The 57,671-nt window shown below is 54.7% G+C and carries 41 protein-coding genes and 3 pseudogenes; 27 read left to right on the top strand and 17 right to left on the bottom strand.

The genetic code is table 11. The features are described from left to right. Positions 1–294: 294 nt before the first annotated feature. Genes ACFOTD_RS19925 through ACFOTD_RS19915 form a run of 3 tightly spaced genes read right to left on the bottom strand, consistent with a single transcriptional unit; the run spans position 295 to position 5,514 of the window. Complete coding sequence (locus ACFOTD_RS19925; RefSeq protein WP_378121695.1) at positions 295–3,504, bottom strand: hybrid sensor histidine kinase/response regulator; 3,210 nt, start codon at positions 3,502–3,504, stop codon at positions 295–297. A gap of 46 nt (positions 3,505–3,550) precedes the next feature. Continuing rightward, entirely contained in the window at positions 3,551–4,834 is a 1,284-nt protein-coding gene (locus ACFOTD_RS19920) for a sensor histidine kinase (RefSeq protein WP_378121694.1), read from the bottom strand. Further along, positions 4,834–5,514: a response regulator transcription factor gene (locus ACFOTD_RS19915; protein ID WP_378121693.1), complete on the bottom strand. Its 681-nt coding sequence runs from the start codon at positions 5,512–5,514 to the stop codon at positions 4,834–4,836. Before ACFOTD_RS19915 ends, ACFOTD_RS19920 begins: the two co-directional genes overlap by 1 nt. Before the next feature lie 203 nt (positions 5,515–5,717). On the opposite strand from ACFOTD_RS19915, the gene ACFOTD_RS19910 reads away from it, so the two are divergent. The 3 genes from ACFOTD_RS19910 (at position 5,718) to ACFOTD_RS19900 (ending at position 9,596) form a co-directional block, all read left to right on the top strand. After that, positions 5,718–6,524, top strand: a complete 807-nt coding sequence (locus ACFOTD_RS19910; protein WP_378121692.1) for a polyphosphate polymerase domain-containing protein — start codon at positions 5,718–5,720, stop codon at positions 6,522–6,524. After that, a complete protein-coding gene (locus ACFOTD_RS19905) occupies positions 6,521–7,201 on the top strand; it encodes a DUF4956 domain-containing protein (protein ID WP_378121691.1) in 681 nt (226 codons plus the stop codon). The genes ACFOTD_RS19910 and ACFOTD_RS19905 overlap by 4 nt, the downstream gene beginning before the upstream one ends. Positions 7,202–7,262: 61 nt before the next feature. Beyond that, on the top strand, positions 7,263–9,596 hold the full coding sequence (locus ACFOTD_RS19900; RefSeq protein ID WP_378121690.1) for a carbohydrate-binding domain-containing protein: 2,334 nt from the start codon (positions 7,263–7,265) through the stop codon (positions 9,594–9,596). A gap of 548 nt (positions 9,597–10,144) precedes the next feature. Here the strand turns inward: ACFOTD_RS19900 and ACFOTD_RS19895 are convergent. Together ACFOTD_RS19895 and ACFOTD_RS19890 are read right to left on the bottom strand one after the other, a co-directional pair. Then, positions 10,145–11,014: a YitT family protein gene (locus ACFOTD_RS19895; protein WP_378121689.1), complete on the bottom strand. Its 870-nt coding sequence runs from the start codon at positions 11,012–11,014 to the stop codon at positions 10,145–10,147. A 189-nt stretch (positions 11,015–11,203) separates the two neighbouring features. Then, positions 11,204–12,013: a helix-turn-helix domain-containing protein gene (locus ACFOTD_RS19890; protein WP_378121688.1), complete on the bottom strand. Its 810-nt coding sequence runs from the start codon at positions 12,011–12,013 to the stop codon at positions 11,204–11,206. 576 nt (positions 12,014–12,589) lie between these two features. Between ACFOTD_RS19890 and ACFOTD_RS19885 the strand changes: the two genes are divergently transcribed. After that, positions 12,590–14,032: an L-arabinose isomerase family protein gene (locus ACFOTD_RS19885; protein ID WP_378121687.1), complete on the top strand. Its 1,443-nt coding sequence runs from the start codon at positions 12,590–12,592 to the stop codon at positions 14,030–14,032. An 86-nt stretch (positions 14,033–14,118) separates the two neighbouring features. Here the strand turns inward: ACFOTD_RS19885 and ACFOTD_RS19880 are convergent, their stop codons facing one another. After that, positions 14,119–14,706 (bottom strand): DUF421 domain-containing protein, encoded by a 588-nt coding sequence (locus ACFOTD_RS19880; RefSeq protein WP_378121686.1) that lies wholly within the window; start codon positions 14,704–14,706, stop codon positions 14,119–14,121. 127 nt (positions 14,707–14,833) lie between these two features. Here ACFOTD_RS19880 and ACFOTD_RS19875 point away from each other — a divergent pair, with 127 nt between their 5' ends. From ACFOTD_RS19875 to ACFOTD_RS19860, 4 genes are all read left to right on the top strand, one after another. Next, the gene (locus tag ACFOTD_RS19875; protein WP_378121685.1) at positions 14,834–16,318 is read left to right on the top strand and encodes an amidase family protein; all 1,485 of its coding nucleotides are present in this window, start codon (positions 14,834–14,836) and stop codon (positions 16,316–16,318) included. 81 nt (positions 16,319–16,399) lie between these two features. After that, a complete protein-coding gene (locus ACFOTD_RS19870) occupies positions 16,400–17,524 on the top strand; it encodes an SGNH/GDSL hydrolase family protein (RefSeq protein ID WP_378121684.1) in 1,125 nt (374 codons plus the stop codon). A gap of 20 nt (positions 17,525–17,544) precedes the next feature. After that, the gene (locus tag ACFOTD_RS19865; RefSeq protein WP_378121683.1) at positions 17,545–18,042 is read left to right on the top strand and encodes an SRPBCC family protein; all 498 of its coding nucleotides are present in this window, start codon (positions 17,545–17,547) and stop codon (positions 18,040–18,042) included. Positions 18,043–18,182: 140 nt separating this feature from the next. Further along, the gene (locus tag ACFOTD_RS19860; protein WP_378121682.1) at positions 18,183–20,957 is read left to right on the top strand and encodes an MBL fold metallo-hydrolase; all 2,775 of its coding nucleotides are present in this window, start codon (positions 18,183–18,185) and stop codon (positions 20,955–20,957) included. 100 nt (positions 20,958–21,057) lie between these two features. On the opposite strand, the gene ACFOTD_RS19855 is transcribed toward ACFOTD_RS19860, so the two are convergent. Then, a complete protein-coding gene (locus ACFOTD_RS19855) occupies positions 21,058–25,704 on the bottom strand; it encodes a polysaccharide lyase (RefSeq protein WP_378121681.1) in 4,647 nt (1,548 codons plus the stop codon). Between the two features lie 485 nt (positions 25,705–26,189). Here ACFOTD_RS19855 and rlmH point away from each other — a divergent pair, with 485 nt between their 5' ends. The 4 genes from rlmH (at position 26,190) to ACFOTD_RS19835 (ending at position 30,232) form a co-directional block, all read left to right on the top strand. After that, entirely contained in the window at positions 26,190–26,669 is a 480-nt protein-coding gene (gene rlmH / locus ACFOTD_RS19850; RefSeq protein WP_090116893.1) for a 23S rRNA (pseudouridine(1915)-N(3))-methyltransferase RlmH, read from the top strand. A gap of 464 nt (positions 26,670–27,133) precedes the next feature. Beyond that, positions 27,134–28,369, top strand: coding sequence for a nucleotidyltransferase domain-containing protein (locus tag ACFOTD_RS19845; RefSeq protein WP_378121680.1), 1,236 nt, complete (start codon positions 27,134–27,136; stop codon positions 28,367–28,369). Continuing rightward, on the top strand, positions 28,369–29,019 hold the full coding sequence (locus ACFOTD_RS19840) for a hypothetical protein (RefSeq protein ID WP_378121679.1): 651 nt from the start codon (positions 28,369–28,371) through the stop codon (positions 29,017–29,019). Before ACFOTD_RS19845 ends, ACFOTD_RS19840 begins: the two co-directional genes overlap by 1 nt. A gap of 220 nt (positions 29,020–29,239) precedes the next feature. Beyond that, complete coding sequence (locus ACFOTD_RS19835) at positions 29,240–30,232, top strand: CBASS cGAMP-activated phospholipase (protein WP_378121678.1); 993 nt, start codon at positions 29,240–29,242, stop codon at positions 30,230–30,232. A 213-nt stretch (positions 30,233–30,445) separates the two neighbouring features. Here ACFOTD_RS19835 and ACFOTD_RS19830 read toward each other — a convergent pair whose 3' ends face one another. After that, positions 30,446–30,805 carry a hypothetical protein gene (locus ACFOTD_RS19830; protein WP_378121677.1) on the bottom strand — a complete coding sequence of 120 codons (360 nt, stop codon included), beginning with the start codon at positions 30,803–30,805 and terminating at the stop codon, positions 30,446–30,448. A gap of 57 nt (positions 30,806–30,862) precedes the next feature. After that, complete coding sequence (locus ACFOTD_RS19825) at positions 30,863–31,396, bottom strand: recombinase zinc beta ribbon domain-containing protein (protein WP_378121777.1); 534 nt, start codon at positions 31,394–31,396, stop codon at positions 30,863–30,865. On the opposite strand from ACFOTD_RS19825, the gene ACFOTD_RS19820 reads away from it, so the two are divergent. The 3 genes from ACFOTD_RS19820 (at position 31,380) to yidD (ending at position 32,282) form a co-directional block, all read left to right on the top strand. Continuing rightward, positions 31,380–31,562, top strand: a complete 183-nt coding sequence (locus ACFOTD_RS19820) for a recombinase family protein (RefSeq protein WP_378121676.1) — start codon at positions 31,380–31,382, stop codon at positions 31,560–31,562. The two genes, ACFOTD_RS19825 and ACFOTD_RS19820, sit on opposite strands and share 17 nt — an antisense overlap. A gap of 139 nt (positions 31,563–31,701) precedes the next feature. Next, positions 31,702–32,073, top strand: coding sequence for a PH domain-containing protein (locus tag ACFOTD_RS19815; protein WP_378121675.1), 372 nt, complete (start codon positions 31,702–31,704; stop codon positions 32,071–32,073). Further along, positions 32,070–32,282: a membrane protein insertion efficiency factor YidD gene (yidD, locus tag ACFOTD_RS19810; RefSeq protein ID WP_378121674.1), complete on the top strand. Its 213-nt coding sequence runs from the start codon at positions 32,070–32,072 to the stop codon at positions 32,280–32,282. The genes ACFOTD_RS19815 and yidD overlap by 4 nt, the downstream gene beginning before the upstream one ends. 55 nt (positions 32,283–32,337) lie before the next feature. Here yidD and ACFOTD_RS19805 read toward each other — a convergent pair whose 3' ends face one another. Both ACFOTD_RS19805 and ACFOTD_RS19800 read right to left on the bottom strand, forming a co-directional pair. Continuing rightward, positions 32,338–33,192: an S-layer homology domain-containing protein gene (locus ACFOTD_RS19805; RefSeq protein WP_378121673.1), complete on the bottom strand. Its 855-nt coding sequence runs from the start codon at positions 33,190–33,192 to the stop codon at positions 32,338–32,340. A gap of 14 nt (positions 33,193–33,206) precedes the next feature. Beyond that, entirely contained in the window at positions 33,207–33,548 is a 342-nt protein-coding gene (locus ACFOTD_RS19800; RefSeq protein WP_378121672.1) for an S-layer homology domain-containing protein, read from the bottom strand. A 156-nt stretch (positions 33,549–33,704) separates the two neighbouring features. Between ACFOTD_RS19800 and ACFOTD_RS19795 the strand changes: the two genes are divergently transcribed. After that, positions 33,705–33,992 carry a hypothetical protein gene (locus ACFOTD_RS19795; protein WP_378121671.1) on the top strand — a complete coding sequence of 96 codons (288 nt, stop codon included), beginning with the start codon at positions 33,705–33,707 and terminating at the stop codon, positions 33,990–33,992. Positions 33,993–34,646: 654 nt separating this feature from the next. On the opposite strand, the gene ACFOTD_RS19790 is transcribed toward ACFOTD_RS19795, so the two are convergent. The 3 genes from ACFOTD_RS19790 to ACFOTD_RS19780 all read right to left on the bottom strand — a co-directional run bounded on the left by ACFOTD_RS19790 (position 34,647) and on the right by ACFOTD_RS19780 (position 41,251). After that, positions 34,647–35,021: an epimerase gene (locus ACFOTD_RS19790; RefSeq protein WP_378121670.1), complete on the bottom strand. Its 375-nt coding sequence runs from the start codon at positions 35,019–35,021 to the stop codon at positions 34,647–34,649. A gap of 9 nt (positions 35,022–35,030) precedes the next feature. Next, complete coding sequence (locus ACFOTD_RS19785; protein WP_378121669.1) at positions 35,031–39,701, bottom strand: RHS repeat domain-containing protein; 4,671 nt, start codon at positions 39,699–39,701, stop codon at positions 35,031–35,033. A 68-nt stretch (positions 39,702–39,769) separates the two neighbouring features. After that, positions 39,770–41,251 (bottom strand): DNRLRE domain-containing protein, encoded by a 1,482-nt coding sequence (locus ACFOTD_RS19780; protein WP_378121668.1) that lies wholly within the window; start codon positions 41,249–41,251, stop codon positions 39,770–39,772. Positions 41,252–41,609: 358 nt separating this feature from the next. Here ACFOTD_RS19780 and ACFOTD_RS19775 point away from each other — a divergent pair, with 358 nt between their 5' ends. Continuing rightward, a complete protein-coding gene (locus tag ACFOTD_RS19775; RefSeq protein ID WP_378121667.1) occupies positions 41,610–41,963 on the top strand; it encodes a hypothetical protein in 354 nt (117 codons plus the stop codon). A 129-nt stretch (positions 41,964–42,092) separates the two neighbouring features. On the opposite strand, the pseudogene ACFOTD_RS19770 reads toward ACFOTD_RS19775, so the two are convergent. After that, a pseudogene (locus ACFOTD_RS19770) lies at positions 42,093–42,319 on the bottom strand (helix-turn-helix transcriptional regulator); the annotation flags it as partial. Between the two features lie 75 nt (positions 42,320–42,394). On the opposite strand from ACFOTD_RS19770, the gene ACFOTD_RS19765 reads away from it, so the two are divergent. After that, positions 42,395–43,345 (top strand): alpha/beta fold hydrolase, encoded by a 951-nt coding sequence (locus ACFOTD_RS19765; protein WP_378121666.1) that lies wholly within the window; start codon positions 42,395–42,397, stop codon positions 43,343–43,345. A 132-nt stretch (positions 43,346–43,477) separates the two neighbouring features. Here ACFOTD_RS19765 and gntI read toward each other — a convergent pair whose 3' ends face one another. After that, positions 43,478–44,338, bottom strand: a complete 861-nt coding sequence (gene gntI, locus ACFOTD_RS19760) for a guanitoxin biosynthesis pre-guanitoxin N-oxide kinase GntI (RefSeq protein ID WP_378121665.1) — start codon at positions 44,336–44,338, stop codon at positions 43,478–43,480. Between the two features lie 208 nt (positions 44,339–44,546). On the opposite strand from gntI, the gene ACFOTD_RS19755 reads away from it, so the two are divergent. After that, positions 44,547–45,284, top strand: a complete 738-nt coding sequence (locus tag ACFOTD_RS19755) for an AraC family transcriptional regulator (protein WP_378121664.1) — start codon at positions 44,547–44,549, stop codon at positions 45,282–45,284. Between the two features lie 31 nt (positions 45,285–45,315). On the opposite strand, the gene ACFOTD_RS19750 is transcribed toward ACFOTD_RS19755, so the two are convergent. Next, positions 45,316–45,876: a suppressor of fused domain protein gene (locus ACFOTD_RS19750; protein WP_378121663.1), complete on the bottom strand. Its 561-nt coding sequence runs from the start codon at positions 45,874–45,876 to the stop codon at positions 45,316–45,318. Positions 45,877–46,691: 815 nt separating this feature from the next. Here ACFOTD_RS19750 and ACFOTD_RS19745 point away from each other — a divergent pair. From ACFOTD_RS19745 to ACFOTD_RS19710, 8 genes and pseudogenes are all read left to right on the top strand, one after another. Then, the gene (locus ACFOTD_RS19745; RefSeq protein WP_378121662.1) at positions 46,692–49,241 is read left to right on the top strand and encodes a winged helix-turn-helix domain-containing protein; all 2,550 of its coding nucleotides are present in this window, start codon (positions 46,692–46,694) and stop codon (positions 49,239–49,241) included. Positions 49,242–49,360: 119 nt separating this feature from the next. After that, positions 49,361–49,861, top strand: a pseudogene (locus tag ACFOTD_RS19740) (hypothetical protein); the annotation flags it as partial. A 333-nt stretch (positions 49,862–50,194) separates the two neighbouring features. Further along, a complete protein-coding gene (locus tag ACFOTD_RS19735; protein ID WP_378121776.1) occupies positions 50,195–52,354 on the top strand; it encodes an S-layer homology domain-containing protein in 2,160 nt (719 codons plus the stop codon). A 345-nt stretch (positions 52,355–52,699) separates the two neighbouring features. Further along, positions 52,700–52,921: a hypothetical protein gene (locus tag ACFOTD_RS19730; RefSeq protein WP_378121661.1), complete on the top strand. Its 222-nt coding sequence runs from the start codon at positions 52,700–52,702 to the stop codon at positions 52,919–52,921. Positions 52,922–52,936: 15 nt separating this feature from the next. Continuing rightward, positions 52,937–53,470 (top strand): annotated as a pseudogene (locus ACFOTD_RS19725) (pirin family protein); the annotation flags it as partial. Between the two features lie 107 nt (positions 53,471–53,577). Then, positions 53,578–53,802, top strand: coding sequence for a (4Fe-4S)-binding protein (locus ACFOTD_RS19720; RefSeq protein WP_378121660.1), 225 nt, complete (start codon positions 53,578–53,580; stop codon positions 53,800–53,802). A 5-nt stretch (positions 53,803–53,807) separates the two neighbouring features. Then, complete coding sequence (locus ACFOTD_RS19715; protein ID WP_378121659.1) at positions 53,808–54,116, top strand: GNAT family N-acetyltransferase; 309 nt, start codon at positions 53,808–53,810, stop codon at positions 54,114–54,116. 321 nt (positions 54,117–54,437) lie between these two features. Continuing rightward, complete coding sequence (locus tag ACFOTD_RS19710; protein ID WP_378121658.1) at positions 54,438–57,491, top strand: amidase family protein; 3,054 nt, start codon at positions 54,438–54,440, stop codon at positions 57,489–57,491. Positions 57,492–57,671: the final 180 nt, after the last annotated feature.

Below are 57,671 nucleotides of genomic sequence, written 5' to 3'. Positions count from 1 at the left end.
GTCCGGAAGTGCCAAGTTGTCCAGAAAAATAATAGTGCGAACGTGCGCGTGGTGAAGTCCGGTTAGAGGTATCGGATAAGTGTTAAAAGGCAACTAATCCTGCTTGTGCTTACCTGCGCGCAGCTGATAAGTGTCAAAGAGCAGTTAATTCCTCCAGTATCGCGCGATTGCGGCTTCCGGGACGAAAATAACTGCTCTTTGACATCTAATTTGGCCAGAAGGCCTGTCGTCACACAAAATAACTGCCTTTTAACCATTGTCCCACTGAGGCGCCTATTGCAATGGAGAACACCGCTACCCGCGGGACGCGCGTTCCGGCACCTCGAAGGAGACGATCGTGCCCTGACCAGGCTGGCTGACGATGCGAAGTCCTTCGCCGTACAGCCGCTTGAGGCGCCGATTCGTGTTGTACAGGCCGACGCCTCGGCGACCCGAGGCGGGCTGCGTCAGCGCCAGCCTGGCCTGCTCTTCGGTCATGCCGACGCCGTCGTCGCAGACCTCGATCCGGACCCGGCCGTCGGCGCGAAGGACGCGGATGCGCACCGTGCCGCCTTCGCTCTGCCGGAGCACGCCGTGCTTGACCGCGTTCTCGACGAGCGGCTGGATCGACAGCGGCGGGACGAACGGCTCGATGCCGGGCTCCGTTTCCCAGACAACCTGCAGCCTGTCGGGGAAACGCTCGCGCTCGATGAACAGATAAGCCTCGGTCAGCCCGATCTCGTGGGACAGCACGACTAGCTCCTCGGTATTGAGCGAGTCGAAGCTCATGCGGAGGAACGAGGCGAAGGCATGGCCCAGCCCGCGCATGCGGTCGGGATCGGTCTCGCCGAGGGCGACGATCGAATTGAGCGTGTTGACGACGAAATGCGGCTGAATCTGGGCCTGCAGGTACGCGGCCTCCATGCGCAGGCGCTCGCTCGCCGACCGCTTGAGCGCGACGAGCGCGCGAATGCGGTAGCGCAGCTCCGGGGCGTCCACCGGCTTGGCGACGTAGTCGCTGGCGCCGGCCTGGAAACCTGCGTAAATGTCCGCAGGCTGGCTGCGCGCGGTCAGAAGCAGGATCGGCAGCTCCGAGGCGTCGTAGCGCGTTCTGACCGTTCGCGTGAGCTCATAGCCGGACATTCGCGGCATCATCACGTCCGCGATGAGCAGGTCCCACCGCCGATCGCCAAGCAAGGCAAGGGCCTCCTGCGCCGAGCGCGCGTACGAGACGTCGTACGGCTCGCTCGAGAGGATGCCGGCGAGCACGTTCAGGTTCACCGGGTCGTCGTCGACGGCGAGAATGCGCGCGCGCTCCTCCGGGGCCTCAAGCAGCGCGGCAGCGGTTTCGGCCATTGCTTCGGCGGTGGAGCCGCGCGACTGCGGCCCGGGCCGGCTGCCGGCCAACGCTTCGGGTGCGTTCGGATCCAAGGCTTCGCCCGGCTGAGCATGGCAGCGTCGTTGCGTAGCATCCGAAGCACCGGCCGGCTCACCCCCAGCTCCCGCAGCATCCGCCAGCTCACCCCCAGCTTCCAGCTCCGACTCTGCGCCTGCCGCCGGCAGATCAAACAGAAACACCGAGCCCTCCCCCGGCGCGGAGCGCACCGTCAGCGTGCCGCCATGCAGCTCCGCAAGCTGCCTGGAGATGCTGAGGCCGAGCCCGATGCCGTCGCTGTGGTCGCCGCCGCCCTGCTCGTAGCGCCGGAAAACGCGCGCCTGCGTCTGCTCGTCCATGCCGCTCCCCGTATCGGACACCGAGACGAATACGCGTCCGTCCCGCACTTCCGCGGACACTGAGACGGCGCCTTCGTCCGTGAACTTCACCGCATTGTGCAGCAGGTTGTACAGGATCTGCACCACGCGCTGCTCGTCCGCGAGGACGGCCGGCAGCGTCTCGGGGATGTCCGACCGCAGCCGGACGGTCTTGCTCTGCGCGAGGAAGCCCAGCATGTCCAGCACGCCCGGCGCCACCGACTGGATCCGCATCGGCGCCATCCGCAGCTGGACGCCGCCGTCCTGCAGCCGGGCGACGTCGAGCAGGTCGTTCAGCAGATGCGACATGCGCCGGCTGACGCCGACAAGCAGGTCCATATCTTTCAGCGCGCCCTCGCTGAGACGGCTGCGCTCCTTGGCCATCACGGTTTCCGCGATGTTCATGATGCCGTGCAGCGGCGTGCGCAGCTCGTGCGACGTGTTGGCGAGGAACTCGTCCTTCAGCTTGTCGGCCAGCAGCAGCCGCTCGTTCAGCATCGCGTTCTCGCGGGCGTTGCGGAAGTAGACCTGGAACCAGTAAGCCGAGAAGCCGATGATCGCCGCGACGACGTCGATCGGATAGTACATCGGCGTGAAGCCGACCTCCGCGTTGAATACGCCCCAGGACACGCTTGACAGTACGGCCGCGCCTGCGACCATCAAGAACACGGAGCCTTCGTCGCTGCGCTTGCGAATGAACATCCGGACGATAAGCCAGGCCAGCCTGACGAACGGCAGCAGGTAGAAGACGCTGAACACGAGATAATGGCGCGAAGCGTATACCCAGGCAGACGGCGCGATCATGACGAACGCCGTATAGGCGTACAGCGCGACGGCGAAGATACGGGAGCCGGCTTTCCAGGGCGGGTCCGGCAGGAACCGCCTGTATAGCAGGAGGATCAGATAGGATAGCCACATGTAGGAGAGCAGCCGAATCTTCAGTCCCCAGGCGAAGTCGATCGGCAGCCAGAGCAGCAGCAGGTTATCGTGATCCGAGGTCACGGTCAGGCCGGCGGCAAGCGTGAGCAGGCTGAAGAGCAGGAACGTCCGGTTGCGCCGGTTGAGCATGTAAAGCGTGAAGGCGTAGAAGCCATGGAGCATCAGGACGACGAAGGTAATCATCTGGAAGCCGATCGAATACCACCTGGTGAAGTCGATCGACGACTGCGCGCCGAACAGCACGGAGCGGGTGAAGCCTCCCTGGAAGGGCTGGTCGAAGTTGGACACCTGCACGAGCAGGTCGATCTCCGTCGCGCCGTCCCCGTCGTAGGTCGACGTGAAGGAGATGCTCGAAGGCTCGTAGCTCTCCTTGGCCGTGCCTACCCGGCCGATCGTCCCCTCCGAAAAACCGTTCATCGACACGACGGTCGCTGATTGGACGCGGTTGAGCCAGGCCGTGACCGGCTTCTGGAGCGGATCGGTCAGGATGCGCAGCCTGTAAGTGCCGTAGCCGTAGGAGGGCGCTCCCTCATGGGCGTCCAGCGCGCTCCGCCAGTCTCCGGGCACTTGAACAGGGCGGGACGCGTACGTCTCCGCCCGGGCTTCTTCCTCGGAGAGGAAGCGGGAAGGATAGAACCGCCACTCGCCGTCCAGCGCGAACGGGTGAGAGGCTTCCAGATCGACGCCGCGCAGATCGAGCACGCCGTCTTCGATGACGGGATGCTCGATCGGGAAAAAGAGATGGGTCCAGGACCATCTGAGACCCAGCAGGACGGCGAAGAAAAGCGCGGCGACGGCGATATATTGGCGATTGGATAACGGTTTTCGTGTCATAACGTGCAAAATTCGACAAAGCCCCGCGAATCTCCTAGCGGCGGGCTTATTTTTTTGTTTCCAGCGGGAGCGTCACCGTAAACGTCGTCCGCTCGCCGGGCACGCTTTTGGCGGAGATCCGCCCGCGATGCTGCTCGACGATCGACTTGGCGATGGCGAGGCCGAGGCCGTATCCGCCCTGCTTGCGCGAACGCGAGGCATCGGCGCGGTAGAAGCGGTCGAAAATGCGATCCACGTGCTCCGCCGGAATGCCCGCGCCGGTGTTCGAGACCGCGAGCTGGATCTGATGATGCTGCTTCTTGAGCGTCAGGGAGATCTCGCCCTTAGGCTCGTTGTACTTGACCGCGTTGTCCAGCAGGATCATGACGACTTGCTTGATCTGCTCTGCGCTGCCGACGGAGGTCAGGCCGGGCTCGACGTCATAGGCGAGCGAGAGATCTTGCTCGAAGATGACGGCCTCCATCGTCAGGAGCACGCCTTCCACGGCGTCGCTGACGTCGAACGGGACGAAGATCGTCCGCGCGCGGGCATCCTCCATCTCGGTCAGGTACAACAGATCGTTGGTCAGCGTCTTCATGCGCTCGGTCTCCGACTTGATGCGGTGCAGCCACTTGGCCTGCGAGGCGATCGTATCGCCCTCGTTGGCCAGCAGCACGTCGGCGTTGGTATTGATGACGGCGAGCGGCGTCTTCAGCTCGTGGGAGGCGTCTGCGATGAATCGCTTCTGCTTGTCGAAGGCGTCGCGGACGGGCGCGATCGAACGTCCCGCGAAGTATCGGCTCGTGGCATAGATGACGGCCAGCATGACGACCGCGACCGCGGAAAAGGTGTACACGAGATTCGTGAGAATTTTCTGCTGGGCGGTCACGTCCATATAGGAGACCGTGTAGCCGGACGGACCGAGCTGAACGCTGTACGCCCATCGCGTGTCGCTGAGCGTGAAGCGGCCGCTGTTCGACGGCTTCGCCTCCGCCTTTTTGAGCACCGCGGCGTAAAATTCGTCGTCCATATCGTATCGGGAGTCCGTGGACACCAGGTTCCACTGGGCATCCGTCTGAAGGCCGAACGACACGGAGCGCTCCGCGAACGGACCCATGCCGTCGTCCTTCTGCTGCGGAGGGCGGTTGCCGTCCTGTCCCTGCCGCTGCTTGCCGCCGTTCATGATAGCGCCTTTGTGGTAGAAATCAGCCACGCGGAGCAGCTCCATGTCGATGTCCCGCTTGGTGTTCTGGTACGTGATGACGTAGATGGAAGAGAAGGCGACGAGCATGATGATCGTGATGATGACCATGTTCATAAGAAGAAACCGATTGCGCAGCCGGTTGAACATCAATCCGCCGCCTCCAGTACGTACCCGACGCCCCGTATCGTGCTTATTCGCGCTCCCGCGTTCAGGAAGGTCAGTTTTTTCCGCAGAAATGAAATGTACACCTCCACGTTGTTGTGCTCCGCGTCCGAATCGAAGCCCCACAGCTTCTCGATAATCTGCTCCTTGCTCGTGACCGCCTGCCGGCGCGCGATCAGCAGCTCCAGCAGCTCGCTTTCCTTCAGAATCAGCTTGAGCTCCTTGCCCTTGCACGACAGCTTGAGCGTCGACGTATTGAGCTCGAGGTCGCCGAACCGCAGTCCGTCGTCCGGGATAACCGCCTCGCCCTTGCGCCGCAGCGCCGCCCGGATCCTCGCCAGCAGCTCGCCCGTGACGAAGGGCTTGGCGATATAGTCGTCCGCCCCGTAATCGAGCCCCGCGATCTTGTCGTCCGTCTCGCCTTTGGCGGTGAGCATGATGACCGGCGTCTGCACGCCCTGTTCGCGGAGCGTCCGCAGCACCTGAATGCCGTCCATCTCCGGCAGCATGATATCGAGCAGCAGCAGGTCGTAGATGCCGCTCAGCGCGTTGTCGAGCCCCGATTGCCCGTCGTGCACGGTGTCTACGGAGTAGTGGTTTTTTCGAAGTATTTGCGAGAGCGCCTCCGCCAGATGCACCTCGTCCTCTACGATGAGTATTCTCATGGTTGTCCAAACCCCTTTGCCTGTCGTCTTGCCCTTTATTGTAGGGAGAGAACCTTTAATCAACCTTAATGGTACCACTGCAGCGCGGCGGACAAAAAGTTTTTACACTGCGATAACAATTTAAGATTCGTTAAAGGTTCCCCCGCTAAGCTTGAGTCATGGAAGGGCGAGACAGTCGCCGAAGACGAAAGGGGCGCTTGAACATGGCAATCGAAGTTTTCAACCGCTACGAGAACAAATATCTGATGGACACGAAGGCTTTCTACGGCATCTACAACCGCCTGACCGAATACATGGATCTCGACGCGTACAACAAGGGCGACAAGTTCTACTCGATCAGCAACCTGTACTACGATACCCCGCAGCACTCGTTGATCCGAACGAGCCTCTCGAAGCCCAAGTATCGGGAAAAGCTGCGGATCCGGGCTTACGGCGTGCCGGAGCCGGACGCGAAGGTGTACCTGGAGCTGAAAAAGAAAGTGTTCGGCCTCGTGAACAAGCGGCGGACGTCGCTGAAGCTCGGCGAAGCGTACGAATTCGTGAGGACGGGCCAGCCGCCGGCCTTCCGAGAAGGGATGAACAAGCAGGTCATTGCGGAGATCGAGTACTTCCTGTCGCGGTACGAGCTGGTGCCGATGACGTATCTGGCCTACGACCGGATCGCGATGTTCGCGAAGGACGGCCGGGATCTGCGGATTACGTTCGATACGAACATCCGGTCGCGGCGGCACGATCTGGCGCTGGAGGCCGGCGATTACGGCGAGCAGCTGATGGAGAAGGGCCAGTGGCTGATGGAAGTGAAGGCGGAGAAGACGGTGCCGGTATGGCTGTCGAGGCTGCTGTCGGAGTTGTCGATGTACCGGACGGGCTTTAGCAAGTACGGCAACGAATACAAGAAGTCGATCCGCTACGCAGGCAAGGTACCCGAGCTGTACGCAGCAGGCGCCGGCGGGATCGATGCGGACGCAGTGGAACGGACGCAATTGGAAAGGGAGAGAATCTTGCTATGATCGAATCGATATTCAGCACGGTAGCCGCGGACGCGGAGCTGACCGTCACCCATGCGCTGCTCACCTTCGGGATCGCCATCCTGCTGGGCGGCATCATCAGCCTTACTTATATGAAAACGCAGGTCGCTTACTCCCCGAGCTTCACGCTCACGATGATGGTCCTGCCGACGATCGTTGCCATCATCATCCTCCTGATCGGCAGCAACATCGCCCGGGCGTTCAGCCTGGCGGGCGCCTTCTCGATCATCCGGTTCCGAAGCGCGCCGGGCGACTCGAAGGATATCTCCTACGTGCTGTTCTCGATGGCGGCGGGCCTCGCCTGCGGCGTCGGCGCTTACGGCTACGCGGCGCTGTTCACGGTGTGCCTGTGCATCCTGATGTTCGTGCTCAAAGCGATCAAATTCGGCGCGAACAAGGCGCAGACCAAGCTGCTGAAAGTTACGATTCCCGAGAATCTGGGCTATGAAGAGGCGTTCGATGAAATTTTCCGGAAGTATGGCGTGGGCTACGAGTTAAAAAAGGTACGTACGACGGAGCTCGGCAGTCTGTATGAGCTCGTGTATGCGGTCCAGATCGGGCCGCAGACGAGTCAGAAGGAATTGCTCGACGCGGTTCGCACCCGCAACGGCAATCTGGATATCACGCTTACGATGAACCCGGTCGTGCAGGAGTATTGATTGGTTCGATTGAGGCGCAAGACGATACGCATCATCATCATAACCGAGAAGAGGGAATCTTATGAAGCATTCGCATAAAGCAAAAGCAATCGCCATCGCGCTGCTCGCCGCCATGCTGGCGGCAGGCTGCAGCGCCAAATCGTCGGACGCGGCCAGCGCCGCATCCGCCGGTACGGTCCAGACGGCAGCCGCCTCGTCCGCGTCGTCGGGGACGGGAATCACGCTGGCCAGCGTGAACCTGGACGACAAGGTGACGTTCGACGAGACGGACACGACGGCGACGTGGACGGCGGACGGCGCGACGACGATCGCGCTGGACGGCGGCGCGGCGACCGTGACCGGATCGGGTGCGACCGCCCAGGGCGGCGCGGTGAAGATCACGGCGGCGGGCACTTACGTGCTGAGCGGCACGTTGGATGACGGCCAGATCGTCATCGAAGCGGGCGACAGCGACGTGGTGCGCCTGGTGTTGAACGGCGCGGACATCACGAACAAGAACGGCACGGCCATCTACGTGAAGTCGGCCGACAAGACGGTCGTGACGCTTGCGGAAGGTACGGAGAATGCGGTGACCGACGGCACGACCTATGCGGATACTTCCGAAGAAGCGCCGACGGCGGCGATTTACAGCAAGGACGACCTGACGTTTAACGGCACCGGCAAGCTGACCGTAACCGGCAACTTCAACGATGCCGTGAAGTCCAACGACGATCTGAAGATTGTAAGCGGCACGATCGCGGTCAAGTCGGCGGACGACGGCCTGATCGGCAAGGACGCGGTTGCGATTAAGGACGGCGACATTACGATCGACGCGGCAGGCGACGGCATCAAGTCGACCAATGACAAGGATGCGGACAAGGGCTTTGTCGCCATCGCGAACGGCACGTTCAAGATTACGGCCGCTAACGACGGCATTCAGGCGGAGACGGCGCTGCTGGTGGCGGACGGCAAGTTCGACATCGTGTCGGGCGGCGGCGCGGCGAATTCCACGAAGACGCATGCGGAGGAGGGTCCGGGCGGGTTCGGCGGCGGCGGGTTTGGCGGCGATCCTGGCAACTGGCAGGGCGGGGACGGTCAGATGCCGCAGCCGCCTGCGGACGGCCAGATGCCGACGGACGGGCAGCAGCCTCCCGCATGGCCGACGGACGGACAAGGACCGGGCTCCAGCGGCGTGACCGATCCGGCGCAAACGCCGCCGGCTGACGGCGCGACGGCTACGGGTTCGGGCGATACGGGCTCTACGGGCTCGGCTTCGGGATCCGGATCGACCGATACGAGCGGCAACGACGCGGACGAGACGACCGCAACGGGTACGGAAGAGACGGAATCCGTCAGCGCCAAGGGATTGAAGGCAGGCGGCGATCTGGCGATCGCAGGCGGCACGTTCGCCATCGATGCGGGGGATGACGCGATTCACAGCAATGCCAACATCGGCATCTCGGGCGGCACATTCAGCTTGTCGACCGGCGACGACGGCATTCACGGCGATACGTCGCTCACGATCTCCGGCGGCACGATCGACATTACGAAGAGCTACGAAGGCATCGAGAGCGCGAGCATTACGATCGCAGGCGGCGAGACGCACGTCAAGTCCAACGACGACGGCGTCAATGCGTCGGCGGGCACCGAGCAGGCGCTGCTCACGATCTCCGGCGGCTACATCTATGTGGATGCCGACGGCGACGGTCTCGATTCCAACGGCTCGGTCGTCATGACCGGCGGTACGGCTGTCGTCAACGGCCCGACCAACGCCGGCAACGGCGCGCTCGACTATGACGGCACGTTCGAGCAATCCGGCGGCACGCTGATCGCGGCCGGCGCAGCGGGCATGGCGCAAGCGCCGTCCGAGGATTCGACGCAGGTCTCGCTGCTGATGACCTTCCCGAGCACGCTTGATGCGGGCACGGTGGTCACGCTGACCGACAGCGCGGGCAACGCGGTCGCGACCTTCGCGCCGGCCAAGACGTTCCAGACGCTTGTCTACTCCTCGTCAGATCTGAAGTCCGGCGAGAGCTACACGATCTCCACGGGCGGCACGTCGGGCGGTACGCCGAAGGACGGTCTCTACACCGGCGGCGGCACGGCCGGCACGACCAAGGTCGTAACCTTCGAGCTCGGCGAGAAGACGACTTATGTCAACGAGTCCGGCATCACGACCGGCGGCGGAGAGATGGGCGGCATGGGCGGCGGTCGCGGCGGCTTCGGCGGCGGCCGGGGCATGGGCGGCCAAGGCACGAACGGTGCGAGCGGGACGAATGGTGCGAGTGGCACGAATGGTGCGAGCGGTACGAGCGGCACGAGCGGTTCGGCTGGCGGCACGAATAGCTCGAACGGCACCAGCGGAAGCGGCACGACCAACTCGACGAGCAGCAGCTCCACCGGCACCAGCACCTAAGTATCGGAGCGCGTCATAAGATACGGAAAGATACGGAAGCAAAGAGGGATGAAGCAGCGTTGGCTGCTTCGTCCCTCTTTTACCTGTGGCGGCGGGGGTATGTAGGATGGTAAGCGTACGAGCGTTCCTTCGGGGATCGGAGCTTCGCGGAGGTATAGCGCCGGTATATCGCCGCTGCAATCAATAGTAGCAATTCAGATGGGTTACGGGCCGAAAAGCCTGCATTTGTACAGGTATTTTCTTCGTACCAACGACACGCGATGGAAAAGATGCAAATATGCAGGTAAATTAAAAGCACGAGCCCGAAATCGGGTTAATGGAGGAAAATACCTGCATTTTTGCATCTTTCTTGGCCCGAATGGCCGATTCCGGCGAAAATAGATGTATATTTGCAGGAATTATATAGCAAGGGGACGGCGCGGGCGAAGATCGGCCGTGCCACCGGCTTGGCTGTCGGCCGACTCATGTGCATGGCTGTCGGCGGACTCATGTGCATGGCTGCCGGATGAGCCATCGATGGCTGTTCGGCGCGAATGGAGCATCGGATCTTAGTGAATATCGTGCTTCTTGAAGTTGCCTCCCTTAACCTCGGCTACGTCGTACACCATGACGAAGGCGCTCGGGTCGATTTCGTAGATGATTTCTTTCATTTTGCTTTCTTCGAGCCGATTGATGACGCAGGTGATTTCCTTGAATTGCTCGTTCGAGTACCCGCCCTCAACGACGTTGTAGGTGGCGCCGCGCCCGAGGCGGTCGCGAATCGTCTCGACCATGGTCTCGGGATATTTGGAAATGATCTTGAACGTCTTGGCGCCGCTTAAGCCTTCTTCGACGATATGGATCACCTTGGAGGCGATATAGTAGGCGATGCCCGACATGATCGCGCCTTGCAGGCCGAATACGGTCGAGACGACGATGAAGACGAACGCATTCAGGAACAGGATCAGATCGCTTGTCCCGAACGGCAGCTTGCGGGACAGCAGGACGGCCAGCATGTCGATTCCGTCGAGCGCGCCGCCGTTCCGCAGGGCCAGACCCATGCCGAAGCCGATGATGATGCCGCCGACGACGGTTACTAACAGCGTATCGCCTTCAAGAATAGGCTTGATGTGATGCATCGTGATCGTGCCGATGGCGAGCGACGCAATGCCGAGCACGGAGTTGATCGCGAAGCTTTTACCGATCTGCTTGTAGCCGAGAAAAATAAACGGGATATTCAAAACCGCGATCAACAGACCCAGCGGCAGACCGATCAGCTCCGAGCCCACGATGCTTAGACCCGTCACGCCACCGTCGGATACGTTGTTCGGAATGAGCACCGCTTCAAGGCCATAGGCCGTTATGAATGCGCCGATAATGACGGCAAGTGCGCGCAGCACCTTTTTTAGCAGGACAGGCTGTTTGTTTCCGCTCTTCAATAGGACGACCTCGTTTCCGGAATTTTCTGCACCGTTTTATTTTATCGGATTACGAGGCAAATTTCGAACCGGGGCGTCGCACGCCGAAAAACTTCTTCATTATGTAGCGCGAATTACAAATTCCGACCGCATATGGACCTTGCAAATGCAGCAGTCTCAAGCCGAGACCATAAAGGCGCTGACCAGAGCCTAATCGTCGTCTTCGTCCGTCTCCGACCGGTCCACCTTGTGCCGCACGTATGCGGAAGGCAGAGTGCCGGTTATTTTTTTGAACACCTTGTTGAAGTACGATTGCTCGCAAAAGCCGAGGTAATCCGAGATCTCTCCGATATTCATCTGCGAGGTCAACAGCAGGTCGCAGGCGGACGCGATCCGGATCTGCTGCATATAGTCCGTCAGCGTACGGCCGGTCGATTGGCGGTATAGCGCGCTGACGTAGTTCGGCGTCTTGCCGACGTGCGCAGCGAGCTCGCCGACCGTGATCGTCCTGCGGTAATGAAGCAAAATATACGCTTCTAGCCGATAGACAAGTCCCGAGGCTGCGCCCTGCGAGGCGGCGGATTCGGACGCTTCCGCGAACAACGCGAGCAGCTCCAGCAGCGTGGCATGGCAAAGCGCAGGCCGGCAGGGCGACTGCCGCAGCCAGTATTGGACGAGAGCGGCAAAACGGTTGCGCACGTAATCGTAGTTGTGCGGCTTCGCGACCCGCGCCTCCGGCGCAGTCACCAGCGGCAGCCCTTCGCCTTCGCCTTCCCCCGCATAGTGAAAATGCGCGACATACATCTCGTGCGCCTCTTCGGGCGAATTGACCGCACTGCGTTCGAGGCCCTCTGGCATGAACAGCATGTCCCCGCGGCTCAGTTTGAAAATCCCCTGCTCCGTCTCGAATACCGCGCGCCCCTCCGTCACCAGCACCGCGATCTGGTTGTTCGTCCGCGACCGCGGCACCTGCCACCCCGGCTCGCAATGCTCGTAATAAATCGCCACCGGCTCGATCATCGCCGTTTTTCCCCCTTTTTCGCGCCCACCGCAGCTTCCTCCCTCTCTCGACATGTACTTTTAGTATAACACTAATCGTAATATTACTCTAAATCTAACTTCGCCTCTGCAAGTTGGTCGAATGGGTTTAAAAAGAACTTATGTAATTATTTATATGTTAAAAATTTACACAATTGCGAAGTGGGCCATTTGCAAGCAAACCGAAAAGTAGAGTTGACTTGAGTGATGTATGCTGTTCTTCAGCTTTGTTGGGAGGTACGTCAATACTGGGAATTCGGCAGACGGTGTAGCATCCGTAGAGACAAAGTAAGAAAAAGAATCTGATAAGGACTCATGCACAATGTTTTGGTAGCGCTTACTTACTGAGAAAATATTGCAGCGTGGGGAGCCTAAACGCAATGGAGGACCATTTTTTAAGGTTCTGGCAATCTAATTCTTCCTTCTTTCTCAAGATCTCCTTTCAATAATTAATCGTAGAATAACTCAAAAATGAGTTGGTTACTTCATTGTTCCTTTTCGCTTGATTCCCTACGATTAAGAAAAGAGATTTTCAAGACGAAGAGGAGGCAACATCAGATGTCAAAAAATTTCCAACGGGCCCGCGCTCGCGTCGGTGTCATGACGGTGGGGCACGAACCATACTGGGAACAGTTTCCTGGACTGAGAGAGGAGCTGGCCGGGTACGGGCAGGAGTTTGAAAACCGGCTGCGCGAGATGGACGTCGAGGTCGTCAGCGCGGGATTCGTCGACACGGTGGACAAGGCGTTCGCGGCGACCGAGTATTTGAAAAAGCAGGACGTCGACATGCTGTTCAGCTTCCTCAGCACGTACGTAACGTCTTCGACGGCGGCGACGCCGATCATCGGCTTGTCGGTGCCGACCGTGCTCGTCGCCTTGCAGCCGAGGCAGCGTCTGGATTACACGAACACGACCACCTATATGCAGCTGGCCAACGACAACATCTGCTCGCTGCCGGAGATCGCGGGCGTGCTCGTGCGGGCAGGACGGCCGGCGGCGGGCATGATCGTCGGTACGCTGTACGACGATCCGGCGGCTACGGCGGAGCTGCAATCGTGGTGCCGCGCGGCAAATGCGCGGCGCGCGTTCAAGTACGCGCGGATCGGCTACCTCGGTCATACGTACGAAGGCATGTACGACATGAACTCCGATCCGACCGCATTTACGGCATCGTTCGGCGCGCATGTGCAGATGCTCGAGATGTGCGACCTGGCGAAAACCGTGGCTTCCGCTACGCAGCGGGAGATCGATGCCAAGCTCGAGGAGATTCATAGCCTATTTACCGTGTCCGATCCGTTCATCGATCCGGTCACGCGGCCGATCAAGCCCGAGGATCTGGCCTGGTCCGCCAAGGTCGCGGTCGGTCTCGACAAGCTCGTGGACGAGTTCGGCCTGACCGGTCTTGCCTACTATTACAAGGGAATCGACGACAACGAGTATGAGCGCATCGGCTCGAACATGGTGCTCGGCAACTCCCTCCTGACGGGCAAGGGCATTCCGCTCGCGGGCGAGGCCGATCTCAAGACATGCGCGGCCATGCTCATCATGGATCGGCTCGACGCCGGAGGTTCCTTTGCCGAGCTGCACCCCTGCGACTTCAAGGACGATATCGTGCTCGTCGGTCACGACGGTCCGCACAATATCAAGATCGCGGACGACCGCCCGGTGATCCGGGGGCTTGAGCTGTTCCACGGCAAACGCGGCTCCGGCATCGGCGTCGAGTTCAGCATCCAGGCCGGGCCGGTCACGCTGCTAAGTATCGGGCAGACAGCGCAGGGCCGCTACAAGATGATCGTCGCCGAGGGCGAGTCGATCAAGGGGCCGATCCCGCAGACCGGCAACACCAACACCCGCTGCAGCTTCGGCCGCCCGGTCGCGACGTTCGTCGAGCAGTGGTGCAGCGCAGGCCCGACCCATCACTTCGCGCTGGGCGTCGGCAACAAGGCGGCGGAAATCAAGCGTACCGCGGGTATGCTGGGGATCGAGGTTCAGGTAATTTAAGTGAATGCATAAGCAAAACAGGTCTTGCGCCGGAGCGGTGCAAGGCCTGTTTATTTTGTTTTACAGCGTGCGGTTGGCCGGCTTTGTTAGTGAAGCTTGTTCGGCGCGGGTGGCTGATCCTTGGGGTGGATAGTTTCCGAGAAAACGTCGGCTTGAGGCGGAGAGGCCGGAACTTTAAATTGCGGGAAGTTCGCTTTTAAAATCTCCTCCAGATCGCCCCTCGTTAGCGGGCGCGCATGCGGCATGAGCTCGTAGCCGAGCTCGCCGTTCGTCTCGATCGTGGCGTATCGCACGTCCTGCACGCGCGCGATGCTATCCAGCCGCAGCCGTTTTTCCAGATCGTCGACGGACATCCGCAGCTTTTTCATATTTGCGGTCAAGAGTTGGCCGTTTTCGATGACAGGCACTGCCGCGCCCTTAAATACCCTTTCCGCCAGGTTCCACTTAAGCGCGATCCATTCCGTTAAGTATAGGATAGCCAGAAACGTAAATACGGCCAGTAAAGATTCCGCCAGCCCCTTGCCTGCAACCTCGGAGCCAAGGACCGCGCCGATCGTCAGCAGGACGCCGATCTGGGGAGTCGTCATCTCGGAGATGGACTTGCGGCCGCTTATTCGAAGCATGAGAATGCCTGCGAAGGCCAATACGAGCGACTGCCAGAATACAGTGAACATGGCGGGACTCCTGTCTTGTAGGCGATTTTTTGGAGCAGCGTCCGGACGGAGTTAGTCTTGCCGCATGGGATTTCCTGTATACTGGATGGAAGCGAATAACCGAGCCTTGTGGACAGGAGACATTTTTATGAACGTCAATATAGATGACATTTTAATAGAAGCGGATATCGCTTCCTTGCAGGCTGCAATGGAGGCAGGGACATTAACGTCGGAGGCATGCGTGCGCTGGTATTTGGAGCGGATCGAGCGGTTTAATCCGAAGCTGAGAGCGGTGCTCGAGGTCAACCCGGACGCGCTCGCGGTCGCCGCGGCGCTCGATACGGAACGGCTCGAACGCGGATCGCGCGGGCCGCTGCACGGGATCCCGATCCTGCTCAAGGACAATATCGATACGGGCGACCGCATGCATACGAGCGCCGGGTCTATCGCGCTTGCCGAACACTTCGCGCCGACGGACTCGGTCGTGGCTGCGCAACTACGGGCTGCGGGAGCGGTCTTTCTCGGCAAGGCCAACATGACGGAGTGGGCAAACTTCATGTCCGGCACGATGTGGGCGGGCTACAGCTCGAGAGGGGGACTGACACTTAATCCGTACAGTCCGGGTGAATTTTTCGTAGGCGGATCGAGCTCGGGCTCGGGTGCCGCGACGGCTGCCAACCTGTGCGCCGCCGCCATCGGCACGGAGACGTCGGGCTCGATCATCAGCCCTGCCTCGCAAAACAATCTCGTGGGCTTCAAGCCGACGATCGGACTCGTCAGCCGCACGGGCATCATCCCGATTACGCATAGTCAGGATTCGGCCGGCCCGATGACGCGTACGGTCAGGGACGCCGCGACCCTGCTCGGCGCGATGACGGCGATGGATCCGGCGGATGCGGCGATGGGGGAGAGCGGGCGAGTCGCGCACGCGGACTACCAGGCATTCTTGGACTCGGATGGCTTGCGCGGTGCGCGGATCGGCATTGCCCGGTCCTATTATCAAGGGCTGGACGAGGCGCGGGCCGAGATTATCGAACGGGCGATCGAACTGTGCAAAGCGCGCGGGGCCATCATCGTCGATCCGGTATCCCTGCCTTGCGAAGACGCGAAGTGGGATTGGAGCGTGATGCCGTTCGAATTCAAGAAGGGACTGAACGATTACCTCGCCAAAGCCGGCTCCGGCGCTTATGTCCGGTCCCTGGACGAGCTCATCGCCTATAATGAGGCAAATGGCGAAGCTGCGTTAAAGTACGGGCAAGATACGCTTATCTGGTCAAATCGGACAAGCGGCGCCTTGATCGAACCCGAATATGCGGAGAGCTTGCGCTTAAACCGCGAGCTGGCCCGGGAACAGGGCATCGATCACGCGATTCGCGGGCATAGGCTCGATGCGCTGCTGTTTCTCGGCAATGAGGAGGGTCTTGACCTGTCCGCGCGCGCAGGTTATCCGGCGATTACGGTACAGGGCGGATACGCGGAGACGGGGATCATTGCGGAAGGCGGCTATACGACCAAGGGGCCGCAGGGCATTACATTCGTAGGAACCGCCTACAGCGAGCCCACGCTGCTCCGCCTGGCCTACGCCTACGAACAAGCGAGCAAGCACCGTTTTGCGCCGCCCGATCCGGTCTAATTTCACAGCAGGTGTCTCAGTTGATCGAAAAAGTCGGACAGGATAAAATCGGAGACAGCGAGCGAAACGGGGGAACGGTTCATGAAGATAAACGAGAAGCTGCGGACGTACGCCTTGTCCGAGGTTGCGCACACGAAGGTGCACGGACGCACGACGGGGCGGCTCGATCCGCTGACGTTGTTCTGGACGGGGAGCGGCGTCGAGTGGAACGTGAAGGCGGGCGAGCTGTGGATCGAAGTCGAAGCGGATTACGATCGCAACGAGCCGTGGATCAGCGTTGTCGTGAACGGCGCGCCGGTGAGCAGGCAGATGATTACGGCGGGCAGGCACTGGCTGTGCGTGTTCAGGGTAATGAACGAGGATACCGTTAAAAACGTGCGCATCGTCAAGGATACGCAGGCGATGAGCGGCGACCCGGGCTGCCTGCTGCAGATCCGGTCGGTCCGTTGCGACGGCGACTTCTTGCCGGTGGCGGACAAGCCGCGCAAGATCGAGTTCGTCGGCGACAGCATCACGTCGGGGGAAGGCGCGATCGGCGCGACCGTCGAGCAGGACTGGATTCCGATGTGGTTCAGCGCCATCGACAACTATGCCGCGATGACGGCGGGCGCGCTGGATGCCGAGTACCGGATCTTGTCGCAGAGCGGCTGGGGCACGCTGACGAGCTGGGACAACAATCCGCGCGCGAACCTGCCGGCTTATTATGAGCAGGTGTGCGGATTGCTGGCGGGCGAGCGGAATCGGGAGCTGGGCGCTTTGGAGGCGAACGACTTTGCCGCCTGGCAGCCGGACGTGGTGGTCGTCAACCTGGGGACCAACGACGGCGGGGCGTTCAACTCGCCGGAATGGCGTGATCCGGAGACGGGCGAAACGCACAAGCAGCGGCTAAACGCGGACGGCACGATGAACGAAGACGACGTGGCGGCGTTTGAGGCGGCAGTCGTGCAGTTTTTGGGCAAGCTGCGACGCTGCAATCCGGATGCGCACATCGTATGGGCGTACGGGATGATCGGCACGCCGATGCTGTCCGCGATCGAGCGGGCGGCGGTGACATACCGGGCGGCTTCGGGCGACGAGAAGGTGACGGTCGTGCCGCTGCCGAGAATGACGGACGACACCGTCGGCGCGCGGAATCATCCGGGCAAGCGGGCACACGAGCAAGCGGCGGCCGTGCTGAGCAAAGCGATCCGTCCATTGCTTCATTAAATAGGAGAGGGGCATTCGGCATGCTGGCGGTCATCCGATCGATCGAGAACGGCGGGGCTTACGAGGCGAGGTTTGAGCGTACATGGGACCACTCGGTCGCGTCCGTATGGGCAATGCTGACCGATAATGAGCAGTTGGCGAAATGGTTTCCTGAGCTGCGCGTGGACGACCTGCGCGTCGGCGGGTCATTCAAGTTCGACATGGGCGGTGGCAGCGCAGAGCAAATGGAGATTCTCGCGCTTGAGCCGCTCGCCGTGCTCGCGTATACGTGGGCGGAGGATCGCGTCCGCTTCGAGCTCGCCGAGAAGCCGGAGGGCTGCCGGCTGACGCTGATCGAGCGCATCGCGCGGATCACCGATCACACGCCGCGGGATCTCGCGGGCTGGCATGTGTGCCTGGATGTGATCGCTGCGCTGCTGGACGGCAGGGCGGTGGAATCGCGCAAGGCGTTGTGGGAGAAGGAATATGAGGCGTATAAGCGATTGATCGAGCGGGTGCGTGCGGGTGCGGGAGACTAAGCCCGAAGCCGTCGCTGGAGCGAAGGCCGTCCCCCGGTTCCCGTGACAGGGGTCTTTAGGCGTGCTGAGCGTAAAACGAAGAATGGCGGCCGCAAGGCCGCCTGACCGGTTACTATGAACGATTGCAGGAGGCGTAAACATTGAAGCTGACGGTACTGGGCGGGGGGAGCGAGGTTGGCGCCTCTTCGATTCATGTAGAGATGAACGGCACGAGGCTGCTGATCGATGCGGGGATGCGGATGCACCAGGACGATCCGATGCCCTCGCTGGGCCTGTTGGAGGAGCTTGGCGGCATCGACGGCATATTGGTGACGCACGCGCATGCCGATCATATCGGTGCCTTGCCGGTCGTGCGGGCGATGCACCCGAATGTGCCGATCTATGCCACTCCGCCGACGATCGATCTGATGCGCATTATGATGCAGGATTCCTATCGCTTGTTAGAGTCCAGATGCAAGCAGGAGCAGCGGCTGATGCCCTATACGGAGCAGCAGATGCAGGATTTGCTCGCGTCTCTGCTCGCATTCCCGGCTTCGGGCAAGTTGCGGATCGGCAATCTGACCGTGGAAGCGTGGCGCGCGGGGCATATTCTCGGGGCGGTCATGTTCGGGCTAACCGGCGGCGACGAGCGATTGCTCGTTACCGGCGATATCTCGTTCCAGGCGGGGCGCACGATTCAGGGCGTGAAGCTGCCATACGGCTTCCAGCCTCACACGGTCGTCATGGAATCGACTTACGGGAACCGCGTACATACGGATCGGCAAATGGAAGAGAAGCGGTTGGTCGAAAATGTGGCTGAAGTCATTGCCGGCGGAGGATTCGCATTAATTCCGGCATTCGCGCTCGGGCGTTCGCAGGAAATTCTGCTTCTGCTGCAGGATTATATGGAGCGCGGACTGATCCCGTCGTTCCCGATCTATGTGGACGGGATGGTGACGTCTATCTGTCGAATCTATCGCGACTATCCGCAATATCTCAAAGGGCCTGTCGCGCACCGCATTCGCCAGCATAACGATGTGTTTCTGACCGAGGGCCGCTGCGTGGCGGTCAAGGACGCGAAGCAGCGCGAGATGCTTTTGCAGGGCAAGCCGGGTTGCATCGTCGCTTCATCCGGCATGCTGGTCGGAGGGGCGAGCCAGTGGTATGCGGAGCGTCTTATCGGCGGGGAGAAAAATGCGATCTTCATCACCGGTTATCAGGATGAGGAGAGTCCTGGGCGCAAGCTGCTGGCGCTCGCGGAAGCGACGGAAGACAGAACGCTGGAGCTGAACGGCGTCGTTCATCCGGTTCGCTGCCGCTTCGACAAGTTCGGCTTGTCCGCGCATGCGGACGCGATGGAGATGACCCGATTTATCGAGCAATTGCAGCCGGCGCATACGCTTCTTGTTCACGGAGACGACGACGCGCGCTTCCAGTTGTCCCAGCGGATCGACCCCGCTTTCGGGCCGTTGCTCGTGGAAAACGGGCACAGCTACGAATGGTCCGCTGCGCCGTCTCGTCCGGGCGGCAGCGAGCGCGCGGCCCTTCGCGGGCACCGGCAATCCGGTCTGGAGGACTATGTCGGCGAGCTGCTGTTGTTGCGGGATGAAGATGATAAACTCTATCCCGCTATATGCATCGGCATCCATAGCAAGATGCGTACGCTGACTTGCCAGACGTTCCGCAAGAAGGCCATCGTGAAGGCGGGCACGTCGTCGGTGGCGGAGACGCTGGGCAAGTGGGGCGGAGCGGTCGACGAGCTGGAAGAGACGATCCCGGCCGTAATGGCGTATTCGCGGCCGCGGCTGCGGGAGCTGCACTGGGAGCGGCTGCAGGCTCCGGCGCAAGCGACGTTGCCGGAGGTGTGCGCGGCGATCGGGGCGGATTCGATCGGGCACAAGCTTGCCGCGGCGCTTGCGCTGCTGGCCTTGCCTGATTCGCATATACATCGCGTGCGGCAGGGCGAACGGGACTGGGTGCTCTATACGTTGGACGAATCGGCAATCGCGGCGTTAAGCAATCTGTCGCTGCCCGTCCAAAGCATTCGCATGGACCCGGCCACCGCGTTGAATACAGTGCGTGAGCGGATGAGCGGGCATCCGCGGTTTCTCCGATGCGGCACGGAAGGGATAGACGGCGCCCATCCCGCGATCGTGGTCGCCTTCGATTATCCCGATGCGGTCGGAGCGGACGAGCGTGAGCGCATCGCCGGGGAGCTGCGGGAGCTGACAGGCTGGACCGTGCGCTTCTCCGATTCGGTGCGGCAGGATCAGATGGCACAGTTGGCGAGGACGCTCCTTGGCGCCGGCCTCGCAGGGAACCCGTCGATTCATTTGCAGACGAAACAGCTTGTCGTGCAATGTGCGGAACCGCCGGATTGGGCGGACATCCGGACGAAGTTCAATCGGGAAACGGGATATGAGCTGGTGCTAACCGGACAAGCCGGGACAAACGGCGCGTCTGCAGCAGGTTTCGCATCCGCCGCCGGCGGCACGGAGGATATCGCGCTTCCCGGCCCCGGCAGCTTCCCGATGGAGGCGAATCAGGCTCAGCAAGAGATTAAACGCTGGGCCGAGGAGAACAACCTGACCATCTACAAAGCGAGCCTTCACCAGACAGCCTCCGGCAGGCTGATGGAGCTTCATTTTATTACGCCGCAAGTTGCCGTTCGATACAGAGCGCGGATGGCGGAGCTTGCCGACCGGATTGGGCTGCCGATCTCCTATGCGCGCAATCCGAAGCAGAACGAAGTGCTGGCGGTCGTTATGCAGCGGGTTCCCCCGGCTTGGGGCGTCAAGAAGACGCCGTCCATTCGCATAGACAAGGGGGAGGTTACCGTGAAGACGGCGAACGCCGCTGCAATCGAAGCGGAAGAGAAGGCAGCCGTGATCGCCGACATTAAGCAACTGACGGGGTATGAACTGATCGTCGATTGATTTATTGAAAAATGAAAGCACCCGGCAAGCGTCAGAACTGCGATAGCTGAACGGATACGATCAAAAGGCACCTGGGCAGGTGCCTTTTGACTTTGTATGATCAAGCTTGCGCGTCCGACAGATCGATCGCTCTCAGCAAGGCGACGATCGACTCGGCAAAAGTCGCGTTGCCTCCCGGCTGGAACGTCTGGCCGCCGCGGCCTCGGAGTACGCCTTGCCGGCTCAGTGCGTAGACGCTGTCTCGCGCCCAGGCCGGGAGCGACTTGTCGTCCGCGAAGGCGGACGCTGGCGGAACTGAGCTAGCCGATAGCTTCAGCGCCCGGGCCAGCATGACGGCCATCTGTGCGCGCGTCACTTCTTGCTTCGGACGGAAGCTGCCGTCCTCGAAGCCGGTGACGATGCCGGCCCGGAAGGCTGCTGCTGCGGCACGCTGCTGCTCGTCGTCGAGTCCCGACACGTCGGCAAAAGGCGTGGCGCCGTCGGGCGCTTCAAGGCCCAGCGCGCGAACGAGCAGCTGTACCCATTCCGCCCGGTTAACCGGTTTGTTGGGGTTAAACGGCTGGCCGACGGGCGGCAGGTCCCAGATTTTCAACTCCGCTGCCCGAATCAGGTCCGCCTTGGCCCAGTGGTAAGCGATGACCTTCATCACTTCCTTCAGCTCCGCCTCGGGCAGCTGATTGCCGGGGTTTTCCTGACCGGATGGGCCGCCGCTGCCGTTGCTGTTGCCGGACTGATTCCCGTTGCCACTGCCATTGTTGTTGCCATTCCCGTTTCCGTTCCCATTTCCGTTATCCGGATTGTTTCCGTTCCCATTGCCGTTCCCGTTGTCCGGATCGCCGCCGTCGTCTCCCGACGTGCCGTAGATACGAACCTCGGTGATGCTGTTCCACTTGTTGATCGTATTGCCGGAGCCCGAGAGGCGGATATACCGGCCCTTGGCGTCGTCCAGCGCAAACGGCTCAAGGTCCGTGAACCGCCCGGAGCTCTTGCCGTCGAACAGGGTGCGCCACGTGTCTCCGTCGTCGGACACCTCGATGCGGAAGATCGTCGACCGCGCCGCGCCCTGGAAAAAGGCGATCGAGATCTGCGACAGCGCGCGGCTCTTGCCCAGATCGTACCGGATCCACTGCTCGCCCTCGGCCGACCAGCGGGTCGACAAGTCGCCGTCGATCGTTTTCTCCGGACCGTTGCCTTCCTCATGGCCGCTGTCCGTCACGCCCACCGGCTGTATCCGCAGCTGCGCCAGGGGATCGTCGGCCGCATAGTCGCAGCCGCCTGCGTTCAGCTCGCACATATCGGCGCGGTGCGGCGACACTTTGACATCGTCGTACCAGACGTAGGAGTCGTTGGCCGGTACATAGTCCTCGGTCGCGCCGCCGAAGAAGGAGGAGAAGTACGCCTTGTCCACCTTGTCGGCGTTGGTCACGAAGCGAAGGCCGGTTACCTTTGTCGCGTGCTGGCCGTTGTACCAGATCTCCACCTCGCCGTCGGGATTGGCCTGGCCGTTCGTGACGGTGTTTACTTTTACCCGCTGCACGATGTTGAACCATTCGCCCTTCGGATAATAGACAGGCGAGCCGTTGCGGTAATTGAGGTCGGCCTCGTCCCCGTACTGTCCCGCGTTGCCCATCGAGTAAATATAGACAGCCGCCTGCCCGTCCTTGCGCCAGATGAGGCGGGAGCTGAAGCCATTTTCACCCGTGCAGATCTGACCGCCGGAGCAAGCTGCGCCGCCCGCCAGGCCGATGCCCAGCTTGCCGCCAAACTGCTTGGTGCCCCAGCTGAAATTCTCGTCGAACCGCACCCAATACGATAAGTAATATTCGTCGGCAGGCTTCACCTCGAACGGCGCCTGGTAGCCGGAATCCTCCGGCCCGATCTTGCCCTTCGGATACAGCACCTTGAGCGACTTGAAGCCGCTGTGGCTGACGTCGGCATCGACTTGGCTCCGGGCGTCGCCGAGCAGCCATTTTGCCGTCCAGTCCATCTTCCGCCATTCGTTTAGACCGTACGGCTGTCCGGCCGTGCCCAGCTCGAACGAGTTGACGCGCCGGTCCGCGCTCGGCGTGCCCGTGCCGGGATCATTGCCGCCATCCGGGTCGCTGCCGTCGTCGGGCTCGATGCCGCCACCCGGCTCGTTGCCGCCTCCGGGATCGCCGCCGCCATTTTCCTCCGTGCCATAAAAACGTATTTCGGTGATGCTGTTCCACTTGTTGATCGTATTGCCGGAGCCTGCGATACGGATGTATCTTGCCTTGGCGTTGTTCAACGCGAACGGCTCGAGATCCGTGAACCTTCCGGAGCTCTGTCCGTCGAACAGCGTACGCCACGTGTCCCCGTCGTCGGAGCCTTCAAGGCGGAAGATCGTCGAACGCGCGGCGCCCTGGAAAAAGGCGATCGATGCCTGCGACAGCTCGCGGCTCTCGCCCAGATCGTAACGGATCCACTGCTCGCCCTCGGACGACCAGCGTGTCGACAGATCGCCGTCGATCGTATTTTCCGGACCGTTGCCTTCCTCATGACCGCTGTCCGTCACGCCGACCGGCTGGATGCGGTACGCCGCCATCGGATCGTCGGACGAATAGTCACAACCGCCCGTGCTGAGCTCGCACATGTCCGCGAGTCGCGTCGATACCTTGACGTCGTCGTACCAGACATACGAGTCGTTGGCCGGTACATAATCGTCGGTCGCGCCGCCGAAAAAGGATGAGAAGTACGCCTTGTCCACCTTGTCGGCGTTGGTCACGAAGCGCAGGCCCGTCACCTTGGTCGCGTGTTGGCCGTTGTACCAGATCTCCACCTCGCCGTCGGGATTGGCCTGGCCGTTCGTCACGGTGTTCACCTTGACCCGCTGCACGATGTTGAACCAGGTTCCCTTCGGATAGTAGACGGGCGAGCCGTTGCGGTAATTGAGGTCGGCCTCGTCGCCGTACTGTCCCGCGTTGCCCATCGAATAAATGTACACGGCCGCCTGCCCGTCCTTGCGCCAGATGAGGCGGGAGCTGAAGCCATTTTCGCCTGTGCAGATCTGACCGCCCGAGCAAGCCGCGCCGCCGGCCAGGCCGATGCCCAGCTTGCCGCCGAACTGCTTGGTGCCCCAGCTAAAGTCCTCGCTGAACCGCACCCAGTACGACAAGTAGTACTCGTCCGCGGACTTGAGCTCGAACGGCGCCTGATAGCCGGAAGCCTCCGGGCCGATCTTGCCTTTCGGATACAGCACCTTGAGCGACTTGAAGCCGCTATGGCTGACGCCGTCGTCGATCTGGCTCCGGTCGTCGCCGAGCAACCACTTCGCGGTCCAGTTCGCCTGCGTCCAGTCCGCGAGACCATAAGGCTGTCCGGCCGTTCCCGTCTCGAACGCGTTGACCAGCTTATCCTTCAGCGGCGGCCCGCCGGGATCGTCCTTCTGCACGCCGTAAATGCGCACCTCCGAGATGCTGTTCCACTGGTTGACCGTATTGCCGGAGCCTGCGATGCGGATGTATCGCGCCTTGGCATCGGTCAGGACAAACGGCTCGGGCTCCGTCGTGTTGCCGGCGCTCTGTCCCTCGAACAGCGTGGTCCACGTATCGCCGTCGTCGGAGCCTTCGATACGAAGCTTCGTCGAGCGCACATGCCCTTGGTAAAAGGCGACCGAGACTTGCGACAGCTCGCGGCTCTCGCCCAGATCGTACCGGATCCACTGCTCGCCCTCAGCCGACCAGCGCGTCGTCAGATCGTCGTCGAGCGTATTTTCCGGACCGTTGCCTTCCTCATAGGTGCTGGCGGTCACGCTGACCGGACGAATGCGCAGATCGTGCAGCGGGTCGGTCGTCTCGTCGTCCCACTCGCCGCTGCAGCCCCCCTTGTTGAGCTCGCAGATGTCGGCGCTGTTGGTGGATACTTTTACATCGTCGTACCAAATGTAAGAGTCGTTCGCCGGCGCGAAGGAAGCGGTCGCTCCCCCGGCGAAGGAGGAGAAGTAAGCCTTGTCCACCTTGTCGGCGTTGGTCACGAAGCGCAGTCCGGTTATTTTTGCCGCGGATTGGCCGTTGTACCAGATCTCGATCTCGCCGTCGGGATTGGCCTGGCCGTTGGTCACGGTGTTCACCTTGAGCCGCTGGACGATGTTGACCCATTGCTCCTTGGGATAATAGACGTCCGAACCGTTGTGCTGAAGCACGGCGTAGTCGCCGTATTCGCCTTCATGGCCCATCGAGTAATAGTAGATGGCGGCCTGGCCGCCCTTGCGCCAGATGAGGCGGGAGCTGAAGCCGTTCTCGCCCGTGCAGACCTCGCCGCCGGAGCAGGCGCCGCCGCCCGCCAAGCCGATGCCGACTTTGCCGGCGTATTCCGTCGTGCCCCAGCTGAAGTCCTGGCTGAACCTCACCCAGTAGGAGAGGTAGTACTCATCCGCCGACGGCAGCTGAAACGGAGACTGATAGCCCGAATCCTCGGGGCCGATCTTGCCTTGCGGATAGAGGACCTTGAGCGACTTGCCGCCGCTGTGGCTGATGGTGCCGTCGACCTGGCTCCTGCCGTCGCCGAGCAGCCAGGGCGCGTTCCAGCCGGCGGATGCCCAGTCGGTCAGACCGTAGGGCTGGCCTGCGGTGCCGGTGTCGAACGAGTTTTGCAGCGCGCCGGAGGGTGTTGCGGTTAAAGCAGGCGTGGTTGGCGCGGCCGCTGTGGCAGTGGGGATTGGGGCTGCGGGTAGTGCGCCGACCGCCAGTAGGATGGCTGTAAGGATGACTAGCAGCGTTCTTTTCATTCTTCGCTTTCCTCCCTGATCAGGCTCGTTAGGCTCGTTTTGGTTGCTTGAGGACTTTGATCGCGCTGTTGAATTGCGCCGGTGTCAGATACAGGTTGTGCGTCGTCGCCGGATGCAGATCGAAGCGCTTTCAATTTGCCGATGCCGCTGTGCCGGGAAAAGCGTCTCGCCCCCTCTCGTCCATGCACTCATAGCACCGTTCGCCGGATGCACTCGAGCACAGTTAGATGGCTACCTGGAGAGCTTACGCCCTCGGGGAACGGTCTTCCATTTTCCAATGTTTTGGTTGTTTTCATTTATTGAGAAAGCCAGGGCGGGCGGATTGTTTATTATTTGGATTGTTTGCGATTTGACGGAAAGAGGGGTGGTGTGAGGGTGGGGGCTTGTATAAACACATGATCCTTTGCGTCCTTCGCGGCCGATGGGATAAGCTGTAGATAACAGAACGAGGATCGCAAGATCGGAAGGACGGTTGAATCATCATGATGCAAATTCAGATCGTATGCGTAGGCAAGCTGAAGGAGAAGTACTGGTCGGACGGCGTGGCCGAATATTCGAAAAGGCTGGGCGCCTACGCCAGGCTCGATATCCGCGAGCTGCCGGACGAGAAGACGCCGGACGCCATGAGCCCGGCCGAAGAAGAGCAAGTCCGCGTCCGCGAAGGCGAGCGCATTCTCGCGGCGCTCAAGCCCGACGCGCACGTCGTCGCGCTCGCCATCGACGGCGACGCCTGGTCCAGCGAGCAGCTGGCCGCGCACCTGGACCGCCAAGCCGTCTACGGCGGCGGCGCCGTCGCCTTCGTCATCGGCGGCTCGCTCGGCCTCTCGCCCGCCGTCTTGGCTCGCGCCGACAAGAAGCTGAGCTTCGGGCGGATGACCTATCCGCACCAGCTCATGCGCGTGCTGCTGCTGGAGCAGGTGTATCGGGCGTTTAAGATAAATCGGGGGGAACCGTACCATAAGTGACGGCGAAAAAAATGTTCTGCTCGCCATATATTCGCCCTGTTGTTAATTGACTTGTTCATCGATAATTGACATTGATAGTTGCTATAGTCTGAGTTCTGACTTAACTAAATTGACTCAGCGAATGGGGAACGAATGATCCCGTCATTGCTTGTAGGGGCACACAGCTTTACTGTATAATGGATAATAATAGCACTCAGTTGTTTTGAGTGCTAAATTTCTTAGACAGGGGAGATTCTATGAGATGTAGAAAACAAAAACAAGCGTAAGTGGTGGCACACTACGCTTGTCTTCCGGCAATCCGCTATCTGGTGAGAAGTGGCATTCTCTACCTAAAAAGAAGATATCGGTGTAGCGCGAGTTGCACACTACATATGTATAACTGAGACACCTATACCTATGTATACGTCATGGGCGACGGATATCCTTCTAAATTTCAAAAAAATTAAGAGAAGGATGAACTTTTTATGACAAGTGAACTGGAATCAAAGGTATCTTCTTTATTAGAAGGTATCGCCTCGCGACTTGACATTTCCCCTACAAAATATAAGCAAGCTGTCGAAAGATATACTGCTGTTAGCAGTTGGATTGCTGAAGGCGAGTTTGATGGTGTAGAAGACATCCATTTTTACCCACAAGGTTCATTCAGACTTGGGACTGTCACAAGACCAGTACGAAATGGAAGAGACGCCGATTATGATATCGATCTAGTAAGTGAATTTAAAATTTTGAAAAAAACCATCACTCCACAAAAGTTAAAGGAAATCGTAGGAACACGAATTTCAGAACATGAGAAGTATAGAAAAATGTTGGATGATGAGGGGCGTCGTTGTTGGACCTTGCTTTATGCAGAAGAGGACGGAATAGGATTTCACCTCGATGTTCTGCCCGCTACTCCCGAGGATGCCTCCTCGAGAGCAAGTCTTATTGACTCCAGAATAGCCGAGAAGGCTATCGCTATAACACATAAGAATAAGGACTGTACTTATAATTGGTATTCGAGCAATCCTAGTGGTTACGGAGATTGGTTTGATGATATTAATAAAGCTGCCTTTGAATCTGCAAAATCAATGCAAAAGCGCAGCCTTTTTGAAAAGAACAGGGACATATATGCAAGTATCGACGAAGTACCCGACGCGCTTATTAAAACTCCTCTGCAGCGTGCAATCCAGATATTAAAGCGTCATCGGGATGTTCGCTTTACAAATCACCCTTGGGCATCAGATAAACCAATATCAATGATTATTACAACTTTGGCAGCCAGACTCTACAACGGTGAGCTAAATGTATTTCTAGCGTTACGCAATATCGTGAATGAACTTGATGCACTGTCGGCTTTTTTAAAACCCGATTTTGGCACTAATACGTCTCTTTATGGAAAAACCTTAATAAAACGGAAGGCCGACGGGACGTGGTCCATACCCAACCCAGTTAATCCGAATGAGAATTTTGCTGACCGATGGCATGAAAACAACCACCAGAAGGCAAAAGCTTTTTTTCAATGGGCGACGTGGGTTAAGGAAGATATTATAGAGATTATCTGGACAAGCGATATCGGAAAAATTGTTAAATCATACGAGTCAAGCTTCGGTCAAGCTTCAATCAGTGCAGCGAGAGCATTAGGTTTACCGACGAGCGCAGCCATGTCTTCAACGCCCATGGTGCATATTGCATCACCTAATAAGCCCTGGGGCGAATCATAATGAATGCACAGATGGTGTGGGAGCAGTATAAAGAAATTCGGGATTGTTTTCCTGATCTTGTATTGATTCCTCATGACCACAGGTACTTTATTCGAGGCACACTCGAATTTCGGGCTGAATTTATGGGATTGGAAGTTAAAGAATCATTTTTAATTGAAATTGAAGTGCTGACGACTTATCCGCATTCCCTCCCAAATGTAAGAGAATTGGGAGGGAGAATTTCGAAAGAATTTCATAAATTTGTAAATGACACGTTGTGTTTAGGGACACCACTTGCAATGAAAATCACCTTTTCGAAGAATCCTACATTGTTAGGATTCATAAAAGAACTGATAGTCCCTTATCTGTACTCGTATGTAAATTATGAACGAAACGGTGAACTCCCGTACGGTGAGTTAAGTCATAATGGAAAGGGCTTACTTGAATATTATATGGATTTATTTCAGGTCAGTTCGGTCGACAAGACAATGCAAATGTTATACGCATTGTCTTTCGATAAAATTCGAGGGCATTTGCCTTGTCCATGTGGTAGTAATCTAAAAATAAGGAATTGTCACGGACCGATGCTTATTGATTTGTATAACTATCAAGACGCAACTAAGTTTGAAAGTGACCTTGTCCGCTGTTGGGAATTCTTACAAAGGAATTGAGCAAGGGAACACACTTCATTACAAATTCGAGAAAGCTTTTATATACAGGTGATCATTTAGTTTAGCAGTTATGTTCCAGGGGGAATCTGCTACTTGCAAGAAGTATCTATACTATCCGAAAGCAGAGAAGTGGCGTCGGAGTAATTTTTTACACTAATCCATTGTACCTTGGTCTGCCTGTTAGTGGTAAACCTAAGGCTCTGGGGAGGGGGAGCTTTAAATGAAACGTATCTTATCCATTGATGGTGGGGGTATTAAGGGAGTGTTCCCCGCCGCCATTTTAAAGCATATAGAAGAGCAATTGCCTAATCCTATTTCTCGTTATTTTGATTTAATTGTTGGAACGTCGACAGGGGGGATAATTGCACTCGCCCTAGGTCTTGGTTTATCCGGAAGAGAGATAGTGAGCTTCTATGAGATTCATGGACCTAGAATCTTTATTCCGAAGAAGAAAGGCCTCTTCTCTGGTCTTGTCCATAAAGCATCTTTTGGTTACTCCGATATGATTTTTGATACAAAGTATGAAGCTAATTTGTTAAAAAGTGCTTTGGTCGAAACATTTCAAGGCCTTAGAATTGGTGATAGTCGCAACCGACTGGTTATTCCGTCATTCAATATTCAAACAGGCAGTGTACATATATTTAAAACTCGTCATCACGAACGATTTGAAAAGGATTGGAGAGTATCTGCAGTTGAGGTGGGACTTGCAACTTCGGCCGCACCAATTTACTTTGATACGTTTCGGACAGCCAGCGGTGTCCCTCTTGTTGACGGTGGAGTATTTGCTAATAATCCCGTTGGCCTTGCTGTAGTTGAAGCTATTGGGGTGTTAGGTTGGAAACCAGAAGAAATACAAGTGCTTAGTTTAGGCTGTACACATGAAGCATATCATGCTAATTTGGAAAAGCCTAACTTAGGTTATAAAGATTGGGGCCCTCAAGGACTTACGGAATTATTTATGCGGGCACAAGACTCTGCGTCTTTGGGAACGGCCATGTTGCTTGCTGGGCATCCTACCTATAATAATGTGTATCGGCTTTCCAAAGAAGCTCCTCCGAAACTTTTTACTCTTGACGGAGTGAATAGAATTGATCTGTTGAAATCTCTAGCAGCAGATGTAGCAAGAGATGAGATTGCGAAATTACGAAAGTTCGGATTTTTTGATCAACCAGCAGAGGCTTTTGTTCCTATTCCAATGCCAACAGTGTTATGAGGTCATCCGAAAGGAGAACATCCATCATGGAGGTTCTCCTTTCGTTTAACAGTTGCCCCCATTGACTCCCGCGCTTTTTGCTATGCATAGGCTCATTCATAACCGATGAACCATTAGCGAGTGGCTCCGGATACTGTTTGTACGTTGTCACATAATAAAACTGCTCACCCTATAAGCTTTAAGGGAGAGTCATTATGGAATGTTTTTATAGATTCAAATCGCTATCTCGATTTTCTCCCGCTTCCCAGCTTGTTTTGTCCCAAGAGACTCCCCCGCCGCTACAGCAGGAGGAGTGGAGAAATAGGAATCCACATTCTCATCAAAGCTTAATTCAACCTTCTCGATTTTCTTGCTTGTGTTCATCGTAATCCGCTTGATAAACATGTGCAGCAACGTTTTTCGCTGTTCGTATGACGCGGTGGTAAGTACCTGATGGAATCCATTTATCAACTCGCGTACCTGTTCAAAAACGACAGGAGAACTATTGTCTCCAGCGAGTTTTAGCTCAAGCCGAGACTTTTCTGCTCGGAACTTGATAAGATCAGCCTGTATCTCCTGCATTCTTTCAGCCACGGCAGACTTATCGAGTTGATTTTGCTCGAACGCATCAAGGTAACGACTTCTTTTGGATTAAGCCTGTTCTAATTGGCTTCTAATGTGCTCTAGCTCCACTTGGAGCGCGCTAGTGAGCCGATGGTTCATTTTGTCCACGATGGTCTTTAGAATGTGGTCTCTGGACAGTACCCGCGCTAACCGGTTCATCACTTCTTCTTCGGCCACTTGTTTTCGAATGCTATTGGCCGAGCACACGCTGCTCCCCTTGCTTCGGAATGCTCCGCATGAATAATACAAATGATTTACGATTTCTCCTGTCTTCGTCTTCCTGCTCCGGGTACGGCTAGCAACCATCGCTGCGCCACATTTGGGGCAACGAATCAGCCCGGTTAGCAGGAACTCACCGTCAAAGATGCGTGAGGGCGTGATCGACTTCTTCTGCAGAAGGAACTGTACTCTCTCCCATAACGCATCGTGAATAATGGCTTCATGTTTTCCAACGGAAACAGTCGGCTCATCGCTCTTGCCCCGTCTTCGCTTGTTGCTCCAGTTTTCGTAGCGGTTAAAAAAGCGGTCTAAGGCTGTTGTTGTTGTGCCGGAAGAGGCCATCATCGTGCAAAAAATATTCGAGCTTTACGCCGCTGGTCGTGGATTAAAAGGTATTGCCAACGAGCTTAACCACAACGGCTACAGGACTAAGATAGGCAACACCTTCTCCACAACAGCCATAAAGGAAATTCTGCCCAATCCTTTCTACAACGGCAAAGTAAACTAAATAAGCCAGTGGCGTTTTGTGAGGATTTGGCAAAGGAGGAATTTGTCCTTTTTTGTAGAACTTATTCCCTATACAACTGTGTGCTGGAGGTATTTATGAGCTTAAGACCTATTACCGAAGGATTACAAGCGATCTTTCCATGCAAATAATGCCCAATGAAGTGGTTTATTATTTCTCGTATATCGCGTTCAAAGGTGGTTGTGGAAACTCGGGTTCCAGAGAAAACTACTGGATTGCTTTAACTAACAAGAGAGTCGTTTATAAGACCAAAGTGATGGAGGATAATAAAAACTTTGTCGAGAAAGACGGCATCCTTCCACTAGAAAAAATATCTTTTATTGAAGTAACAGAAGGTCAGTCTTCCGAAGGGTGTGGGTGCAGCACTACGAAGGTATTTCAACTGAGAATAAGCTCTTCAGGTGGTACTGTTGTAATCCCTATTCCAACCAAAGAGAAGGGTTATGAAATCAGGAAAGTTTATTCCCAAATAGCAGAAATGATAGCTCAATGATAATCAATTGGCTGCCAATAATCTTGGTAAGGGCATACCAACGATTCTATAAACGCAAAAATCCAAAATGCTTGCATTACCCGACCTGTTCTTCGTATGCTATTCTTGCTTTTAAAAAATATGGTTTCCTTACCGCTTCGAAGAGGAGCATACAAAGAATTCGTGATTGCCACCCTTTCTCTAATAGGCCCTACATAGACTATCCTTGAGCCCTGTAGTCAGGGCTCTTTTTCTTTAACCGTAAAGGCCCCATGGCGTGGCTGCTTATCCCGCTTTGTACTGAATTACCTTCGTAACCTCGTTGCTCTCCTTGCCGTACCGGTTCACAACCTTGAACGTGAAAGTGTTCTCGCCATCCTGCAGAGCGACTTCCACAAGGCCGTTATATACTCCCGGCGCTCCACCGCCGCCTCCGACCTTATAAGTCCGTTCCTCTCCGTTTACATACAGCTTTGGCTTCGTATCGTTCTTGTCCGTCCAGATGAACCATATGTTCGCGCTGCTGGAGGTCGTAACCTTCGGTTCAGGTTCCTCCAGAGACAGCTTCGGAGCTTCAATGGTGATCGTGATGCTCTTCTTTACCGTGGTGGACAGCCCGTTTCGCTTAGAGACGATCACATAGTCGTATGTGCCTTCCTTGTCGATTCCCAGCGTGACGCTGAACTTTCCCTGCTCGTCAGGCATAACAGGGGAGTCATTATCGTTAATCGTAACGAGTGCATCAGGTGCAGTCTCGCCCTGTACGATCACGCTGATTGGTGTGCTATTATTGATTGCGCTGGCTGCCGGCGTTGTAGACTGACGAATAACATCAACTCGTAGCGGTGGTGCTTTGGTTGCATCGTCATTGACGGACGAGTTATCCTCTTCAGGTGCTCCAGATAAACCGGTTGAGCCCGAAGCGGGAGCCTGTCCACTGATGCCTTTAATCGATCTGTAGAGCAGGGCAGCGACTTCGGCACGTGTAATCGAAGCTTGTGGACGGAATGTCCCGTCTGGATAGCCGCTAATAAGGTTATGGTCGGCCGCGACATCTACGTATGTCTTAAGGCCCGGAGATATTTGATCCTCGTCTGTGAAGTGGGTGCTGTACTTATCCGTGTTCAGCCCGACGATCATCACGAGAGCTGGTGCTACATCTTCTCGGGTAGCATTCGATTGCGGATCAAAGAAGCAAGTCCTTTTGGCGGATAGTAGCCCGTCAGGTACTCCTTGGTGGCTGCGATGTACTGATACGACCATCGGTCAGACGGAACGTCGCTGTATGTAACGTCTTCCACTGCGTTTAGATCCAGTGAGAAGGTGACGGCAATCATCTTCGCGAACTCTTCGCGGCTAATCGGGTTGTTCGGGCGGAACGAGCCGTCGCTGTACCCACTCACGACCCCGCGTTGGCTCATATTTGAGATGTCGGAGTAAGCCCAGTTGTTAGTCTGTATGTCGTAGAACTGAATTATGATGGTGCCGTTTGGCATTAAGAATAATACTGAGGCTGTCGGCCATCGTAAAAGGGGCATTTACGGCAATGACAGGAAGTCGACCTTGTTGCTAACCAGTGGGAAGAACGAACAGCTATTGAAGACAAATGCTAAGCAGAAGATTGGCGGTTATAAAGCAAGGGGGCCAGGCGATTGAAGCCATTAAGAGCGACAAAGTACTGTGAAATTTGGAAGCGGGGAATCTTGCAAGAAGACGATGATATGCATGCCATTGAAAAGATTAAGGTAAAGTCTACTGGAAATTTCGAAGTCCAGTTTGCATTTTATAAGAAGAGGGAAGAAAACCAACTTCAATTTGTGTCCAGGCCCCTTGATCTTAGTGAAGAAATACTGCTTGAGTTGTTTGAAGTGGCGAAAGATCAAAAAATCTTAAGTGACAAATTCTTTGATGATTTAAAAGGAATTATCGATAGAGTTTAATTTATTTCAGATATTTAATATGTTCTAGTGGGTGGCTTGAGTATGAACATAAAATTAAAATTGAATATAGCTGTAGCATCGCAAACCAAGTATAGCCGAAGTATAAAGAAGCATGGCGGCCACAGGGCCGCCATTTGTTTTCGCCGATAAAGAAAAAAGCCAACAAGCAATGCTGGCAGGCTGATCATAGATCATCCTTTCCCAAGTAATTAAACTCGTAGTTGGTTGGCTATTTTATTTCCAATTATTGTTATTTCATACAGTTCATCAGTGTCCCCTTGAGCTGGGAAGTTAGCAATGGTTACAGCATCTTTAAAGGCGCTTAGACGCGGTCTAGGGCACCAGGCCTGTATTAAATAAGAAGGAAAAAGACCCCTAACGGCGACATTGGGACTCGTAACGTCCGTATTCGCCGTAGGGGGCAGGGGAGAGTATTCGTTTCGCTTTAGGCCATGCCTCATCCTCGCTATGCTCGGAAACTTCGCTCCATTCACTAAAATACTCGAAAACGACGTATTTAAACAATTGAATAAAGACGGCGGCGAGGGAACATAAAGCGATATTTAAATAGGAATCAAATAACGATGCTAAATGGCATTTGGACCGACTAGTCCGTCACTTTGTTTGAATCAGAACAGACTCGAATGTAATAGATCATGGCTCCAAATACCTCTTTTTGCTAAATTTCAGGATCCATCCATCCTCAGTATATAACTCTCCCGGCAGACCATCGGTAATATTTTTAATTCCAACATCCAATCCTTCATCATTTTTAATATTCAAATTTAATCGCTCATTTTCCTCAAGAGTCCAAAGTAAATAGTGCAGGGTAGTATCAACGACTTGTGAAATAGTATCTTGAAGGAAATTTTTTTGGTCTTCAGATAGCATCTCTACGCTTGTCTCATAAATTTTTTTGCTGGTTTCATCTTTCATGGTACCCGAAAAAACTTTCTCCCATTGAGAAATTGCTTTATCCCTTACATTCCGGATTAATATTTCCCCAAATTGCTCCAATTCCTTTGACATATAATCCTCCTACCTATACCATGGAATATTTGTTGGATTTTTTACATACTGGGCTCTCAAATTAAGCAATGATTCCGCTACTAAACCTCGTGCTTCTTTCCTTGTTGCTCCACCTGCTTCTAATGCTTCAACAGCGATACGCGAATGCTCTCTCATGGTATTTGGTCTTCCACTAGTATTCAACTCCTTAAATAATTCTCTCTGTTTGTTAGTCATTTTTTGATGGTTCCAATTCATATTATCCATAAAAGAATCACTTATTGAAAATCCGGTATTTGAATCGTAGTTCACATTGTTTTTAAAACCCGCCTTTGCATGTATATGATGTCCCTTAGCATACCTATACTCTCCCTTAATAACTTTAGTTGCATCCATGGTTAATGTGTCAGATAATGACTCGACTAAATCGCCCTTGAATTGTTCGAGTTCTATTGCATCTTGAATTTGTTGGTTAACAGCATCCGCCATCTCCATCAAATTCCGATCTCGTGCTGACTCTGCTTGAGCATGTGCGAATTCCCATCCCGACTTGTTGCCCTTTGCTTTTTGTCGTTTGTATACGCCGGTCCATACGAGCACTTCCTCCAAATTGCTTGTAGATAATGTATCCCAGTCGTCTAATTGAATATGACCGCTTGGATCAATATATCTAAGTGGGTTACTACTCACGTATACATACGGATTCAAGCTCTGCGGGCTATTCACCCGACCCTCGTACGTATCCTCCGAAATAAACCGTCCGAGTCCTGGATCGTACCAGCGTGCACGCAGGTACTGCAGCGTCGTCAATTCATCCCAATACTCGCCGGCGTAGCCGAACGGGTTGTCAATGGTCTCGTTGGCGACGAGCGGATTACCCCAGATGTCGTAGCTGTATTCGTTCAGCAGCGTACCATTCGCTTGGCGCAGGGCAGTAACATCGCCATGGCCGTTGTGCAGGTAGTAAGCTTTATTACCCGCAGCATCCTCACGGTACAGCAGCTGAGCGCCGCGCACGTAGCGCGCTTTAAACGTAACTGTGCTGCCGGAGACCGTACCTTCAGCAATGATGTTCGCACCTTCGTAGTAGTAGCGGGTCGTCGTGCTCACGCCGCCCACAGTCTGGGTGCGCTCGGTCATCAGGCCGTCACCGTTGTACTTGTAGCTGACAGTGTCGCCATTGCGCGTAACTGTGCTGAGCTGTTCGGCATCGTCGTAGGTGTAGGCGATCGTGTCGGTGGTCGGGTTCTGGGTACTCGACTCCAGCGTCAGACGATTGCCCTTGGCGTCGTATGTGTAGGTCTCGCTGCCTTCAGAGTTGGTCAAAATCTGATTCAGGCCATCGTACGTAAATGTGCCGGTCGTTGTGCCGTCGTCGCGGGTGAGGATGTTGCCGTTGTTGTCGTAGCTGTAGTCGTAATCCTGGCTGAACCCTGTGCCGGATTGCGCAAGCTTCGTCAGACGGCCATAACCGTCGTGCGTGTACGTCTCAAGCAGGCTGCCGCCCGCCAGCTTCAGCTGGTACAACTGCGAAGACTTTTTGTAGCTCGGGTCGGTCGTCGCCAGATTGTCGCGGTATACGTACTCACCCTGCGTGGCACCGTCTACGGTTACCTTTTTAAGCTGATCGTCCTGGTTGTACTCGTAGTTGATGACTTTACCGAACGGATCGGTGATGGAGCTTACTTGGCCGTTGTCGTAGTAGGCGTATTGAATAAACTTGCCGTCCGGATAGATAACTTTCTCCAGCTGATTGTCCAATCGGTAAAAATATTGCGTTGTCCCTGTCTCGTCGGTCATCGTCTTGCGCAGGCCATTCTTGTAGTAGGTGTAGCTGCCGTTCTCTGCGCCGCTTGCCCAGCCCTTCAGGCGATTGAGCTCGTCGTACGTATTGGTGACGTTGGTCCCTTTGCGCGTGATGCCGCCGGTCAGGTTGTTGTTGTCGTCATAGGTGTACGTCTCGGTGCCTTGAACGGAGTCTTTCTTGGACAAACGACGTCCCAGCTCATCGTAGTTATAGACAATGGACGACAAGTCCGGAAACACTTTTTCGGTCAAGCTGCCCAGCTGATTGTACTTGTAGGAGGTCGTTGTCGGTGTCGTGGGATCGGCAGCCTGCGTCACGCCGCCCAACAGATGGCGTCCGTTTGCCTTGAAGCTGCTGATGCCGCCCATCGCGTCGGTTGTCTGGGATTTGAACGGGTCGCCGCCGATTTCATACGAAGTGCTGGTCGTCAGCGGGCTTGTGCCGATGTCGCCTTGAATTTGCGTGCCGGTCGTACGGCCGATCGCATCAGTCGTCTGCGTCACGGCAGCGCCATAATCGCTGGTCGTCGTCGATTGATGCAGCAGGTCGTTAAAGGCCTGGCCCAGGATGCGACCCTCACCCGACGTCGTAGACACTTGGCGTCCCGCAGCATCGTAGCTATAGTCGGTGCGGTGCCCGGCACCATCCACACTATAGGCCAATTCGCCAAGCTCATTGTAATAGTTGGTCAGCAAGTCGTAGAACACGCGAGAGTTGTTGTTATTGAATTTTTCCATCTGGACCTTGTACAAGCGGCCCAGACCGTCATAAATCTCGGTCGTCTTCTTGCCTTCCTCGTCGGTCGAGACGAGCGTCGCTTGCTGCTGGTTCGTGTTGTAGGAGAAATCGTAGGTGCGCGTTCCTGCAGCCGTTTCTCCCGTAACCTTTTTGTTCGTAATCTGCGTCAGACGGCCGACAGGGTCGTAGGCATAGGATTCTTCGCTGCCCGCAGGCGCACCGGCGGCAACGGCGTTGCCGTCATAATGCTTGGTCACACGTCCGGTCGGGAGGTCGTAGACGTAGCGTTCCTCCAGCGTCTTCGTGCCGGTGCTGCTCGTTACATACTGTTTGATGCTGGTCGGGTATGCATTTTTGTACGCTGAGTCGTAGGCGATATCCGTGCGCTGGCTCTTGCCTGCCTCGAGCGCCTGCGTCACGCGGGTGACATTGCCGTAGCTGTCGTACAAATAGCTCCACTGAAGGCTGGCCGATTGGCCGTTGTCGTCCGTGTAGTTTTGCGTCGTCGCGTTGATCTGCGGCTTGGCGCTGTCGATCGTATGGACGACGTCATCCGTCAGGATGCCGGAGACCGTCGTCTGCTCGCGCTTGGCGAGTCCTCGGTATTGCGTGTCGTACGTGTAAGTGCTGACATGGCCGACCGCATTGGTCGCGGTGAGTACATTGCCATAGACATCATAGGTAAAGGAGTTCGTCTCCGTGCCCGATGCAGCCGGTGTCTGCGTATAATCATGGCTGGTTGCCGTGATCGTCGTCGGCAATTTTTTGGCGGTATCGTAAGTGTAGCCAGTCTCGCTTCTGTACTCGCCGGTTTTTTCCGCAATCACGCTCGTGACCAGGTGCTGGCCGTTTAGGTTCGTCGTGAGTGAGATTTTCTCGACGCGCGGAATGTGCGATGCTGCGTTCGGATTGCTGATGACCGTGCGCTTGGTTGCGTAGCTCGTTTGCGCCGGATTGGTGAAATCTGCGTTATTCGTGTAGTCAAAGGTCGTGTAGTTGTACTTGGTATCCTTGATCTGGTCGTAACGGGCGGCTACGCGATAGTAACCGATATAACCCTTGTCGCCCAGACGCTTGGTTACCAGGTTGTCCGTGTATACATAGTTCGTGGAGGAGCCGGTTGGATACGTAATCCGCTCCAGATCGGAGTAGAGCGTGTCCGTACCGTTCGGACCCGAGGTGGAATCATAGTCGAAGTAAACTTCGCCTTTGTCGTACGCGTAGGATGTCTTCTCGCTGAGTTCGTTCTCGACAGTGGAGAGGTTGCGTTTTTTGCCTTCGTTGCTGATCAGCGTTTTTCCATAGACAAATTGCTTGCCCGGCGCGTACGTAATCGTTACCGAGTTCGTCGTATAGGCAAACGTGATCTCCCGGTTATGCGTGTCGATAATTTTACTGATAAGAGGAGATGGCGTGCCTTCAAGAATCGGCTGGTTGGCGTACTGCACGAGGATGACGTTGGCATACGCATCCTTGGTGCCGATCCAGTTGCCTGCGCTGTTGAAGTAAACGCTCGTGCCGAGCGTGTCCGTCATCTTGTAAGCGGCCGTGGCGGATACCGATGTGCCGGATGCATTATTGGTGGTAAGCGTTTCGGTCGACGGCGCAAAGGTCAGGTCCTGAAGCGGGCGATTGACGAAGCCATTACCGCCTGCAGCCACCTCGTAGACGGTGCCGTCGGACAGATGCGCGAGCAGCTTGGTGCCGCGGATTTCTACGGACGGAAAAGCGAAGGACCAGCCGACGCCCAGGTTGGACGTGCGCTCCTCGTAGGTCGTGGGTTCCTTCTGGTTGTCGTAGTCGAAGCCGGCGGACGAGCTCTGCGCGACGGCCTTCGGGCTCCAGACCAGCGCGGCGTTGCTCTGATAGATTCGGCTGACGGTGACGTCCAGTCCGTTGCGGCCAGGCAAGGTAAAGTCGGTGACGCCATACTTGAGCGCGCCGGACACATCGGAGATCTGCTCGCCTTCCGCAACGCCCGCGGACGGGGAGTTAGCAGCCATTTCATAGATGGATTTGGGCGTCTCTATGCCGTTTAGCGCGGCGGAATTGTCGACGGTGTCGCTGGCATACGCGCGCGGGGGAATCGGTACGACGGCCAAGCTGGCCACAAGCAGCAGATTGAGCATGAACGACAGGCGGTTTTTCTTCTTCACGCGTAGGTTCTCCTCACTTTTTCGATCATGATAGATTTGCTGGTTGGTACAGGCATAACGGCGGGCGTTTACTCGGTCGGCTCGGTCTCCACCGTCAATGCGGACGGATTCACAATCAGTTCCCGCCTTGTGAGATTGCCGTGAGCGTCGTACGTAAAGTGGATGCGGTCGCCGGTCGGGAGCATAATGTCCTGCAGCCGGTTTTGGGCGTCATAAACGTATTGGAACAATTGCAGCGAATTCAGGTTAAAAAGGGAATTCTTTTTCAGAAGGCTATCGGGCGTGTCATAACGAATATGCAGCTGCGGGCGAGCATTCAGGTCGGAGGCTTGCGAGGATGCAATCGTCAAAAGGTCCTCGCTGTTCGAGGAGAGCGCAAGACCATAATTGGCCTGGTCGCCGTTTACCCATTCAGAGGCGAGCGCCTTAAGCGGCAATTTGATCGGTTTTGCGCCGCTGACTGCAACACTGCCGTAGGCTGCGCCATTCTCATCCACGGCCGCCAGTGCTTCCGGTGCGTCGGCTCCCGACGGGTCTGCAGCGCTCCAAGCCGAGGTATGGCGAAGTACGGAAATTTGTGTCTGAGCTGCCGGGATGGCAGGGGTTGCCTGAACGGACAGATATGCCTCTTGCACCGTTACGTTTCCTTCGGGCAAGGCGGCCAAGTCAAACTGAAGGTGCGTGTAAATGTTGTTTTCCTCGACATGGCCTAACCGGAGCAGCGGAGCACCATAGGCATCCCTGTCGGCATAAACCGATCCCGCCACCGACAGCTCCTGAGTGGCAGTCGCGGTAGCATCCTCTTTGACCTGCGCCGAATGCTGGATCACGACAGGATACGTCAATCCGTCCAGGTTTGGTTTCAGATCGAGGTAGTCATGACCATTCGATTGTCGAAGCGATTGCTCGACCATGCGGGTCTGGCCTTCGGCATCCCGCAGCCAAGCCTCTGGCAGGCGAATATTGCCTGCGGTCAGGTCCGCCGATAGGCCGCCAGTCACTTCAAAGGCAAACGATGCAGGTGCATCGTTGGATTGCAGCGTTAGCGTTTCTTGTAACGCGTTATCGGTTAAAGTTAGAGTAGCTTCGGTAGCTGTCCATGGAGAAGCGTAGACGACGCGGCGATTCGCGGTGATGGAGCCGGAGGCAGCGGCAGCGTCTACCGGAAATAGAGCAAGAGAAGATTCGCCGAAGCCGATCTGATAGCCTTGGGCGTAATCGGCGGGTAGCTCAGCTTGATAGGGCGTACCGGCGCTATGATAGCCTGCGGCGCCCGCGGCGAGCAGCGACGGTTTGATTTCCTGCCATTTGCCGCTGGCATCGCGGTATTGGACTGGCTTGGCATACAGCACGGCTTCGTAGCTGCCGTCCGAGTAGAGATAGGTTTTGCTGGTCGCCGTCCGGTTGTCAGTCAATTCCTTGACGATGGTCGCGGGCTTAACCGGATTGACCGCACCTGTCTTGACGGCAGCGAACGACGACACGGGCAGCAGGGAAAGTCCCAGTGCCGTGAGCATAATGAGAGATCCTGTACGATAGCGCTTTGACATTTCCAGCGATTCCTCCGATTCTATGAATGTTGAATTAGACCTTTTGGCGCAGCAATCTCGATCCTCTCTACTCCTCTCTTCATAGATTGAGGCGATCATAGTTCAAAAGCAGTATGTAGAATGGTAAATATCGCCTATTCCTCTTAACCCATAATTCACCATATAAAACACTTTGGATGTAAAAAGTGTTTATTTGTTATTTGACAAGGAATAAAGTGAGTTTGCCTGACCGATGGTTGTTCGTGGAAATGTCTTGTGCTATTTTGGGGGTAATGAAGAAAGAGGCGTTAGAGGCTCCCATTCCAGATGAGCAGCCAACATTCGTTCTCATATAATGAGAAAAAAGGAGAAATGTAGCGTGGGCGTTTCTGTTTATTACACTTGTACGAGAAACCATAACCTTACCAGCAGTGAGGCGCAAGAGATAACGGCCATCATTGATAAATACAATGCGGGTTTTGAAATGAAGGATATTGGAGAAACATTTAGTGTTTATGACGATGATCAGGATCAACCAACAGTGATCTTTGCAGGTTCAACAAAGCTACCCTTTTCAGATAACTTTGAAGATACATTGCATGCGCTGTTTTATTGGTTGACCTGTTTGACGGATATTAGAAGAAGTATTTCTAACGGGGATTGGCATGTGCATCTGGATGATACGGACGCCATCTGGGATGAGGAAACGGGTTGGAAAATGCCAGAACATTAGTGCTCATATACCCAGCAAAGTAATGGAAGGATTCTATATAAGAATTTGTTGTTATCAGGAATAGTTCTCCACCATTTGCGTTAAATGATTTCAAAATTCTTCAACATAGGTTTCGGGCTCGACAATTTTTTGAATGGAACAATTTAGAGACAATGGACTAACCATTGCCTCTATTTTTTTATCGTTCTTTCAACTTCTTCAGTAAGAAGGATTTGTTCCAATCCGCCGAATGCAGTAGCCGCCTTTGACTCCATTGACAGCGTAGATCGGGATGTTCGATAAGCTCAACGTTTCCATTTCGCGAAGGATCGTTCATTTGAACCATGGAATAGTTGTGTAAATTCCTTTGTAGTGATTTTGGAAAGGTGACACTTTGATGTCACCTTTTGCTCATTATACTACATGTATCACACGAAGGAGGTTTTGATTCCATGTTTAAACCAACGGATTTCCCCAAGCCAAGCCTTATTTCAGTCAATGGTGTGGAACTCGAAGTTTTTGAAGCAGGCCGAGAAAACGCAGGAAAACCCATTGTGCTCTGCCACGGCTGGCCTGAACATGCTTTTTCCTGGCGCCATCAGGTGCCACCCCTTGTCGCAGCGGGATACCATGTCATCGTCCCGAACCAGCGGGGTTACGGCAACTCATCCCGCCCGGCCGAAGTCACGGCCTATGACATTAAACATTTGTCAGGCGATCTTGTCGCACTTCTCGATCACTATGGATACAAGGACGCCACCTTTGTCGGTCATGATTGGGGTGCAATGGTCGTTTGGGGACTGACCTTGCTGCATCCAAACCGCGTAAACAAGGTGATAAATCTGAGCTTGCCCTACCAGGAACGCGGGGAAAAACCCTGGATCGCGTTCTTGGAGGAAATACTCGGCGGCGACTACTATTTTGTTCACTTCAATCGACAGCCAGGTGTTGCGGACGCTGTATTGGATAAGAATACGTTTCGGTTTCTTCGCAACCTGTACCGCAAGAACGAGCCGCTCAGGGCACCTGAGCCAGGCATGGCGATGATCAATCTCGCCAATGCAGAAACACCGCTGGGTGATCCTTTGATGAGCGACAGCGAGCTGAATGTTTTCGTCTCCGCTTTTGAAACATCAGGGTTCACGGGAAGCATAAATTGGTACAGAAACCTTGACCGCAACTGGCGCCTATTGGCGGACGTGAATCCTGTCATCCAGCAACCCGCGCTCATGATCTATGGCGACCGGGATGCGATTCCGAAATCCGGAAATCTGGAAAAATTCGTGCCCAATGTGGAAGTGGTCAATCTGGATTGCGGTCATTGGATCCAGCAAGAAAAGCCTGAAGAAACAAATCAAGCGATTTTAAGATGGCTGGAACAAAAGGATGCCACCTATTCCTAAGAGCGTTTTAACGCTGAGTCTGCCCCACGGTTTGACTAGAGGGTAGGATGAGATTATTCTCTGAAAAGGCAAAAGGAGCTGCGCTGACAGCTCCTTTTGCTTTTTCGCCGTTAGACCTGTTGAGATCGTGTATCAGACCTCACGTACCAAAGCGCTTTCCATCCTTTGAAATAGATATTGGGCTAAATTTGAATAATCGAAGCCCGTCTGCGGAGCGGCGCTTAGCATGGTTGTAGCCCACATGGCATTCCAGAAGGAAACTACATAATCCATATCCTGAAGCGCCTGAAGGAGTTCGGGGGATGAATAGCCGAAGTAAGCGTGTAAGAGCTGCGTCTGCTTTTCGTGCCCCATCGATTGGCTAATACAGGCAAGATCGTAGAGGACATCTCCCATTCCGGCGAACTCCCAGTCGAGGAGCCGAAGCGATCCGTTATCCATAAAGTTATTAGCAAACGGATCGTTGTGGCACAGTCCGCGGCAGCTGTCCGAGACGGCCTCCCTCATGGCACGTATTTGCTGAAGCCGTTCCATCATTTTGTCCAGCGATGCAGGCAACTGCTGACCGCGTTTGGTTGCTTTTTGAATCCATCTCTCAATGTCCCGATAAGGCGAAAATTCGAAATCGATCTCGGCAGCAGTGTGTGCCTGCTTAAGCAGTGCGCCTACACGTTCAACATGATCGGCCAAATCGTCGGACGCCCATGTGCGACCTTCGATAAATCGGGTAATCATGTACCCCTGCTCGACGTCAAAATACAAAAGCTCTGGAGTAATCCCCAAGTCGCTAATGGCTTCTAAAGCCGCCAACTCTGCTTGCCGGTTGATCCCCAACGCTTCGGACCGCTCACCGTTCATGCGAATCACGACTTTCTCCCTACCATTCGATATGACATAGTTTCGGTTCGTCAATCCGCTCTCTTGAAATTCCATTTCCAGCTCCGCGGGATTCCACCCCAGCTTTTCTGCTGCCAATTCGCGTACGGATTCCACCGGTATTCCTCCTACTGGCATCTTTAATTCATATTTATTGTACAAATATTGAAGCGTTGCAAGGATACACAATACTGACAAAGAAATATATAAAATTAACCTGAAAGGCGGCATGAGATTGAAGGAGCACGAGAGCATTCTCATTAAAAATTATATGGCCAACCTGCAGGTCCATGTGAGCTTGTCGGGCCGCACGCGGGTCACGAATATGTGGAGGGACATCGATTATGTCCCCGAGTACAGCAAGCTGTATTATATTTTGGACGGTGAGGGCTGGCTTAAGATTGGAGACAAGGAATACTATCCGAATCCGGGACAGTTATTTTTAATGCCTCAAGGGGTTCGCCAATCGTATGCTGTCATTAGCGAACATTCGTTTACCAAGATGTGGTGTCACTTTACGGCGAAGACCGGGGGCATCAGCTTGTTTGACTTGATCCAGACCCCTTACTTTATCGATGTGAAAGACGCTTTGCTCATAGCGGATTTATTCACGGAGCTGCATTATAGCGCAAGCAGTCCGGAGCCTTTGGCCCCGTTGACCGTACAGTCCTGTCTTTTGCGTTTGCTCTCTTACTTCCTTCGACATGCATCTTCGGATCATCTTGTGCTGTCAAAACCGGATAGATCGATGAGACTGCATGACGTGCTGGCTTATATCGAAAATCACTATGCTGCCCCGATTGCCGTTAACGATCTGGCACGTATCGCGCATCTGCATCCCAACTATTTCATTCGCTTATTCCGCAAGAGCTTCGGAGCCTCGCCGATGCAGTACATCAACAACAAGCGAATTGAGGAAGCAAAAAAGCTCTTGTTGAGCACCGATTTGACCTTAAAGGAAATTAGCCAAAAAACGGGCATGACGGAGCCGTACTACCTTTCCAGAGTATTCAAGGAACATACGGGATTCTCGCCTTCCGCGTATAAGCAGCTTTTTAAATAATGAGCGCGCACGACTCCGGCAAACTTATGATTTATACCATGCTACCTCTATAGGGATCTAAATAGTTAAATGCATTTTCATCGAATTTCTCTTCTAAAGATTGAAGTCCGAATTTCTTCTTGTAGTCTACTTCTTTTTTAGTAACGGGGATGAGCCATAAGAATCTGGTTTGATAAGCGCTATGTTGCAGCCATTCTAACGAAGGTCCGTCTAGATAGGGCAGCGAAATGAGACCGTATTCGCATGTTGATTGCGGCCACCAAGGCACGCCAAGGTTTACTGTGTCACCTAAATTGAGTTTAGCTTCGGTATGATGGTAATGTGCGATGACCGTAAGAAGTTCAATAAGAGAATCCTGTTCTTGAGGCGCAAAAACGTGGATTTCGATAGGATGCTCCTCTTGTGGCTGAGAAAAACCAACTGTTGCGTAGGTCCACATGCTCCTTGAAGGCGTTGGAGGAAACTTTAACACCTTGAAGCCTGGCGGCAATTCATCATAGGGACCCTTCAATAATTGATGGCTGCTAAAAGCGTTATTCCATACTTGTAGATAATGATCTTGTACGGCTTTGTTATAAATATTAAAATCCATATTTATCCCCCCCTCCCTCATTGTACTGTGGCTATCGAAATCTGTTTGTTGGTAATCTGCATAAAGTTAGTCATGCTGCCCTTTATAGATATTATAATGGGAAAACTGCCCTTTGGAATGCTGTTACAGAACGTTGGCTTACAAATACGATGCCCTGCGTGCCCTCGGGGCCGAGCCGGTCATCTATGGCGACAGCATAGTAGACCGGCTCCGCGCCCCGGCTCCGCGCCCCGGCTCCGCGCCCCGGCTCCGCGCCCCGGCTCCGCGCCCCGGCTCCGCGCCCCGGCTCCCGCCGGCATCACTGCGGCGATCGACCTATACGGGACAGACCGATGCAGGCGGCACGAGAACTCGGCGTTCCGGACCAGCCCATCACCACTATCGCTGCACAGGTCGACGAGACTGCGCCGGCAAACGGTGCAAACGCCGCCTCTGGCGCAATAGAAGAGGTAGCTCGCCTAGTTGCGTGGGCCAGCTCCGTGTGCCCATCGCAGCCAGCTTTCCCATGGAGCAGATCCGCACGGCGGTCGAGCTTCAAGCCGGCCGGCACGTTGCACGGCAAGATCGTCATCGACATCTAGGCGTTGTTCCACGCCCTTGTCGTCGCTAGCTTGGCTGGTCAGGTCATCTGCCTGCGGCAGACGGGGGTGCAAGTTGAGCTGAACCCTACCATAAATAGAGCGAAAGAAACAGGAGTGTTATTGGCAAGCTGGCGTTTAAAATGCGCAGTACCCTACAGGAGAAGCAAAACATTTTGTCGAATTGTAGCCTATAGAATTGTAGCCTATAGTAACGTTAAATGCGGAGGACTCCCCATGATCGTGCGTACGAAGCTTTATATCCCCCATATGCGTCACGAGGTGGTGGCTAGACCGAGGCTGACTCGTAAGCTCAATGAGGGAATGCAAGTCAAACTGACGCATATCTCCGCGCAAGCCGGCTATGGCAAAACAACCGCGTTAGGCCAATGGGCGAAACCAGGCGACGCGCTTGTCGCCTGGCTTTCACTGGATGCGAGGGATAACGATTATATTCAATTTTGGAACGGCGTTACGGCTTCGATTCAGGAGGTAGTCCCAGGCTTTGGAGAGGAGATCCGCTCGTTCCTTGAAAAAGGGCTTGGGGCGTCCCGGGCGTATGCGGTGCCTTCGCTGCTGAACGATCTGGATCGGATAACGAACGAGCTTGCGGTCGTTCTTGATGACTATCATTTCATCGAGAGCGCTATGATTCATGATTCCTTGGCTTATCTGCTTGAACATCTGCCCTCCCACATTCATCTCTATATCGCGAGCCGCAACGAGTTGGCGATACCGACCGCCAGACTGATGGCCAAGGGCGAATTCAATCTCATCACGATGCAGGACATGCGCTTCCTGCCGGACGAAGGGCATGTCTTCTTCCGGAACATGACAGATTTAGGGTTAACTTCAGCGCAAGTGGCGGAGCTGCTTCACCAGACCGAGGGCTGGATTAGTGGGCTGGAGCTGGCGGCGATCTCTCTAAGGAACAGCGATAATATCGCTGAATCCATCCGTCAATTTAACGGGCGACAGCATCATATAGCGGATTATTTGCTGGAAGAAGTCTTCCGTCATCTATCGGAGGATATGCGATCCTTTCTCCTGGCAACGTCTATTCTAAGTCGAATGAATGATTCCCTATGTCAAGCTGTAACCGGGCGGCCGGATAGCGGGCGCTATCTGGAGAGATTAGAGCAGTTGAACTTGTTCATCATCCCCCTCGACGACCAGAGGAGCTGGTATCGTTATCATCATTTGTTCTCGGACTTTCTGCAGCGCATGGGGGCGAGGACGGATACGAACGACTGGGTGCAAGCGCATGGGAATGCAGCTTGCTGGTTGGAGCGCCATGGACTGGACGAGGATGCAATGGAGCATTACCTGGCAGGACATCACTATGCGGATGCCGTTCGATTAATCGAGAAGAATCTGGATGCGCTGGTGCAGTCCGAGAGTATTGCGTTTATCAGATGGATGAGGGCGATCCCGGCGTCTTTTTTTGCCGAGAAGCCCCTGGTCGAATTGTTCTATATCACGGTGCTATCGGGCATAGGGGATCATGAAGCGGCTTCTCTTCGGATCGGACAGGCCCGAGTTCGGTTCCAAGCGCTGAAGGATAAACTGAATGAGCCGGAATGGAAGCAAGCAATGGGCAATATTTACTTTTTCAGTGCGGTCGACGCTTTTCTGAAAAAGGACTTGGTTAGAACCTCCGAATACTTTGAGCAATGTGAGCACTATATGCCGGAGGGCAGCGTCTTTCAGACTATGTGGCGCTACCAATATGACGGCTATAACCCCTTTACGGATTTTTTGGCGCATATCAATGATCTCCATGCAGCCGATGTGTTCTTATCCCGGTGGGTCGACGCGTTGGGGAACAAGACGCAGTATCCGCTTGCGGGCACCTTCCTCGCGGCTTACAGCCGATTGCTGTACGAGTGGGATCGGCTGGAGGAGGCGGAGCGGTATGCCAATCTGGCGCTTGGACGGAGAGATGTCAGGCCCTACGTACGGATCTTCATTCAGGTCGCCGCCAGCGCTTCGTGGATTCAACAGGCCCTGGGCCGCCCGAACCGGGCGGCCGAGTTGCTGGAGGACTTGAAGTCGCAGCTTGACGCTCCCGAATATCGATTATTTATATTAAAGATCGAAGCCGAGCAAGCTTGTCTGGCGCTGCGTCAAGGCGCTGTCGACGAGGCGCTTGCATGGCTGCAAGGCTGCGGATTGTCCCATACGGACGAGGTCGCGCTGCTGCAGGTTCAAGCTTATATGGCATACGCCAAGGTGCTCTCAGCCGGCGGACAATGGGAGGAAGCGCTGGACCTATTGGACCGGCTGCATACGCTGCTGCGCAGAGAGGATCATCTCCGGGACCGAATCAAGGTGCTTATCCTGCAAGCCGTGACCCTGCAGCGCGCGAGCCGGGCGGCGGAGGCGCTGGCCAAGCTGGAGACCGTCCTCCGGCTGGCCGAGCCCGAAGGCTACATCCGGAGCTTCGTCGACGAGGGCGAGGAGATGGCGCTGCTGCTGTCCGCTTATGGGAAGACAAGGCCGGCGGTATCCGTTCGAGATCCGGCAGGAGATGTCCGGGTCTATGCCAACCGGCTGCTTCAAATGATGCAGTCCGCGCCGGAACCGATGAGAAGCGTGCTGACCGAGCAGGAAACGAAGGTCCTGCAGCTGATCGCGGACGGCCTGCCGAATAAGGAGATCGCCCTTCGCCTGAATATTACGGGGGAGACCGTCAAGACGCATATCAAAAGCGTGTACAGAAAGCTTGAGGTAAATAATCGCGTACGAGCACTTCAACGTGCGAGAGAATTAAGCATATTGGGTTGAGATTCATCTCTCCACACATCCCCCATACGGGGGATTTTTTTTTGGCTCATATCGCCTTATAGTAAGTCAAAGTGCCTAGATTCGACAAGAATTCATCAAGATAAAGAAGAGTGGAGTGAATGGAAATGCTTAAGAAGGGTTCGATCCTTTTATTACTGGCGTTGATGGTGTGGTCCTCATTTTCATTTGCGTCGCCGGCTTCGGCCGATACGGGTTCCATTGACACGAGCAAGATGTTTAAGTGTGCAGATGAGCTTGACTATTGCAAATTTCCGGGGACGCAGGTTGTCTATTTTGGCGCGAACGGAGCCTATAATTCTGCTACGTTTACCTCAGGTGTGGTATGTATGATCGATTATCTCCATGTCAGCGATCCCATCAATGGTGTAAAGAAAGCGTGTTACGTCGCCAAAGGGAATGTGGAGTATTACAGCACTGGCGCTGCAACCGGGAGTGCGCCAACCGATAGTAATTCATATGAAGTGGGGGCAACTGTTACGGTTCCGGACCAAGGGGAGCTGGAGAGACCGGGTTTTATCTTCGCGGGCTGGAATACAATGTGGGATGGAACGGGGACTCTCTATCCTGCAGGCACTACCTTCACGATGGGGAATGCCAACATTAGGTTGTATGACTGGTGGAAGTGGGGAGAGCCTGCAGCGTCCGTGTATAGTGGAACGGGAACAGCGAATGATCCGTTTCAGATTGCAACTCCCCTGCAATTAGATAAGCTCAGAAACTACTTCTTGGAGAGTGGCTTGTATTTCAAGCTCACGGCCGATCTGGACCTGAGCGATTATCAGTCAGGAGCAGGCTGGGAGCCCATTGGGGGAGAAAATACGCCATTTAGGGGGAATCTGGATGGCAATGGGCACAAGATCACAAACCTTTTTATTGATCGGTCAGCCGGTTTTACAGGGCTATTTGGCTTTATTAACAACGAAAATGCCAGCGTGACCAATCTGAAACTAGTGGATGTGAATATTAAAGGATCTAACTACGTTGGTGGTTTGGCAGGTTGGAATAGCGGATCGATGAGCAACATCTATGTTACGGGAAGTATAACAGGCGTTGTGAAAACAGGCGGTTTGGCAGGTGGAAATGGAGGAGCAATTACCAACAGTTATGTTGCAGGAAGTATAACAGGAAGCTATACTACCGGCGGCTTCGTAGGCGAAAATTATGGTCCGATTGACCAAAGCTATCATACGGGAAGTATAACAGGGATCGAAAGTGTCGGCGGCTTGGTCGGCGAAAATAACGCTCCAATCAGCAACAGCTATCATACGGGGAGTATAACAGGGACCAACAATGTCGGCGGCTTGATCGGTGATAATTATGCTCCGATTGACAAGAGCTATGCCGCGGGAAGTGTAACAGGAAGCAGTGCAGCAGGCGGTTTGGTCGGTAATAATTATGCTACGGTTAGCGATAGCTTCTATGACTCGGAAACAACGAACCAATCGGATACAGGTCAGGGCATTGGCTTATCGACTTTAGATATGAGGAAGCAAAGTACCTATGCGGGTTGGGATTTTACGAGCATATGGGGGATAAACGCGTCAGGCAATAACGCATATCCTTATCTGCGTGCGATACAAAAGTTTGTGACTTACGATGGTAACGGCAGCGATAGCGGGGTCACACCGGCAGATAGCAGCTCGTATGAGCAGGGTGTCACGGCATCGGTGTATGGCAACACAGGCAGCTTGGCCAAGACGGGCTACACGTTCGCGGGCTGGAATACGCAAGCGGACGGCAGCGGGACGGACTATGCCGCAGGCGCTGCTTTCACGATGGGAACGGCGGATGTGACGCTGTATGCGAAGTGGACGAAGAACCCCACGTATACCGTGAGCTATCAGGGAAACGGAGCAACGTCCGGAAGTGCGCCTGCCGATAGCGATTATGCGGAGGGTGTCACGGTGTCGGTAGACGGCAACACGGGTAACTTGGCGAGGACAGGCTACACGTTCGCGGGCTGGAACACGCAAGCGGACGGCAGCGGCACGGATTATGCCGCGGGCGCTTCGTTCACGATGGGGACGGCGGATGTGACGCTGTACGCCAAGTGGCTGACGGCGAATACATCCAGTGACAGCGACACGGGACCGACAGGGTCGACGGCTTCCGGCAATAACGTCGTCTCGTCGGATGGAACGCTCACGCTTCCCGTCGGCAAGTCAGGCGAGGTTAGCCTGGGGAACCGGGTCAAGATCGTAATCCCGGCGGATGCCTCCGGCAAAGCGCTGAGAATTACGATCCAACAAGTGACGGACACGCAGAATCTGCTTAAGAGCAATGACGTGCTGGCCACCCCGGTCTATGAAATTCTGAAAAGCTTTACGGAAAATTTCGAGAAGGAAATCACGCTGATCTTCACGTTTGAACCGCAAGTCTTAAAGGGAAACCAGATCCCTGCCGTATTCTTCTATGACGAAGCAAAGAAGACTTGGGTCAAGGTCGGAGGCACGGTGAATGGGAATACTATTACCGTCAAAGTGAATCACTTTACTAAATTTGTGGTATTCGGCGTAGACCAAGGAGCAGGCGCGACGGACGGTGCGACGCCGTCGATCGGCCTCAGCGACATCTCGGGACACTGGGCGGAGACGAATATCAAGCAAGCGGTCGGCATGCATATCGTCGGCGGCTATCCGGACGGGTCGTTCAAGCCGAATGCCGCGGTGACGCGCGCGGAATTCGCGGTCATGCTGATGAATGCGTTGAAGCCGCAGCAAGAGGGAGCGGCGCTCGCCTTCGCCGATCAGGAGCAGATCGGCGCCTGGGCGCAGCGAGCCGTCGCGCAAGCCGTGCAGGCCAGCATCATTCATGGGTACGAGGACGGCACCTTCCGTCCGAATGCGAAGATTACGCGTGCCGAGATGGCGGTCATGCTCTCGAGCGCGCTGGGACAGTCCGTCCAAGCGAAGACAACCGGCTTCGCGGATGACAAGGATATTCCGGCATGGGCCAAGGGAGCGGTCGCGGCGCTGAGCCAGCTGGGCATCATCGAAGGCAAGGGCGCGAACCGGTATGCGCCTGGGAACCCTGCAACGAGAGCAGAGGCCGTGACGGTGCTGCTGAACATGCTGGCGCAAGAGAGCAGATGAAAGAATTCGTTCACTTCGTAACCCGATCGTTTGCCGTTCGAGGGAAATCAGGAACGTCAAGATGATCCGGCGATAGTGGTCAGACATATCAAGGCACCCATCCGGGTGCCTTTTAATTTCTTTGGTTTTAGTCGCCGGCTACATGGCTTTGGTTGCCGCTTTCCGAGCTTCAGATGATACTGCCCCCTGCCCTCCTAACATCGGACTTGTCCATGCACGGCATCCATATGGAATAAACGAGTAATCGCCTTGGGTATGTTGACACCCTAATATCCTAGTATTAGGATAATACTATCCTTAACCTAGAGTAGATGTGATCGAGTAATGGAAAAGGAGGGGTTACAAATGGAGATTAAAATCATTAAACCGCAGGATCAAGCAAAAGGTGAGTTTGACGGCGGCAAAATAGTCGAACAGAAGCCGATTGGATTTTCTGGCGAGGGTGCCCTCATTAAGCGCGTTGGTCCCTTATTTTACTGGGCTTGGGCACAATCCACAGGCGAAGGCGGTATTGGTCTTCATCCTCATCAGGGTTTTGAGATATTAACCTACGTCATAAAAGGATGAGGCCGTCACAAGGATACGCTTGGTACTGACAACGTAGTCGGCGCTGGCGGTGTCCAGGTGATGCAGGCTGGCTCAGGTGTCTCCCATGCTGAATCTATCCTTGAACCCTACGAAGGGTTTCAAATTTGGTTCGAGCCGTATTTGACCGAAGCGCTCAAGACGACGCCGACCTACAACCATTACGAAGATGAGGTATTCCCGATCGCCGAGACGGAAGATGCCACGGTGAAAACGGTCATCGGCGGCGAAGCGCCGGTCGAGATTGTTACGGATGCCCGGATGTGGGACGTTACCGTGAAGCCGGGCCGTACGTTCGTTCAGCCTGTACGCGAAGACTACAGCTTGGCGGCGCTCGCCATCCGCGGCGACGGCGCAGTTGCCGATGCGGCGTCTAGCGCAGACGTTACGGCACTAAGACACAAAGACTTTGTCATTATCGAGCCGGAGCAAGCGACCGCAGCGAACTTTACGGCAACCGGTGACGCCGAGCTCCGTCTTATTCTGATCGAGGTAGCGGCACAGGTCAATTATCCTTTGCACCGAAAATAAGATCGATAGCTACGTAAACGCTGAAAGTATGGCGTATGTAAACGATACTGAGCCTGAATTTCTAATGTACCGTTTTCCTTTGAATATAATTTGGAGTGTGGTCATTAATGAACGATGAATTCAAGCGGTACGTAGGTAAGAATATCGAAGTTATATTCCACCCGGCAAAATGCACGCATTCGGCAAATTGCGTAAAAGGGTTACCGGGCGTGTTCAATATTAAGAAGAAGCCATGGGTCTATGCTGATGGAGAAACGGCTGAAAACATTGCAGCTCAAATCGATAAATGTCCTAGTGGCGCTTTGGAATATATAAGGAACGAAGCGAGATAGGATTATTGAAACAAAACCTAACGGGCTGGGGGAATATGATGTTTGAAATTAAAGAAGACACGAACGGTTTTTATGTAGGGGAACAAGATCAGAAAGAAGCAGAGATCCATTATGTTCCGGGAGGGAATCATACGATTATTGTAGACCACACGATTGTTTCCGATCGTCTTCGTGGTCAAGGTGTAGGACAGGCGTTAGTGAAGCGAATAGTCGAATTTGCTCGGGCACAAGGGATTAAGATTAAACCGCTATGTCCTTTTGCTAAAAGTCAATTTGACCGTCATCAAGATTATTCGGATGTATTATTGAAATAAAGTAGCGGCGTGAAAAGATATACAGCTAGGCTCATTAGATTGTTAATTGGAATAAAACCACGCGGAGTTATGATCTGCGTGGTTTTTCTTGTTAAATGGCGATTGTCTGGGATTCGACGTTACGAACAGAGCAAGGTGTGTTTTCATTGTTTTTATGTAATATCTATGGAATATATTAAAAATATATGTCATGAATAATAACAAATTTACACGCTATCTTCATATAATTTCAATAATAATGATGAATATTTAGAAGTTTGATTGACTACAAAAGATTATATTGTTATATTTTCTTACATACAGAGGAGGGAATACTACATAATGAATCAATTAAAACGTCTGCGTAAAGGTAAAAAGCAAGTAATAGCTGCTTCCATTGCGTTATCCGTTATCGCAACGGGCGTAATTCCGTTTCAATCGGCAGATGCCTTAACGCGAGTTACTTCGGAGAGTGGCACGGTGTGGGAGATTCACGATGCTTTTGCCCCTAGCTTGGACACGGGGAGCTTACGTACGGTCGGTGCTACGCAAGTACAAGGCTTCGGCAATATCTTTGTTAAAGTGTCATCGCCCTCAGCTTCGTTAATGAATGGTCAGATGATGCGCGGGTTTAACTTGTCCTATGACGGCGTTAATAAATTTGTTTCCACGCAATCCGTAAATCTAGGAAATATATTAATCACACGCGAGATTTACGTTGATACCAAAAATAACAGAACGAGATTTTTTGATACTTTCACTAACGTGAATAACGTGGCCGTAAAGGTTGATGTCTCTTTCGGCGGTTCATTAGGATATGGTACGACAACAAATGCCGCAGTCGTAAAGGCAACCTCTTCGCACGATCTCCAGGTCACGACGGACGATTCATGGGTTGTTGTAGACAGCAGCGCTAGAAACAATAAGCCGCTAGGGATTGCAGTCGGATCTCCTGATCCATTCGATAATGGATTAACCGGATTAGGCGACCAGCAAAAGGATCCATTCACGACGCCGTTAGCCGAGTCCGGCAACGAAGCGAATTTCTATGGATTCATTCATACCTTACATATGGAGCCGGGCGAGTCGAAGTCTCTCGTCAATTACGTACAAGTCGGAGAAGCCGGTGAAGAAGGATTAAATAACCTGGTTACTACGCTGGATGGGCTTAACGGTCAGCTGGATGTAACCGGATTAAGCAACGCGCAAATTCGTTCGATTAGCAACTGGGATATATCCGGCATCGAGGGACTTGATACGGGAGATCAGCTGGTTATTCCAAATGCGCCTGCCGCCAATCAATTTGTAACTTCATCCCCCTATGACGTTACCAATAAATCGATTGCAGACATGCAGCAGGATATGATCAATGGCAGGGCCACTTCCGTACAAATTACGCAAGCCTATCTGGATCGAATTAAGGCGTACGATATGGGTCAATTAGGATTTCATGCCTTCCTGCATGTATCCGAGACCGCACTTAACCAAGCGCAAGCGGCTGACATTGCCCGCGCACAAGGTGCGAAAGGCGATCTGCTAGGGATTCCGATTGCGATCAAAGATATTTACGATACGAAGGATATGCCGACGACAGGCGGCAGCAAAGCGCTCGAGGGCTGGCAGCCTGAATCCGATGCCTTCCAAGTCAATAAGCTGCGGGAGGCCGGAGCCGTCATTATCGGTAAGGTAAACACATCCGAGTTTGCCAATAGCGGCAGCTTTAGCGAGAGTGGCTGGCAGCAAACATGGAACGCGCTGTATCCATCCAAAACATCGTTTGGCTCGAGCGGCGGATCCGCAGTATCGGTTGCGGCTGATTTTGCGGCGGCGGCCATGGGATCGCAGACAGGGGTATCTCTCTATGCGCCGACTACAGGGGCTAGCCTGAAGAGCTTCCGCGGTACGGATGGGATGGCAAGTACGACGGGCGTAATTCCTCTCACTTGGGGACAAGATTATGCAGGTCCGATTGCTAAGACGGTAACGGATCTGGCGATTATGTTGAATGCGACGACGGGTACGGATCCACAGGATATTTTCACAGTGACTGCCGATGCAGATCACAAACGTCCAGCCGATTGGAAGGAATCGCTAGACGTGAATGCCCTGCAAGGAAAGAAAATCGGATATATTCCTGCATCCTTCGTATCCACCTATGCGGACGATGATACCGGACAAGCCGTCATGGATAAGTTCTCGCAGCTTCAAGCAGCCGGCGCGACCATGGTTGAGATGTCGGCATTACCGGCAGCGCCTACGCGTCCTTCGGGTATTAACGGATCTACGGAGGGTTGGGCACGTTATATTGAGCTCCATAAGGATTTCCCTTACATCGATGGCGCAAGCGTATTAGCTTCGGATAAGGTGCTTATCTATAATAAAAGAGATTATGCGGCACCTACCCGTATGACGGAACAGGCTGTACAAGACTACATTAAGTATCGAACGGACTACAAGGAAGTTATTAAAGGATGGATGGACGCGAACGGCGTCGATGCCGTCGTTTACGCAGGTTTTATTAGCGACGTATACAACAACGACGCAGCCGCCTCCCAATTAAGTTCCGACCGCGGCACGGGCGTATTAACGTCTAATGTCGGTCTGCCTACGGTCGTTGTTCCCGTAGGGACGAACGATAGCGGATATTCGATCTCTATGCAGCTTGTAGGCAGAGCATGGGATGACGCTAAGGTTCTGGGTATGGGCTATGCGCTTGAACAACAAACGAAAGCTAGATTGCTCTCATCGTTTGTACCGGCGCTTCAATACGTATCAAGCAATCCGGGTCCGATTGTCGATAATGGAACAACACCTCCAAGCAGCGGAGGGACTGAGACGCCTCCAGAAACGACGACACCTCCGGAAGAGCCGGAAGTCGTTCATTTCACGGATGTAACGACGCATTGGGCGAAAGCAAGCATTGACGTCCTTATTGCCAAGGGATTACTGACGGGCTACGCCGATGGCACATTCCGTCCAAATGCAGGATTGACGCGCGCCGAAGCCATTAAGGTCATTGCCGCTTACATGGGACTTGAAGGAAAAGAAAGCAGCTTTGCAGACGTATCTGCCACGCATTGGGCGAATAAGTTTATCGGCGCAACTGCCGAAGCGGGCTTGATGACCGGATACGGCGATGGAACATTCCGTCCGGATGAGAAGATGAGTCGCAGCGAGTTAGCGGCACTCATTGCCAGAGCCTTTAAGTTAACGGGAACCGGACAAACGTCATTCAAAGACGTTAAAGGAAATGCATGGTCGTACGAATATATTGACGCACTCGCATCCAACAAGATTATTACAGGCTACGAAGACAATTCGTTCAAGCCCGAACAAGGCATTACCAGAGCGGAGTTTGCGACAATCATTGCTAGATTGATAGAAACAAAGGAATAAGAGCGGCAAAAAAAGGGGCTGTCCCAAAAGGGTCATGAAAATGACCTGCGGGACAGTCCTGTTTTTGTAAAACAAAAAGAAACCGTTCTTTGGTAAAATGGAAGTGTCTAGCAACCATTTACGAAAGGAACGGTTTCTTTGTACATTCAATATAGCATGGATCAACTTTGTCTGCCAATG

The organism is Cohnella sp. GCM10012308 (assembly GCF_042649185.1).
In the GTDB taxonomy this organism is placed as follows: domain Bacteria; phylum Bacillota; class Bacilli; order Paenibacillales; family Paenibacillaceae; genus Cohnella.
The sequence above is the reverse complement of the archived record's forward strand: the minus strand, read 5'-3'. Positions and strand labels throughout refer to the sequence as shown.

Bases quoted from the DNA above. Each gene is read 5' to 3' on its own strand.
- ACFOTD_RS19925 (WP_378121695.1), bottom strand. From the start codon at position 3,504: ATGACACGAAAACCGTTATCCAATCGCCAATATATCGCCGTCGCCGCG.
- ACFOTD_RS19920 (WP_378121694.1), bottom strand. From the start codon at position 4,834: ATGTTCAACCGGCTGCGCAATCGGTTTCTTCTTATGAACATGGTCATC.
- ACFOTD_RS19915 (WP_378121693.1), bottom strand. From the start codon at position 5,514: ATGAGAATACTCATCGTAGAGGACGAGGTGCATCTGGCGGAGGCGCTC.
- ACFOTD_RS19910 (WP_378121692.1), top strand. From the start codon at position 5,718: ATGGCAATCGAAGTTTTCAACCGCTACGAGAACAAATATCTGATGGAC.
- ACFOTD_RS19905 (WP_378121691.1), top strand. From the start codon at position 6,521: ATGATCGAATCGATATTCAGCACGGTAGCCGCGGACGCGGAGCTGACC.
- ACFOTD_RS19900 (WP_378121690.1), top strand. From the start codon at position 7,263: ATGAAGCATTCGCATAAAGCAAAAGCAATCGCCATCGCGCTGCTCGCC.
- ACFOTD_RS19890 (WP_378121688.1), bottom strand. From the start codon at position 12,013: ATGATCGAGCCGGTGGCGATTTATTACGAGCATTGCGAGCCGGGGTGG.
- ACFOTD_RS19885 (WP_378121687.1), top strand. From the start codon at position 12,590: ATGTCAAAAAATTTCCAACGGGCCCGCGCTCGCGTCGGTGTCATGACG.
- ACFOTD_RS19880 (WP_378121686.1), bottom strand. From the start codon at position 14,706: ATGTTCACTGTATTCTGGCAGTCGCTCGTATTGGCCTTCGCAGGCATT.
- ACFOTD_RS19875 (WP_378121685.1), top strand. From the start codon at position 14,834: ATGAACGTCAATATAGATGACATTTTAATAGAAGCGGATATCGCTTCC.
- ACFOTD_RS19870 (WP_378121684.1), top strand. From the start codon at position 16,400: ATGAAGATAAACGAGAAGCTGCGGACGTACGCCTTGTCCGAGGTTGCG.
- ACFOTD_RS19865 (WP_378121683.1), top strand. From the start codon at position 17,545: ATGCTGGCGGTCATCCGATCGATCGAGAACGGCGGGGCTTACGAGGCG.
- ACFOTD_RS19855 (WP_378121681.1), bottom strand. From the start codon at position 25,704: ATGAAAAGAACGCTGCTAGTCATCCTTACAGCCATCCTACTGGCGGTC.
- rlmH (WP_090116893.1), top strand. From the start codon at position 26,190: ATGCAAATTCAGATCGTATGCGTAGGCAAGCTGAAGGAGAAGTACTGG.
- ACFOTD_RS19845 (WP_378121680.1), top strand. From the start codon at position 27,134: ATGACAAGTGAACTGGAATCAAAGGTATCTTCTTTATTAGAAGGTATC.
- ACFOTD_RS19840 (WP_378121679.1), top strand. From the start codon at position 28,369: ATGAATGCACAGATGGTGTGGGAGCAGTATAAAGAAATTCGGGATTGT.
- ACFOTD_RS19835 (WP_378121678.1), top strand. From the start codon at position 29,240: ATGAAACGTATCTTATCCATTGATGGTGGGGGTATTAAGGGAGTGTTC.
- ACFOTD_RS19825 (WP_378121777.1), bottom strand. From the start codon at position 31,396: ATGGCCTCTTCCGGCACAACAACAACAGCCTTAGACCGCTTTTTTAAC.
- ACFOTD_RS19815 (WP_378121675.1), top strand. From the start codon at position 31,702: ATGCAAATAATGCCCAATGAAGTGGTTTATTATTTCTCGTATATCGCG.
- yidD (WP_378121674.1), top strand. From the start codon at position 32,070: ATGATAATCAATTGGCTGCCAATAATCTTGGTAAGGGCATACCAACGA.
- ACFOTD_RS19805 (WP_378121673.1), bottom strand. From the start codon at position 33,192: ATGATCGTCGGGCTGAACACGGATAAGTACAGCACCCACTTCACAGAC.
- ACFOTD_RS19800 (WP_378121672.1), bottom strand. From the start codon at position 33,548: ATGCCAAACGGCACCATCATAATTCAGTTCTACGACATACAGACTAAC.
- ACFOTD_RS19790 (WP_378121670.1), bottom strand. From the start codon at position 35,021: ATGTCAAAGGAATTGGAGCAATTTGGGGAAATATTAATCCGGAATGTA.
- ACFOTD_RS19780 (WP_378121668.1), bottom strand. From the start codon at position 41,251: ATGTCAAAGCGCTATCGTACAGGATCTCTCATTATGCTCACGGCACTG.
- ACFOTD_RS19765 (WP_378121666.1), top strand. From the start codon at position 42,395: ATGTTTAAACCAACGGATTTCCCCAAGCCAAGCCTTATTTCAGTCAAT.
- ACFOTD_RS19755 (WP_378121664.1), top strand. From the start codon at position 44,547: ATGTGGAGGGACATCGATTATGTCCCCGAGTACAGCAAGCTGTATTAT.
- ACFOTD_RS19750 (WP_378121663.1), bottom strand. From the start codon at position 45,876: ATGGATTTTAATATTTATAACAAAGCCGTACAAGATCATTATCTACAA.
- ACFOTD_RS19745 (WP_378121662.1), top strand. From the start codon at position 46,692: ATGATCGTGCGTACGAAGCTTTATATCCCCCATATGCGTCACGAGGTG.
- ACFOTD_RS19730 (WP_378121661.1), top strand. From the start codon at position 52,700: ATGGAGATTAAAATCATTAAACCGCAGGATCAAGCAAAAGGTGAGTTT.
- ACFOTD_RS19720 (WP_378121660.1), top strand. From the start codon at position 53,578: ATGAACGATGAATTCAAGCGGTACGTAGGTAAGAATATCGAAGTTATA.
- ACFOTD_RS19710 (WP_378121658.1), top strand. From the start codon at position 54,438: ATGAATCAATTAAAACGTCTGCGTAAAGGTAAAAAGCAAGTAATAGCT.